The following is a 56,231-nucleotide window of genomic DNA, read 5'->3' on the forward strand; positions in this document are numbered from 1 at the left end:
GCGTGGAAATTGAGATCGTATGCGATAGTACGATTTTGTTTTGTACGCGGCGTAAGGGGCTTGCCTGTTACAGGATGGCGATTGTCGCAAAGCAAATGAAAGGCTTTACTTGTCATGTCATCTTTTAGGCCCAAACGTGTTTTCAGCCTGCCATGAAACGACCCGGGAAGTTCCTGATCGTTCACATAGTAGTTTGTGCGACCATTTGGAAACTCCGGTATAAGCTCGTCCTTGAAGTAGTTTTTGGCCTGGGCTGCCGATTTGCATTGGTACATACGGATCATGCCGATTGCTTATCAAAACCTTTATGTCGGTTTCAAAACAATCCGTCCGTGTCCATTACAATCCATCTGATCGAAGTTTGGCTTATTCACCTTATCGTGCCGTTGGTGCCAGATGGTTTGTGATGGATCAGGTCATGTATTGGCGGTCTCCTGCTATCAGTCGTGTCATGGTCGGCGTACAGGTGATTAACCGAAGCCGCTCCCGTCTCCAAGCATAATTTTCCTCTACGTCTGCGACGTATTCACCCGCCCATCCAAAATTAGACTTGGTTTGGTCACTAGTTCTTCGGTTGTCGATCCCCTGTAACCAGCCACTCATACAGGAGAAAAAATACATGACGCAAGTCCTCACTCAACAAGAACAACCACAAACATTCAAACGCCGCGATCTGCACCAACAAGTTACCGATACAATTGTTCAGCAATTGGAAACAGGCGTAGTTCCCTGGCAGCAAAGTTGGAAAGGCGGTAATACCCGACTATTCGACATTCCCGCTAATTTCAGTACAGGTAAGAAATACAGAGGTATCAATATCGTCCTGCTTTGGTGTTCCATGTTCGACAAACAATACTCATCAAACGAATGGGGTAGTTTCAAGCAATGGCAAGCCAAGAAGGAATCCGTTCGCAAAGGCGAAAAGGGAAGCCTAATCGTTTACTACGATACCCTTGAAAAGGAGGTAGATGGAAAAATCGAAAAAATCCCTTTTCTGAAATCGTCCGTCGTCTTCAACCGATGTCAGCTTTCCAGTTACACGCCTGACGAACAACAGCCGGAGAACATCAATCAAATCTCTTTGGTTGATCGCTTGGATCGTGTCGAAGAGTTCGTTTTCAACACCAAGGCTGATATCGAACATAAAGGTACCACTCCTTGCTATATTCCTTCCCAAGACAAAATCCTTATGCCTTATGGACATACTTTCAAGGACACGGAAACCGCTACAGCAACGGAAGGGTATTACTCAACGTTGTTACACGAGCTTACGCACTGGACAGGCAGCAAGGCCCGTATGAAGCGGGAAGGCGGTAAAAAATTCGGCGACCAGAACTACGCCGCAGAAGAATTGGTTGCCGAGCTTGGAGCGGCTTTCCTTTGCGCCGAGTTTAAGATCAATAACGTCGAAAAAGGCGACCAAGCCAGCTATATCGCCAGTTGGTTGAAAGTCCTAAAGGATAACAAAAAGTACATTATCACTGCCGCTTCCGAAGCCTCAAAAGCCGTAGAATACTTACAGACGCTACAGCCCAATTAATAATGGTTAAGCCCTGGCTTCGGTCAGGGCTTTTCTCTTATAGCTTGGTAAGCCGACAGCGTGTTTTACAAATAAGACATCTTCCCTAAGCACAGCTTAGGCGTATGTCGGCTCAGTTTATAGTTAAAATGGAGCTCCAGGGGGCATATTAACTAAGGGTAGCTATAATGGCTAATCTTTATTAATATGTCGCGGAATAAAGAATATTTCTCTATTGTAGCGATCCCCTAAAAAGCCTCTAAACGATACGAGCGCGTCAAGCTGTTTGAGCTTATCTTTATGTTCGATTTTGATTTCGAAAAGGATGCAGTTTTCACCATGTGATAAAGTAAAACCGTTGGAAACGTTTTCAAACCAATAATCCTCTTTATGTACCAATTCGATTTTTTCGAGTTCTTTGATTACTGCATCTTGATTAAGAATAAATGGGCAGTCAACAAGTGATGACACTCCCATCCTGAACTCAAGGTTGCTGATAATAGCTGCGCCAAGACCAACGTTTCGGATATATACCTGCCAAACTTCGCAGGATTCTTTGTTTTTGCCAGCGGTTTCCTTTATTGTGATAGCTGATTTATACCTAATCGTGGGCGAAGCCCCAAAACAAACTGATGTCGTACAAGCATCGCACCGACAAGGGTAACAAACAATGATGCGGCAGAAGAAGTATCGAGAATTTTTAAGGATATAATTTTTGAGGGTTCAATATCAAATAACAAAAGATTTTCTTGTACAATCGCATACAAAGTAAGAACGAAAAAAACTGCGGTAAGTATAATTAGGGAAACGTGTAATAAATCAAAAGACCACATTTGTTGTTGTGGTCTTGGTTTTGTAAAATCCCGGTTGAGGGTAGTTAGCCGTTTAATTTTAAGCTCTCAAACATTTTAGTGACTACATCCTATGATACAGTCTATCGTACCTATGTTAGTGAGAATATGAGACTTATTGGCAGGTGTCAAGACTACTTCGTTCAATTGTAGCTCCTGTTCCACCTCGTCGGTACTGTAATGGGCGCTACCTGATAATAAAGTAGTAGTACTTGCTTCACTGTGAAAATGTTCGAAAACTTCGTTAGGTTCAAGAATGATCTTTGCCATAGCTTTTGTATTTTGATTGTTAGTTATTAAATCCTGTTTATCTGTTTTAGAAGAGTATGCACCGTACTTAAATGCCATTTGGTATTGCCACCCGTAAAGGTTTTGATGTGCCGTTCGTTTAAAACATCTGTTAATGCGCGTATACTTTTAAATCCTTTAGCTCGAAGTTTTAAAACAATCGGGTTCATTTTTTTGGCGAAACGTTCATAATCTTTGCGCCGCTTATCCAGAACACTCCATATTGAAGTACCCAGTTTAACGCCCCGCCGTTTGGCCTCATGTAACGCAGCTTTGGTTCTTTTACTAATCAAGCGAGACTCCCGTTGCGCGTTAGCCGCTTCTATATGGAGTTCGTATTCATCTGCGTAGGGTTTGTCTATCGCAATAAACGGCACTCCGGCTTCCATCAGTGTCGCCGTAAATAAAAGCCGACGTGACAGCCTGTCCACGCGAGAAATAAGCAATGTTGCATTCAGTCTTTTGCATTCAGCAAGGCATTCATCAATGACCGGACGGTTACGGGAAAGACCGGATTTTCTTTCGATGAACTCTGCTACTATCTTAAACTTATGCCGAGCAGCGAACTCGTATACCTCTCTGCGTTGTGCAGCCAGACCTAAACCACTTTTGCGCTGGCGGCGTGACGACACTCGGAAATGGGCGATTGCTTTTTTCATTTTCTACAGGTTTTCTCCCGTGAAAATCATTATACCGTTCGCTAATGAAGCTTGTATTAACTTCGAACAGTTGAAGAGAATAATTAGTGTTTTTGTATTGGGGGACAGAATAAAAACGCCATAGCACAAGGCTTTTGGCGCTTTCGTCACTTTCGAAAGTTCATTGAAATTAGCTGCTAAGTGTTCGTTCATGGTACAAGTTCCATGAACGAACAAATTGTTTTGTCTAAAACCAAATAAAATGTAAAAAGATATTGTAAGAACGAACATTGCTTTAAAACGGCACTTATTCTTCGTGCAGCTTTGAATGTGGAATTAAAAGATTCGTTTGATTTAGACTGACCGTGAAATTTATTTGCTCTTCTTCATCGGCAGAAAAAGCTCACCGCATTCTACGCATTTTATTTTAAGCCCGCATTTACCCCATACGCGATAGCGGCAATAACAATTATATGTAATTTTTACACCTGACAACCCTTTTGAGTTTTGTCCGCCGTTGGCAAACCAATTTAATAATTTAGCATTGGGTAAGTAGGGGAGTTTTGCATCAATGTCGTTGTTTTGTTTAATTTCTTTAAATGAGGCTTCGAACAAACCACCTTTTATGATGTAATCCAACATTGCCCGTCCCGTTCTCTTGCCGCCAGGGCGACCTGTGTTCGATGGCATCAGCCCGATTGCTTCCATCTTATCCCCCAAATTCTGTTGTGGTATCGATGTGGCGATGCAGTACCATTAACCCTTTGCCAAAGATGGGCCATCTCATGCACAAGGGTAGAGTGCCATTCTTTAATCGTTCGCTTCAACAAATCCGGATTTAAAGAAATTTCATGGACGATTTTGTTTTTCTTATCCTCCCAACGTTCAGGAGCAAAAAAGCCCATAGTATTTCTTCGACGTGAAAGATTGATAAGGCATGGCGGCAGTTCGTTGGCAAATAGCGTTAGATTATAGTAATCAAAGATGTCTTATAGCGTATTAAATTGTTGCTTAGTGATGGCCATATTCTTAATTTGTAATGTACGTTAGAAAGATAACATTTCGGCGTTACTATTTTTACACTTAAGAATTTGCACATACAGACATATTGTCTAAGCAGTAGCTTTGGCGGATTAAATATTCAAATCTAACCTTTCAGTCTCCGCAAGAATATAGAGTATCATTTTTGGTGTGAGAGAATGGTTTAATCCTTTTGGATAATTATTTTCTGTCTCCTTGAAAAAGACTGTATTGTAAAAGGTAAATCATTCTCTTCGAGATCATACTCGGTATACTCATATTTATCAATTGTACCATTTGGGTAGAGTAAAGCTAAAGAACAACTAAACTCTGAATTTAATGAGCCATGAAACACATGTCCCTTGTTGTATTCTTTTTTGTTAGGTGAAAAGAGGTCATTAAGTGATTCGATATTAAAAATATATCCCCATGCTGTTTTTTCTACAGCATTATTATACCGGTGCATAAAATCTGGTAAATCAGACATATATAACAATCCTGAGTCCATATAATAAAAAAATTCAGCATATCTTACTATTTCTTTTTTACTGTATGTACTGTCTATATAATCAAAACGACCCATTACAACATTTTTGATAGACTCATCATAAGTGTTGAGAGTCATATGCATTGTTTGTTCTATTACTTTTTCATCTTTCATGCTAAAAAGTACAAACCATTTATTGTGAAAATAATTTCTTACATTTTTTCGTATTGATTGACGCTCTTCCTCACTTTTATTTTCATGTTTAAGTCTCCTTTTAATAGAATATAACCATTCTTTAAGTGCCCATCTTTCAGTAATATGCATTTTTAATTCGGGGCGTTTTTTATAAATTTGTTTTAGTTCATCTGATAAGAGGTATAATTCTTTTTCAATATTCTCAGATGCGGTAAAGTTGAATAAACTAATAGACTCTTTGCTTTCTAAAGGAGGAATTATACCATGGCGAATATCAATGTCTCGTTTCCAAATATCAAACGAGTTTTTTAGTTCTTTGTAGGTGTTTTGGTCTTTTGAGGGGAGTTTTTATACATTGCTTCAAAAGTTTTACAAAACTTCGAATATCTCCATTCTTCAAGGGTAAGATTTTTATGGCCGTTTCGAGCTGCACTTAACTTGTTTTCTAATGTACCAGAGACAATATCCTCACCAATCTCCTTACCAATGTAAAGTATAAAGCGTTCATAGTATTTTTTGTTCGCAGCAAGCCCCAAGTATGTTTCCCACACATAGATTGTGTCAGCGAACTTTTCAAATAAGATCAATTCAACACTAGTTGTTGTCGGTTGTAATTCAATTGAAGTGATATCCATATCAAAAAAATACCTCTGAAATTAACAGGGGTATTAGCAAAATACATTATTTAAGATAAATTACTAAGCTTTAATGATGCCGAAGTTCTATTTTTCTTAAATAGGGATCATCTCTTAATCGTTTTTGGGCGTCATCAAGAAAATCTTGTTGTTGATAAACAAAATTCATGATGTCCTTTTTCAACTCATCGAATGAATGAGCTTTTTCTACTATTGTTTCTACAACTTTTAATGGACGTTCCGTGCCATCTAAATAGCCATAAAAATAAGTAGCATTGTTGTCAATTTCACCCAGACGTTCGCGCCAGTCTTTTACCGTTAACGGTGATAGCGTTTCACTTATACGTTTTGCCATTTTTGCCTCCGAAAGTAGACTTAACATATACCGCCGACCGTGCCGAGTCAATAGATTTATGGTAATAGTATGCTTGTTATGATAAAATCACATAACTGTATGATTTTATCACATTTTGTCGTGAGATGTGCCGTGACTTTTTTACGCATTTAAGGCGTTAACTGTCATTAGCTTTGTATTGCAAATCACAGAACAGCTACTCCGGTGATCTTCGGTAGCTACGAACGGAACAGCCTATTACTGGTTTGCACTTTGTGGCCGCAAAGTTTAGTAAACAGCATTTTTAAGTTTAAATAGTTTAAGCCATGAGTAATTTTAACAAGGCTGCTGAAGAAGCAGCGCGTAGGGCTAAGCGTGAGGCAGAGGAAGCTAAAACGCGCCAAAAGCAGGCTGAAGAAGCTGCCAATCGCGCGAGAAAAGCCGCCGAACAAGCTAAGAGTCTAGCTAATCGAAAATAGACGCCCTGTTTTACAATAGGTATTATTAATAACCCGCAGCCGTCGATAGCGCTGTTTACGCTTGCGGGTTATTTTTCACTCCTTTCGATCCGAAAGAAATTTTTCAAACAAAATTTAATCGTCGTCATGACCAGTCAGCACTCATGTATGAGGTTGGTGGCCGTGCCATGCTCAAGAATCACAAAATTTATAAATTTAAAAAAGACATTTATGAATAAGTACAATGAAATTGGCAGATGGGTAAAGACTTCTTCCAAACCTCGTATATACATGACGCTGATGGGTGACAAGATGATTGTTTGTAATCTTAATCACGTCATTATAAATGATGACCACTTTTACGGTGAGATGAATATCTATACAGCCTTACAGGAGTTCAAACGAAAAAGGTTCCCAAGAAACGATTTCGAATAGAGCGGTACCTATCCACCACTTCAACATAATCCGCATAAACAAAATGCGACTAAGCTTGCGGGTTATTTTTTATCCTCACAGCTCTGTATCAGACAGACATTTAAAAACAATAATAATTTTTTATGCAGAATAACAAAATTTCTGCGGGTTCACGAGATGTGAGCCTGTGGCAACTCTTTGACCTGTTCAAAGACCTTAGACAACCGGAAGCGCCTGTTAAAGTGTTTCTATATATTATCGGAATGGTGCTAACCCCGATATCCTTGGTCGGAGCTTTGATGGGGTACAAAAAAGCATATACGCGCTTTGGTCTTCCTAACCAGGAGAAGCCATTACTGACAAACTTGAAGTCGATTTATTGGGCGGCCATGTTTATCGGCATCGTGATCGTTTGGGTATTGGTGGCTCTGGCCGTAGTCATCCTGATAAAATTGACGGATGTATTGATGGGCGGAGACGTGGGTGTTTGGGCGACTTTCGGATTTCTGCTTATCAATCTGATTCTGTCAGCTTACATTTTTTATTACTTCAAACGCTGGCAACTTTCTATTCTCAATCACCTCAACGAAATCTCTCGTTTCGGATCTGCTAAATGGGCGGATGAAAATGACTTGGCCGATCTTGAAAGACAGCAGGGAATTTATATCGGCGGCGGAATCTACGCTTATAAACGTAACGGTCATTTTTTGACTTTAGGCGGCACAAGAGGCGGCAAAGGCACCAATCTTATTATACCGAATCTCTTAGGCCTTAGCGGCTACACGGGGTCATGGTTCATAATTGATGTTAAATCAGAAATAACTAAAATTTCAGCGCGTTTTCAGCAAGACAACGGTAACAACGTATATATTTTAGACCCTTGGGCACTTTATACGGATAACGGCGCTACTTATAATCCGCTTGATCTAATTACCGGGCAAACCAACCCCGATAACCTGATTGATGACATCAGCATCATTGCGGAAATGATCGTACCCAAAGAAAAGAAAGGAGAGGCGTTTTGGGACAATAAGGCTCGTTCGATGATTTCAGGGATGATCCTACATCTGATAATGACAGAAACAAAACCGAATCAAACGCTGACCAAAATCTGGGAGTGGCTGCGATTGCCAATGGAAGGTCAGGGCGGTTTTGAAGATTTGCTTTCCGATATGGTGGTAAGCGACAGCGCCATAGTAAGGGCTACGGGAAATGAGTATGTAAGTATTATCCATACTTCGGAAAAAATGTTTCAGTCCATTCTTGCGGTTGCTCATGAGAAAACGGATTTTTAAAAAGCATTGCGCTTCAAAAATCGCTGGCATCTTCCAACTTCGATATAAAGAATATCACCAACGGCAAGACAACGCTGTATGTCATTATCCCCCCGATAAACTGGATTCACATTATCAGTATCTACGCCTTGTCATGACAACCGCTTTGCGTAGTGCCGTGAGAAATCATGACAAACGTATTACGTTTTTATTAGATGAGTTTGCGGCGTTGGGTTACTTGCCAGAAATGAAGACCGCTCTAAGCACATATGCAGGATATAATATTACCATGTGGCCGATCGTGCAGGATTTGGGACAGTTGAAATCCATATACGGGGAAGTATGGGAAACTTTTATTAGCAATACTGCAGTACGTAATTTTTTATCAGTCTCGGATGTGTTTTCATTGGAGTATTTATCTAAGCTTATGGGTACAAAAACCGTCGTCACCTATGATGAGAAAGGTAAGCCGAATACCACATCAAGACCGCTTGCGACTCAGATGAAATCCGCAGGGCAAGTGCAGAATCGATATTTACAATAGTGGAAAACCGCCCACCCGAAGTATTTCCGAAACTACCTTATTACGAAATGCCGACGCTCGACGGTCTGCATGACCCTAATCCTTATTACAAACCTTAAAATATTTTTCTATGGCAGCAGATAACATTAAGGGACGTCATACTAAAGAATTGGCGGACTTTAAAGAACAACGTAAAAAAGCTTGGTCGGAACTCCTGAAAGGGCAAGATGATCGGCTAATGGAAAGCGATGATCCGAAATTGGTTTACCGTTTCGCCCAAGAAAGAGAGGACCATAATAAACGGTACAAAAAAGAAGAGGCTGAACTTTTCAAGAAACATTGGGATGAACTGCAAGAATACAAAAAAGGAAAAAGCCGAGATCGTTCCAAAGACGAAAAGGAGATGTAATTAACAAAGTGAGGGTTCCCGCAAGACGTGGTTTGTCCTGACAAACCCGGTCTTGCAAGGGGAAGGAAATCCTTCCCCGCTTGACCCCCATCCTCAAAAGCAAAAAATATGACAAAAGAAAATAAGAGTGGGAAAGCAAAGAAGTCTGCGAAGATTGACCTTCGCGTAACACCGGAAATGAAAGAACTTTTCATTACCACGGCCAAAGACGAGGGAATGACTGTTACAGCCTGGGTATTGTTCCGCACCTTTAACATACCGCCACTTAGGGTGGTCGCTACTCCGACAGGAAAAGCTATGATCGCCTTGGCAGCGAACTTAGGTAAGATCGCCAGCAACGTCGATCAAATCCGCAAAGTAGTAGGCGAAAAAATATATTATACGGACGATGTAAAAAATATTCTAATTCAAACATTGTCTGGCATTCGCACTCTATCGGATAAAATCCTGAATGATCCTTTCTGTGGGAAGACGGCGCGCAAACCGGGTATGGACGTGCTTTCAGAATTTTTATTAAAGTTAAAGGAAGTCGGCGATGACTGTAATGACATGGCCCAGGCTATGAACGATAAAAGCTTTTATTCAATAACAATAAAGGAGTCAGTCGTCGTACAGGTCATGGAGAGAGTAAGCATATTGTCCGAAAATATTATAAATGTATTGCAAGATGACGACACGCGGCGGGATAAGGGGGAACGGGGCGCAATTAGCGAACTACCTGCTAAAGAAAGCTGATAACGACAACGTTTTTGTCTTTGACATACGTGGAACGGTACACTCTCATGACTTACGCAAGTCACTTCTGGAAATGTCACTTACGAGCGAGCTTACGAAAAGCGACAAAGGATTATACCATGTACAGATTTGTCCCCCTATCGGCGCTGATAAGAGAATGACACGGGAGGATTGGCTTCGGGCGGCAGAGATACTTGAAGAGGAAACGGGATTTACAAACCAGAAACGGATTATGGTGATGCATATGAAAAATGACCGCTTACATATGCACGTTGCCTATGAGAGGTATAATCACGAAAAAGGCATCATGATCTCCAACAGCTTTTCACGACTTGCCCAGGATAGGGCACGGCAGCGCATGGAAGTTGAGTTTGAGCAGGAAAGAACGCCTGAGCGAAATATCAATCGGCCCTTGATCAAAGAAGAGTTGACCAAGCTTTGGCATGAAACACATACGGCACAAGAATTTGTTATTGCAGTTTCTAAAAAAGGTTACGCTATATCCGCCGGAACGCAACGGCCTTACATGGTGATTGATGAAACGGGCAGGTCGTTTGATTTGGTGAAGCAGTTGGATAAGGTGAAAACCAAAGATGTGCGAGAAAGATTCAAAGATACTAGGCTGGTTAAAGAAAAGAAGCGATCAGCCAGGTGAGGGAGAGACAACAGGCCGATAAGAAAAAGGAAAAGAAAAGGCGACGATTAATCGGGAAGCTTTAAAGAAAATCGCCAATGATAATTTCAGGCAGATAGAGGCGATAAAACCTGTGATGGCCAAAAAAGATTATTCCATCTCAATAAGCTCGGGTATAAAGTCGTTGGTACACGCCGATAATTCCTTATCGGCAAATGATTCCGCCAAGCCTTTAACTAAAGAAGAATGCAAGGCAATCGAAAAGCGGAAGGCGTTAGATAAACTCAAAGCCGAGCGGCTACAAAAGGCCAAAGAGTTTAGGGAAAACGAGCGAGACTTGTAGCGTCGAATGACAACGACGGATCATTTATAATAAGTGTCGGGCTAACATTCAAAGCAAGTGCTAAATCGTATAATTGAAAAGATCGTTGCACAGCGTTTGGTGTCGATCTGTCCAGGATCATGCAGATTTCATACTCAAGAAAGGCATAGTCGGCATTTTCAGTTGAATATTTGTAGTCGGCATTTGAATATTTTTTATCAGCGTTCTTGCTATCGGAATATGCTTCATCAGGCGCGTCATACAACCGCATTCATCGCCTCTGCTATAGAACAGGCGGCGACTGTAAGAATTGTCATTACAGGCAGTTACTTTCTTTTGAAACATCTTAAAATATTTCACATCACCATTAAAGTAACAAGATATGGATTGGATAGAATTAGAGCAAAAACATAAAAAAGAATGGGAAAAATTTGAGGAATTTAAAAAAGACGCCCTGGAAAAAATAGATAAGGCCAAAAGAGAAATGTATGCTGCCTTCGGGGATCATGAGGCAAAAATTCCGATGAGTGTTTTTGAGAGAGTCCGGCAAGACAGGGATCAATGGCAGGAAGCCTGGGGAGATAACGGATTTAAAGCTAAGTATCTGCTTGCCATTCATGACAACGAAAGGAAAGCGTTAAAGCAACAAGTAAAGAATAAGACCCTTGAATACATGAGACAGGGAAAAGAAAAACAGAAACAATTAACAAAAGGCCGTGAGCGAGACGACTAGACATTTAATGTTAACGGAAGATGAGTTGAATGCGTTCGAATGGACGCATCAACTTTCATCAGAAAGGAAATTAGAGTTAACTTTGCTGGTCTACGAATTATCCCTTGCAATTTATAATCTCCAATTTCCTAGTGATGAATGACATTAACTACTTCCACCGCTTTGTTTCGAAAAAAGATGAGACCAAGATAAAACCGAATTTATCGGTTTGGTCTTACACCCGTGTTAGCTCAAAAGACCAGTACGACAAGAATTCGTCGGTTGATAGACAGATGGAAGCTAACAAAGAATACGCTGCCGATAATAATTACAATATTACTGAAGAGTTTGGAGGAACTTATGAGAGTGGCAAGTCAGATTTTACCAGGAAGGAATTTACGCGCCTTATTGAAAAAGTGAAATCAAGCAGGAGCAAGCCTATAGCCATCCTTGTTTACAAAATGAGCCGTTTCTCTCGCACCGGGGGCTCGGCAATCGGGTTGGTGAATACACTTGTTGAAGATATAGGCGTACATCTGATTGAAGTTTGCAGTGGGCATACAACGATGACGGAAAGAGGAAAGATTGCCATTTACGAAAGTCTTTTTCATGCCGCAAAAGAGAATTTGGAGAAAAAGGAGATAGTAATTCCAAGCATGATCGCTTCTTTGAAGGCTGGAATATGGATAGGTAATTGTCCGACTGGTTATGATCGATATGGACGCAAGGTGACGAATGAGAAATATTTCTCTTTCAAACAACGCATAGTCATTAATAAGGATGGGGAGCTTTTGAAGGAAGCCTGGCAATGGAAAGCCTCCGGTCTTTATAGTGACGCCCAAATTATCGCTAAATTATCTGCCAGAGGTTTGAGCATTAGTAAGCAGAAATTGAGCAGTATGTGGCGTACTCCTTTTTATTGCGGGATTATAATTAACAGGCTGCTTGATGAGCCAGCAAAGGGTAATTGGGAGCCTATAGCGACCAAAGAGACTTTTATTAAAGTTCAACAGGTACTGGAAAATAATATCTCGGGCTTCCAGCATAACAAAGAGGAGGAGGCAAGGCCGCTTAATCGACTGCTGAAATGTAATGATTGCGGCAGTCACATGGTTGGGTATTTGGTAAAGAAGAAACAGCTTCATTATTATCGGTGCCTTAAATGTAATGGGGTCAGCGTTAATGCCATGACGACGATACGCTCCAAAAGAACTGGAGCTAATGAGTTATTTATTGAACTTTTGAAGAAGTACAGTGTTCCGCACGAAATAGCGCCATTAGTAAAATTACAGCTCACTAAAATATTTAATCATTATAATGAGGGTAATTCTGCCAATGAGAATGCTTTAACATCGCGCTTTGCTGAACTGGAAAAGAAATTGAAGGCGCTGAAAATCCGTCACGGATTGGGTGAGGTTGACAGGGAAACCTATGACCTAACGTTTAATCATTTGAATGACGAAATACGAAATGTGACCAAAGAATTGAATACCCTAAGCCCTAAATTATCTAACCTCGAAAAATTGCTATCGTCAGCAATGGATGTTCTCACGAAACTTAGTCAGATATGGGATTCCAGCAAATTGGAAGGCAAGAGAAGGGTTCAAAAAACACTGTTTCCTGAGGGAATTTACTACGACGCTAAAAATCACGAATATCTAACCAAAAAAGTGAACAGCTTTCTTTATCTAACTGATTATCTATCAAACAGTTTTAAAGGTGAAGGCATAAAAAATCCCACCTAAATGGTGGGATGTCTTTTGATGCTCCCCCTGCTGGACTTGAACCAGCGACCCTCTGATTAACAGTCAGATGCTCTAACCAACTGAGCTAAGGAGGAATACCTGTTTTCCCTTTCGGGGTTGCAAAAATAGGGATAATTTTATTTTAAACAACAATTTTTGAAATTTTTTTACTCCGAGAGCCTGGCTGCCTCTTCCAGCGCCTATCTGTGGGCCTCATACTGTTTCGCGGGAATAAACTCCCTGATCTGATCGAACCATTCAGCATCGGGCGAAGGTGGGAGCTCAATAGCTTCCTCCAGCTGTTGTAAGTTGCTGATACCAGTAACCACACTGCTAACAGCAGGATGGCTTAACACATATTGTGTAGCTAATGCAGCAGGGATGGATTGTGTAGAAGCAACTCTATCCGTTAAAATTTCTGCAGCCAACTGTACCGTTGAAGGAGGATGACCCAGGTATTCTTTGGGTTTTTTGCCTGCCAGAAGTCCCTGAGCCAATGCGCCCCGTACCATAACGCCTATACCGTTCGGAAGTAACAGGTCTAGTATAGTTTCTTCCGGTCTGCGATCTAAAATACTGTACTGCAGCATTACTGAAATGATATTAGATTTCTCAACATAGGTCCTGATCACATTGGGCCGGATGCTACTGATGCCATATTGCCTGATCTTACCCTGCTGCACTAACTGCTCAAAAGCTTCGATCGTTTCATCAACAGGATCTTCGATAGTACCTCCGTGCAGTTGATACAGGTCGATATAGTCGGTTTGCAATCGACGCAGACTTTTATCCACTGCTTTTAATATATAAGCTTTTGTGGGGTTCCAATCCCAACCACTGCCATCAGCCCTCCATTGATTGCCCACCTTGGTAGCCAGTATTACTTTATTTCGCACCGGCTTCAATAATGCGCCTATCAACTCCTCGTTAGCACCCTTATCGTACAAGTCAGCAGTGTCAAAATAATTAATACCTGCATCAACAGCGGTATGAACGATATCTGCAGCCTCATCGCGGGAGGTTTTTAGCAAAGACATACAGCCTAACCCAATTTCGGAAACTTTTAATCCTGATTTTCCAATGGATCTGTAATTCATAATAAAGAATGTTAAATACTTGTTTTTTGGACAAAATACCTGCCGTAATATATGCCTAATATGATGGAGTAGCCCGCTAAAAATGATTATATTTAGTAGGAGTTATATATATTTACTACGATTCTAATTATTTAATGCTCACCCTATGACCATTGAGGAAGAAATTAAACAGAGCAAATTTGCAAGTTCGTATCAGAAGCTGGCGTTCAACATTATTCATAGTAGTCGCTGGCTGGAGAATTTTTTAAAAAAGCGTTTTAGCGAGCATGATCTCACCATGCAGCAATACAATATATTGAGAATATTGGGGTAGTCAGCCCGCCCCGCTTTCTACTTTACAGATACGGGAACGCATGATCGATAAAATGAGCGACACCAGCAGGATCGTGGACCGGTTGATACTTAAGAAGCTCGTTACAAAAAAGTGAGTAAAACGGATAGCCGCCTGGTAGAAGTACGTATAACCGAAAAGGGGTTGGAATTGCTCGCTCAGCTTGATGATACTGATGACAAAATAGCTTTATACCTGGCTAATCTTACCGAAGAAGAAGCTGCGCTCGTGAGTAACCTGTTAGATAAAATGCATACCAAAGCCTAGCCATTAGTGCAAGTTGGGCTATTTTTGCGCCTATGCAAAAGTTGAAAGCCCTGTTATTGGTTATCTTATGTGTTGGTATAATTAATTCTGCGTGGACACAGCAATATGAGTTTCGTGGTGTATGGATCGCTACTGTAATGAATATAGACTGGCCGCCGCAAAATGCCAGTGTGGAAGCTCAAAAAGCAGACTATATAAGGCAACTGGATATGCATCAGCGCAATGGGATGAATGCGGTGGTGGTGCAAGTACGCCCTGCAGGAGATGCTTTTACCCTTCTCCGTACGAGCCCTGGAGCCAGTGGCTAACCGGTACGCAGGGAAAAGCGCCTGTGCCATTTTATGACCCTATGGCTTTTATGATACAGGAGGCACATAAGAGAGGTATGGAGTTTCATGCCTGGCTGAATCCTTATCGGGCAGAATTTACAGTTGGAAGATCGTCCATTGCCCCCGATCATATTATGCGCAAACATCCCGATTGGTTTGTGACGTACGGAACAACCAAATATTTCAATCCGGCCAATATACAGGTACAAAATTTTGTAATAGATGTAATTAGAGATATTGTGCGGCGCTATGACGTAGATGCCATTCACATGGATGACTATTTTTATCCTTACCCGGTAGGAGGCAAGCCTTTTCCCGATGATTATGCATATCAGCGCTCCGGTACTACACTGAGCAAAAATGACTGGCGTAGAAGCAATGTAGACTCTATCATTAAAAACATCAATATTGCTATAAAAGCTACCAAGCCTTATGTAAAGTTTGGGATAAGCCCTTTTAGCGTATGGCGCAATTTGTCGGATGACTCACAGGGCAGCGATAGTAAGGGCGGCTTGACCAACTATGATCATTTATATGCCGACATCCTTCTATGGTTGCGTAAGGGCTGGGTAGACTATGTAACACCTCAGTTGTATCGCGAAATTAATGATCGGCTTATACCGTATGAGAAAATGGTGAACTGGTGGGCAGCCCACAGTTTTGGCCGGCACGTATATATAGGCCATGGTATTTACAGGGCCACCGAAGCGAATACCACTGCGGCATGGAGAAATCCTAACCAGTTGCCCGACCAGATAAAAATAGCCCGCTATACCCCGGTATTGAAGGCAGTGTTTTTTATAGCAGTAAGATATTTAAAAATAATCCGCTGGGGTGGAATGATTCACTCAGGAATAATTATTATCGCGTACCGGCTAAAGTGCCGGTAATGCCCTGGCTACCACCACGACCAAAATGGGAATAACAAATATCAACATTCTTAGTGAAGTAAATGAACCTCGCAACAGGAGGAAGCAGATGATCTTTCTGTTAAACAAGAAAATGTGCTTAAACTAATTTGGCACCCTTAACCCGGGAATCTATATTCGTGAAAAATTAAACCTTTTGAAATGAGAAACCTGGCCTATCCTTTACAATTTACTTTTAAAGTTACCACCATTGCCAACGATTTCCAGGCTATAGATGCCCATGGAAATACCATAGCTTATGTGCGGGAAAAGATCTTTAAGCTAAAAGATAATGTAGATGTGTATTCAGATGATACCAAATCGCAGAGATTGTTTAATATAAAAGCGAATCAGTGGATAGATTGGAGCACCAGCTATAAAATGACCACCGACGACGGACAACCTTTAGGTCGTATCGGCCGAAAAGGATGGCGCAGCATGTGGAAAGCGACCTATGAAATTTTCGATGGCCAGGATCAAAAAGAGTTTCATGTATCAGAAGATAATGCCTGGGTAAAAGTGGCAGATGGATTTCTAAGCGAAATTCCACTCTTAGGATTATTTTCCGGGTACTTTTTTAACCCTGGTTATTCGGTTTATGATAATCATGGTACTAAAGTAGCGCAGATCAAAAAGCAAAAATCTTTCTGGGGCCGCCGCTTTAATGTGGATCAGCTCATGCCCATGAACCCGGCCCAGGAAGAACGCGTTGCATTGGGATTAATGATGATGATCCTTTTGGAAAGAAGAAGGGGCTAAAAGATTCAAAGTTGAAGGTTCAATATTTATACCTGTTTACTAATCAACCAGTTAACAAGTCAACCAATTAACTAATTAACATTCCTCACCCCATCAGCTCCTTCATCAGTTTATCAAAATCAGCTTTTAATGTGGCCAGATCTTGCTCTACTGCACTCAACCGTTCCTCAAGATTCGTTTGTGTAGGAGAAGATGCCGCGGGTGCGCTCTCAGTTGTATAAATATCCAGGATGTTGACCTCGCCAAATAAGTGCATGTAGCGGGCTTCTTTCTGGCCCGGTTGCCGCTCCAGTTGCTTCATATAGGGTTGGTCACCCGATGATAATTTTTCAATTACTGTTTGAACCTCGGCCAGGTCGTCAAATTCGTATAATCTGCCCGAGCTACTGTTGATCTCACCCGGTGTAAGAGGACCTCTTAAAAATAATAAACAAAGTACAGCCAATTCATCCGGCGTAAACTCATAATTCAACGCAATAGTATGGCGGTATTTAATCACACGACTGCCACCTCCGGTTACCGTAGCAGCCAGTCCTTTACGTTTCAGGCGGTCCAGTATCAAGGTTACGATCTGCTCATCATAATTCACCACCGGGTTGCGGGATGTTTTTTGGTTGCATGCGGCGGTAAGCCCGTTTAAGGTCATGGGGTAGTACTCCGGCGTTGTTTTGGATTTTTCCATCAAAGCGCCTAATACACGCAACTCTTCACTGTCTAAAACCGGTAAAGGCTTTGGTTGGGTCAGTTCTGTACTCATAGCCGTAAAAATACATTATTGGTGATAAACATCAGGGTTTACTATGGTGGGTAATGGTTCGTTTTTTAATCCTGCAATAACATTCTTCGCTGCCATTACAGCCATGCCATTACGGGCTTCTTGTGTAGCTGAGCCTATATGGGGTAATATGCATACATTGGGCATAGTGAGTAGCGGATTGTCCTTATCCATTGGCTCGGGATTGGTCACATCCAAACCAGCGCCCCAAATAGTACCTGCATCAAGCGCTTCCTTCAGGTCCGTTTCATTATGCAGTCCGCCACGCCCGGTGTTGATGAATATGGCATTGGACTTCATTTTACTGAACGCCTGTTTATTAAAAATACCCTTGGTTGTATCCGATAAATTGGCGTGCAGTGTCAATACATCACTTTGGGTCAGTAGCTCTTCAAAGCTTACGTAGGTCGCATCCAGCTCCTGTTCCGCTTTTGCATTAGGTTTGCGGTTATGGTAAATGATGTTCATGCCAAACGCTGCTTTACATTTTATGGCCATTTCATAACCAATATTGCCCAGTCCAAACACACCCAGTGTTTTGCCATACAGTTCCTGCCCTAAATGGGCTACAGGCTCAAAGCCCTGCCATTTCCCGTCCAGTATTTTTTGTAATTGAAGAATGCTTTGCGGCTCACAGCCAGCATCAACAGGAAAGCAATATCGGCAGTAGCCCGGCTCAATACATCCGGTGTATTGCCCACAGGAATTTTTAAACGGGTAGCCGCTGCAATGTCCACACTATCATATCCAACAGAAAATAACGAAACGACTTTCAGGTGTTTACAGGTTTCCAGGAAATGTGCATCAACCTTATTGAAGCCAGCGCTTACCAATGCGTCATGTTGCAGGCATTGGGCAATCAGCTCCTGCTGGGGAAGAGGTTGAGTTTCGTCGTGTATGGTCACTTCATTTCCTGCTTTTTTATTAATTGAATACAATTTCGGGGATCTGCCTGGTGATAAATACTTTCATGTTGTAATATTTTAGATGGCCACTAATGCACGAATTATATGTCGGGATGTAATGTTACTTATAATAGCTGATATCGTCTTTAATTCATTCATACCCGGTATGCGCTTCAATAATAAGGAAAAAACTGTACCTTTGCCATCTGCAAATTATTATCTGTAGCATGTAATACCATTTCTTTTTTGATTTAGACAGGCCATTGGCGTTAAGAGCGCTGATCCATTTTTAATTTCTAAAAGAAAGAGACATGCTGATACTTCAGAGCATTTCCTATTTACATCCCAATAAAGATCCCCTTTTTAATCATCTCCATTTTTCTCTTCAGAAAGGTGAGAAAGTTGCATTAATTGGCAATAATGGAACGGGTAAATCTACCTTGTTAAAAATTATTGCCGGGCAGTTAATACCCGCTTCCGGTGAAATCAAATCAGATGCGGATCCTTACTATATACCACAGGTATTCGGCCAGTACAATCACCTCACTATTGCACAGGCTTTGGGAGTGCATGAGAGACTGCAGGCTTTGCAGCAAATTCTGCAGGGCAACGTATCCGAAGCCAATATGGATATTTTAAACGAAGACTGGACGATAGAAGAGCGCTGCAATGAAGCCTTAGAACAATGGGGGCTTAGCGGTTTTAATATGAACCAGGTCATGCATACTTTAAGTGGCGGCCAGAAAATGAAAGTCTTCCTGGCTGGAATCCATATTCATCAACCCGAATTAGTGTTAATGGATGAGCCAGGCAATCACCTGGATCTGGCAGGACGAAATCAATTGTATGATTTTATCAGCCACACTTCAAAGACACTGATCATTGTAAGTCACGACAGGAAGCTATTGAACCTACTTAACACCATGCTGGAGCTAAGTGCCGAAGGCATAACAGTGTATGGAGGTAATTATGATTTTTATAAGGAGCAAAAGCAAATAGCCGACAATGCGTTTCAGGACCAGTTGCAGGGGAAAGAAAAGGCTTTGCGAAAGGCGAAGGAAAAAGAACGGGAGACGGTGGAACGTCAGCAGAAACTTGATGCCCGGGGTAAAGCTAAGCAGGAGAAAGCCGGCGTGGCCCGCATTATGATGAATACTTTGCGCAACCAGGCGGAGAACAGTACTTCTAAATTGAAATCGGCACATGCCGATAAAATCAGTGGTATATCGCAGGAGCTACAACGATTGAGGTCGGCTGTGCCCGACCTGGACAAAATGAAGCTGGGCTTTGACGATTCTGATCTTCATAAAGGCAAGCTTTTATTTAAATCAGAAGGGCTCAATTTTAATTATGGCCCTGGCAATATCTGGAAAGAAAACCTGCCGCTCTCTATTGCGAGTGGTGAAAGAATTGCGTTAAAGGGATCCAACGGATCGGGAAAAACTACTTTGATCAATATTTTGCTGGGTAATTTGAAGGCTGGTGAGCATCCGGTTTATAGCGCCATTAATCATGCGGTCTATATAGACCAGGAGTATTCGCTGATCAATAACCAGCTGAAAGTATACGAGCAGGCGCAACTGTTTAATACGGGCTTACTACAGGAGCATGAAATTAAAATACGCCTGAACTGGTTCCTGTTTGGCAAAGATGACTGGGATAAACCTTGTGCTGCCTTAAGTGGCGGTGAGAGGATGCGCCTGTTGCTTTGTTGCTTAACTATTGCTGATCAATCACCCGACCTGATCGTATTGGATGAGCCCACTAATAACCTGGATATACAAAACATAGAAATGCTTACCCATGCCGTTAATCATTACAAAGGAACATTGATTGTTGTATCGCATGATGCGTATTTTTTGGAACAGGTTGGCGTTACAAAAGTTATAGAATTGAAATAGCCGGCAATATTCCTTTACCATTTACCGGCCCGATCCGTTATTCACCGACTTTTTTATGCCACGCACAGTACTTTGTATTGCCTACTACTACTGATGGCCAATATCTTTGTATCACATTAGTTAAGCAATGAATATTGAGAATACACAAAGCCAGATGCGAAAAGGAATACTAGAATTCTGTATTCTTTCGATCATTAAACGCGGAGAGGCTTATCCGAGTGATATTGCGGAGGAGATGAAGGGAGCAGGGTTGCATATTTTAGAAGGAACTTTATACCCCCTGTTAACCCGGCTGAAAAATTCGGAGATGGTGACTTACCGCTGGGAAGAGAGCTCAGGCGGGCCGCCCCGCAAATATTTTTCCCTAACTGAAAAGGGACATGATTTTTACCGGGAGCTTCAACAAACATGGGACGAACTTTCGGGAGCCGTAAATACTTTAACTCATACATCCGTATAACTACTACTACCAACAAACGATATAACATGAAACAGATAATCAACATAACATTAGGCGGCAGAAGCATTGCAATTGAAGATGCTGCTTATGCAAAAGTGCAGGCTTATACCGCCAGCCTTCGCGAGTATTTTAAAAACGAAGAGGGAAGGGATGAAATTGTGGCAGATATTGAAGCCCGTTTTGGAGAGCTGATGAATGATAAAATACGCAAAGGAGCAGGTCATATTACAGAAGCTGATGTTGAGGAAATGATCACTGCAATGGGGCGTCCTGAAGATTTTGATGCGGCTGCACAAGGAGCAGGCCAGGGGTATACACCTAATTTTACGGTGAATGAAAAGCGGAGGCTTTACCGCGATTCTAATAACAAAATATTAGGCGGTGTTTGTAGTGGGATCGCCAATTGGTTAAATATCGACCCTACAGTGGTAAGAGTGTTATTTGCCATTGTTTCTTTCGGAGGTTTTGGAGCAGGGATCCTTATATATATAGCATTGTGGATCTTCTTACCGGCCCGCAGCATCGATGCGTACAAGGGAAAAAGAATGTTCCGCGACCCGGATAACAAATGGTTTGGCGGGGTAGCGGGTGGTATGAGCGCTTATTTTAATATCAATCCTAATACCATTCGGGGCATATTAGCCCTGCCGTTAATCATCAGCATTTTAAAAGGGGTGAATGTATTTGGATGGAACAATGACTTTGACTTTTTCCCTAACCTCGTGTTCAGTGGTCTTACCGGTACTTTTATTTTCATCTATATTGTTTTGTGGATTGTTTTACCGGAGGCGTTGACTCCTTACCAGAAAATGGAAATGCGCGGACAAGATATAGATGTGAATACCATCAAACAAAATGTACAGAACACGATGGGCGATTTGGGGGAACGTATGAAGAACTGGGGTAAAGAGGTGCAGGACTCTGCAGAAAAATTTAGCAAACGGGCAGAAACATTTAGCCAGAGCAGGGGCAAGCAATTAGGCAGGGAATTTACCTATGTAGCACAAAAAGGCGGACGGGGTATAGGTTATGTAATTGCAATGATATTTAAAGCTATTTTCATAATTATTGGTGGTATTATCGCTGTTTCCCTGCTGGCCGTATTTCTTACATTCCTCTTTAGCGGGTTTGCATGGGCCCCGGTAAATAATTTTTATGGACCAGTGAAACACAACAAATGCTAGGCTGGGGTACGCTGATCCTTTTTATAGGTGCACCGATAGTAGGCCTGGTGGTTTGGTTAATAAGAAAAGTGATCACTGTACGTACACCGGGTAACTACTTAAACTGGACATTTGGCGGTTTGTGGGCAATTGGCTGGGTGTGCCTGATGTTTTTTCTCGCCAGCATGTCAACCGATTTTAAGAGATATGAATCGGTAGAGGAAGCTGCCGTAGTACAACAACCTTCCCAGGGTAAAATGATATTTAAAGTAAGCCAGCCCGAGTTAATGTATGAAGGCAATTTTGGCTGGATGAATGATAACGGTAATGAGTTGGATGGTTTTAATATCACTGCCGATACCTTAAAATTATCGACTGTTAATCTTGATTTTCAAAAAAGTGAAGACAGCCTGCCTGTATCATGTTACTATTGTAAAACAAGCGATGGGTAAATCAGATGAAGATGCTTTGGCAAGGGCTAAGAAAATTAAATACTCGGTAAGCTCTGCAGATAGCATATTGGATTTGCCTGCCGGGTTTGCAATAGATAAAAACAGCAAGTACCGTGCGCAAAATGTCTTGGTGCTGGTTCAGATACCCGTAGGCAAAAAATAAATATTGAAGGTTCGGTTTTTTCCAAGCTGAGCAATGTAAACATTGAGTTTAATAATGGCAGAAGAAGGGTAAGAAGCTCACGTTATGTTACCAATGGTTTAAGAAGATATCGGTCTAATACAGATTATACGATGCAAAGCGATGGCAGTTTGAAGAGTGATGATGATACGGATGTTGTTAAAAGCGGCGCTAAAACCGGCGATGATAATTACCGTTGGGATGGAAAGAGTGATTCTACAACAACAGATTCATCTAATGTTATTCCGCCCGCAGCGCCTGTGCCTCCACCACCTCCTGGTGCTGATACTGCTGAAGTATACCACTACAACCAAAGCCCGTCGCAAAGCAAAAGCAAAGAGGAGATGGCCAGAGAATTGGAACAGAAGCAAAAAGAGATTGATGCATTAAAAAAGAAATTGGCTGAATAATGAGTTTTTCAAAATGTAATAAGCTGGTTCAGTCACTCCTGTTATTGGGAATGTTCCTGGGAGTAGTAAGTGTCGCTCATGGACAGGAGAGCAGGTCTTCAGATCTATACAAGGCGCTAAAGCATAGAGACAGCCTCATTTTTGAAATAGGGTTTAACCAATGTAACCTGGCCCCATACGATACATTGATCAGCGATGACCTGGAATTTTATCACGACAAAGGTGGCCCTTCTTATGGCAAAGCTGCATTTATCGCAACTGTTCAAAAAATATATGTAGTGGAAGCTTTAAGCCGAAACGCGAATTGGTAGATAGCAGCCTTAGAGTATTCCCGATGTACAATAACGGCGTATTATATGGAGCTATACAGGAGGGTGTTCATCTTTTCTACATAAAAGAGTCCAATACCTGGAAGCCTACGGGGACCGCGGCATTCACGCATTTTTGGTTGATAGACAACGGACACTGGAAGTTAAAACGCGTTTTAAGTTATGATCATCATTAATGAAAAAGAGCCCATGGTTTAAACCATGGGCTCTTTTTCATTAGAATTTGTAAGCCAATCCTAAACCATTTTTGGTGGACTGCAGGGACATTTGTCCTCCACCATATTTTTCATTTTATTGTTGCCTATCACCCACATGGTGATACCTCCTCCAACAGAGAGCGCGCCGAATGCGATCCCCAGGGCGCCAGCCACTATTTTCCCGTCTCCATCGGTAAGATCACCATCATAATAATCTCCGCTGAAATTGTACCCGTTGTTTTGGTCATTACCATCAATGATCAATGCGGTTCCACCAATGATAAGCCCGGCTCCCACACTGGTTAATATAATGCCGCCTGTACGCATTTTTTTAAACTTGCGGTATTTCTCTTCATTATAATTAAAAGTAGCAGCGGTATTGTTGGTGAAGATGCTTTTACGTGAATCTTCCACATTCACCTTGGCAAATTCCCTTTGAAATGCGGCATTGACTGCGCTGTTGTCGGTTTGAGCCTGCGCAGTATAAAGGCATAGGCTTGCAATGGTTGCTGTTAGCAGCTGTTTTGTCTTCATATTGAATAGTGTTTAGTTGAATCACTAAAATAGCGACTATTGGCGTTATCAATTGTTAGGATATTGCTAATCTGCATTTGCGCATACGATTGTGCAGATTGATGAATCGCCTGGGGCATTAACTACTTTTGCTATTTGCATTTTCAATCATCCCGATTCGTCATATTATGTTTCGAAAAGTTTTTTATAAATTATCTTTTTTAAGTATCCTGTCTCTTGGTTTTAGTATACATGTTTTGGGGCAAACCAATAATGTGCCGGGTATTGCCACTGCTAAAACGGTCAATAGCACCACTGTAGAATTAAGGCTTAAGAATGACCGGCATATCCTTGTCGATTTTTATGGGGATCATATTTTCAGGTTGTTTGTCGACAGTTCTGCTAAACAGCTGCGTGCACCAGAGGCTAAACCGGAGGCACAGATCCTGGTAGATCAGCCCCGTAAACCTGTTGAAAAATTGTCGCTGACGGAGCAGGAGGGGCTTTCATAATATCAACGGGGGTTATTACTGTGAGGTTCGATAAAGCCTCTTCACAGTTTTCAGTAGTTAATAAAGAAGGGCAAACAGTTCTGCAATCCGTTGCGCCCGTCAGCTTTGATGATGCAAAAGCTACCCTAAAGCTAAAGGAAGGAGCCAATGAATATTTCTACGGCGGTGGCGTGCAGAATGGGCGCTTTTCTCATAAGGGTAGGGCTATTGCTATAGAAAATCAGAACAGCTGGACAGACGGAGGAGTGGCGTCGCCCAATCCTTTTTACTGGAGTACTAACGGGTACGGCGTAATGGGTTATACTTTTAAAAAGGGTAAGTATGATTTTGGTTTAAAGGAAAAAGGCGTAGTTACGCTGTATCATGAAACCAGCTATCTCGATTTGTTTTTCATGGTGAATGATGGAGCAGCTGCATTGCTGAATGATTTTTATCAACTGACGGGCAACCCGGTGCTGCTACCCAAATTTGCATTTTACCAGGGGCACCTGAATGCCTATAATCGCGACTACTGGAAGGAAGATACCACAGGTATTGTGTTTGAAGACGGAAAGAAGTATAAAGAAAGCCAGAAAGATAATGGAGGCATTAAAGAATCGCTAAATGGTGAATTAAAAAATAATTATCCATTTTCGGCCAGGGCTGTTATCGATCGATACAAGCAACAGGATATGCCTTTAGGCTGGATACTGCCCAACGATGGATACGGTGCGGGTTATGGCCAAGCTGGTACATTAGACAGCAATGTGTTGAATCTTAAAAAATTTGGAGACTATGCCCGTAAGAATGGAGTAGAAATAGGTTTGTGGACACAAAGCGATCTGCATCCGAAATCAGATGTTAGTGCGTTATTGCAACGGGATATCGTAAAAGAAGTAAAGGATGCCGGTGTACGGGTTTTGAAAACAGATGTTGCCTGGGTAGGAGCCGGCTATTCTTTTGGCTTAAATGGTGTGGCAGATGTAGCAAAGATTACTTCACAATACGGCAATAATGCCAGACCCTTTATTATATCACTCGATGGCTGGGCTGGCACACAACGATACGCAGGTATCTGGACGGGAGATCAAACCGGCGGACAATGGGAGTATATCCGTTTTCATATACCCACTTATATTGGTTCGGGGTTGGCTGGTAATCCTAATATCAGTTCAGATATGGATGGCATTTTTGGTGGTAAGAATGTTCCGGTAAATGTGCGCGATTTTCAATGGAAAACTTTTACACCCATGCAGCTGAATATGGACGGCTGGGGTTCAAATCCCAAATATCCCGAAGCGCTCGGCGAACCTGCTACATCCATCAACCGGAACTACTTAAAGCTTAAGTCAGCGTTAATGCCATACACCTATTCAATAGCAAAAGAAGCAGTGAATGGGTTGCCAATGATCAAAGCAATGTTTTTAGAAGAATCTAATGCTTATACGCTCGGTGCTGCTACCAAATACCAGTTTATGTATGGTCCTTATTTCCTCGTGGCGCCTGTATATAAAGATACCCGTGCAGACAAGTTGGGCAATGATATCAGGCATGGCATCTATCTGCCTAAAGGCCATTGGATCGATTATTTTACCGGTGAAAAATATGAGGGCGATCGCATTATTAACTACTTTAATGCGCCTTTATGGAAACTGCCTGTATTTGTAAAGCCAGGCGCTATTATACCCATGGCTAATGCCAATAATAATGTGCATGAGATCAACACAAAAATGAGAATGTACGAATTGTATCCGGCAGGCCAGTCGAAATTTACAGAATATGATGACGATGGAGTAACAGAAGCCTATCGGGCGGGTAAAGGCGTTACTACCGATATCAGCATGAGCACTACAAAGGATGTTGCCTCTGTTGTTATCAACCCCGCACAAGGAAATTTTGATGGATGGATGAAGGATAAAGAAACAGTGCTAAAGTTTAATGTATCCCAGCCTGCTAAAAAAGTAACAGCCAGGATCGGTAACAAAAAAGTTAAGATAAAACAAGTGCTCACCCGCACCGCGTTTGATACAGAATCGAATGTATATTATTACGAGGCAGCGCCTGATTTTAATCGTTTTGCCAGCCGGGGTAGTGATTTTGAAAAACAAAAGATCGCCAGGAATCCACAAGTGTGGGTAAAGCTGGGAACGACAGATATTGCCAAAAATAAAATAGAGCTATCCTTAAGTGGCTATGTGTTTAATATAGAAAACAGCTTCAAAAAAACAACCGGCCCTGTAAATAAGCTTACCGGCGTGGCTATCGCTGATACCAATGCTAAGGCCTTCAGTTTGCAACCTCACTGGACCAAAGCTGCTAATGCAGATTTTTATGAGATCAGGTTTAACGATATGCTATATTCTCATATCACGGATACTTCTTTCCTGTTAGACGAACTGCAACCCGAGTCCAACTATAGCCTTGAGGTGAGATCGGTAAATAAAGATGGTTACTCCGATTGGGTGGCTGTAACAGGTAAAACCAAAATGAATCCTTTACAATTTGCTATTAAAGGTATTGTTGGGCACAGCACAGCTTCATCGCAGGGAGGTGAGGGTATTAGTAAGTTGTTTGATTTTGATGAAGACAATAACTGGCATACTAAGTATGGAGAGAACGCGATACCCTTCGACCTGGTTATGGATCTGAAAAGTGTGAACCAGCTGGATAAGCTGCAGTACCTACCGCGTAGCAGTGGCTTTAACGGAGTGATCCTTAAAGGGAAGATCTATTATAGTATGGATAAAAAAGCATGGACAGAAGCGGGACCTATTGAATGGAAACGAAGCAACGAAGTAAAAGAATTTGTTTTCGGAGCAAAGCCAACGGCGAGATATATTAAACTACAGGTTACTGAAGGGGTGGGCAATTTTGGTTCCGGCCGAGAAATCTATGTATTCAAAGTGCCGGGTAGTGCTAGTTATATTCCGGGTGATATTAATAACGATGGAAAGATCGATCACAACGATCTTACTTCTTATACCAACTATACGGGTTTGCGTAAAGGTGATGGCGACTTTGAAGGATATATCAGCAGTGGCGATATTAATAAAAATGATTTAATTGATGCATTCGATATCTCTAATGTTACCACACAGTTGGATGGCGGTACAGCCCGGGACTCTGTTGCGAAGCTCAATGGTAAATTAATATTGATCGCTAATAAATCTACTTATAAGAAAGGGGAGCAGATAGAGATACAGGTGAAGGGGCAAAGCCTTAGCAGTGTAAATGCTTTGAGTTTTGCATTGCTTTATGATGCCGGTAAATATGAGTATGTAGGGGTTCAATCTGTTAACATGCAAGCCATGGAAAATCTCACTTACGACAGGTTACATACCAACGGCAGCAAAGTGTTGTATCCTACTTTTGTAAATGTGGGCAAGAAGGAGCTGCTTAATGGCACCAATGAATTGTTTATTATAAAATTAAAAGCCAGGCAGGATCTGAAATTTGATCTCAAAGCAATGGATGGTATTTTGGTAGGAAAAGACCTGGATACAGAGGATTTTTAATTTACTGTCTTAATGACAAAGGCGATATGCGTTTTTAATGCATATCGCCTTTTTATTGAATAGATAACACTTATTGCTTTACTGTAAAAGAATACTTGCCAGAGCCGGTTTCTACTATTATATAACCATCTTCCTGTCCGGCAACTTTTATAGTTTTTGATGAAGATATAGCCAACCCGCTTTCTGTTACCTTTTCGGCGTCCGTAGAGGGAATATAAATAGTCGCCCTGGTATTAGCCGGTATTTCTACCTCCATACTTATTTGAGTGCTATCTTTTTTCCAGGCATTACTTAGGGTGCCATAATACGTTTTTAGCGAAGCGCTGGCATGTGTGAATTTGCCACCGATATGTGGTTTTACCTGTATATGCTTATAGCCCACACCGTCTTCATAAGTATCAAGCCCCACCATTTTCCTGTACATCCAGTCTCCGATGGCACCATAAGCATAGTGATTGAAAGAGTTCATCGTAGGGGTCTGGAAGGAGCCATCCGGTTTAGTACCATCCCATCTTTCCCAAATGGTCGTGGCCCCCATCTTCACCGGGTAAAGCCAGGAGGGATAAGTATCCTGCATGAGTAGTGTATAAGCCAGGTCGTTATAGCCAAACCGGGTCAGTACATGACATAGATAAGGTGTGCCCAAAAAACCTGTTGTAAGATGGTTACGGTATCTTTTGATATTTTCTACCAGTCGCTCAGCTGCTTGCTTACGGCTGCCTTCGGGTAGCATGTCAAACTGAAGTGCCAGTACATAGGCTGTTTGCGTGCCTGATACTAACCTGCCGGTGGCTGTAACATATTCCTTATTGAATGCGGCCTTGATCCTTTTTAACAAATCAGTATAAGCAGCCACATCGTCATTATGACCCAACACCCTGGCGGTGTTAATCATCAATTGTGTAGAATGTGCATAAAAGCATTGGGCGATCAGGTGCTTATCTGTAACGGCGCTGCTGCCATCGTTGTCATCAAAAGGCCGGTAAAAAAGCCAGTCGCCAAAATGCCAGGTGGTATTCCATAGATCGTCTTTGGTAGTACGCCGTACACTTTCAACAAAGGCTTTCATGCTATTATATTGAGTGGCCAGGATGCGTTTATCGCCATAAGCGATATACATATCCCAGGGAACAATGGTGGCGGCATCGGCCCAGCCTGCGCTATTGCCATCCTTATTTAAAACGTTGGGGATTACATGTGGCACCAGTCCATCTACCTGGTCCGCTTCTACGTCGCGCATCCATTTGGCAAAGAAATTATTCACGTTCATGTTGAAGGAGGCTGTTCTTGCAAAAGCCTGCGCATCACCAGTCCAGCCAAGGCGCTCATCACGTTGCGGACAATCGGTAGGTACATCCAGGAAATTTCCTTTCTGTCCCCATTGAATATTGTGCTGTAGTTGGTTGATCAGTGAATCGGAGCTGTTAAAAACACCAGTGGGTTCCATATCAGAATACAAGGCATAGGCGGTAAAGTGCTCTGGTTTCAGCTCGCCTGGGTAACCTTCAACTTTTACATACCTGAATCCCTGCCAGGTAAAATAGGGATGAAAGGTTTCTTCGCCACCACCTTTTAATATATACTTGTTTTGAGCTTTAGCAGCGCGCAGGTTTTCCGTATAAAAATTCCCTTTTTTGTCCAGCACTTCTGCGTGTGATAGTAGGACAGAGTCTCCCGCATTCCCATTTACTTTCATTTCTACCCAACCAACAAGGTTTTGCCCGAAGTCGATTACTTTTTCACCGGCTGGTGTTATGATTATCTTCAGTGCTTTAAATGACTCCTGCTTTTTTACCGGTTCATTTACCGTGGTAATGATGTGGGTAAGCGGGTAATCTTTTACCTGTACCGATGCCCAGCTTTTATCGTCATAATTATTGGTATTCCAATTTAGTTTTTCCTTACGGGCGTCAATGGTTTCGCCATTGTAGATCTCGGAATAAGTAACAGCGCCTGTTTCAGATTTCCAGCTTCCGTCGGTAGCTATAATCTCTTTACTGCCATCTGCATATTCAATATTGATCTGCAATAGGAGGCCCAATGTTTTGCCATAAATATTGCCATTATTGTTCCATCCCAAAACACTCCGGTACCAGCCGTTGCCCAACATGGCGCCTATGGTGTTGGCCCCTTGTTGTACAAGAGGGGTTACGTCATAACACTGGTATTGCAGTCTTTTATTGTAGGAGGTCCAGCCAGGTGTTAACCAGGCATCGCCGATCCGTTGGCCATTCAGGTAGGCCTCATACATACCGTGCGAAGTAATATAGGCGGTCGCCGATTTAATTTTTTTGGCGCTGGAGAAGCTTTTCCTGAAAAGCTGCGATGGTCTAGTAGGTGCCTCAGTTATTCCGGATTCAATCCATTGTGCTTTCCAGTCGGAAACGGTCAGCAATCCCATCTGGAAAGCTGCAGGAGTACTCCAGGTGGAAGCTTTGCTATTCTGGTCCCATATTTTTACCTGCCAATTATATTTTTCATTGGCCAGTAAGGGGCTTCCTTTATAAGCTACATGAACGGAGGAGTCGGAATTCACCTTTCCCGAGTTCCACACGATATGCTTACCATTACTTACTTTGATCTCGTAAGCGTTTTGTAGCGTATTTCTTTGTTTGCTTTGTATTTGCCAGGTAAACCGGGGTTGCGAGGTAGTTATCCCTGAAGGATTTATTTCATTCTCAACCAGGAGTTGGTTTACAGAAACCTGTCCAAAGCAAAGGGTGCCAAGACTGATCAGGGCAGTGGCAAGCACGGCAGTTTTTTTCATCAGCAATATTGTTTATACGATTTAAAAGGAATCGTATAAAAATAAAGCAATAATGCTATAACCTGCTGTTCTGCTGAATTAAAAATGATTTACGCTTCTTCTTTGGTATTCAGCGCCTTCCACAAGGCGTCCTTCAGTTCTACCAATCCCTTCTGTGCAACAGAGGAAATAAAGAAGTGTGGTATGTTGTCAGGCATTTCGGCGCTGATTGCCCGCTTCAGTTCATCATCCAGCATATCGCTTTTACTGATGGCGATCAGCATTTCTTTATGCAGCAGTTCTTCATTATACTGCTCTAGCTCGCTCAGCAAAATTTCAAACTCTTTTCGATGGTCATTGCTATCTGCGGGTATCAGGAACAATAATACAGGGTTGCGTTCTATATGACGAAGGAAGCGATGTCCAAGTCCTTTTCCATCTGCGGCTCCCTCTATAATACCCGGTAAATCAGCGATACAGAAGCTACGTCCGTCGCGGTATTCAACAATGCCGAGATTGGGAGTAATGGTAGTAAATGCATAATCAGCGATCTTGGGTTTGGCAGCAGTAATCACTGACAGCAAGGTGGATTTACCTGCATTGGGAAATCCTACCAGACCTACATCTGCCAGTACTTTTAATTCCAGAACCTTCCAGCCTTCTATTCCCGGTAACCCTGGCTGTGCATGTTCCGGAGCCTGGTTGGTAGGTGTTGCAAAGTTGTGGTTACCCAATCCACCCTTTCCGCCAGGCAACCATATCACCTGCTGCCCGTCTTCCAGTATTTCGGCTTCTTTTTCACCGGTTTCTTCATCTATTGTAATAGTGCCCAGCGGAACTTCAAGAATAATATCTTTACCGCTGCGACCAGTACATTTATTATGACCGCCACTTTCACCATCTTCCGCCAACACGTTTTTATGATAACGCAAATGCAATAAGGTCCATAGGTTACGGTTTCCCCGTAAAATAATATGAGCACCACGACCGCCATCGCCACCGTCAGGTCCACCTTTGGCAGTGAATTTATCTCTTAAAAATGCTTAATACCAGCTCCACCATGCCCACTGCGGCAGTATACACGTATCTGGTCTACAAAGTTGCTTTTCTCCACGTTCTAAATAATTAATAGGGGGCAAAGATACGCCGAACCTTTAAAGTGGAGGAAAAAGCCTGAAATGACTACCGCATTCCGGTGTATTCAAATCCTTTTTCCGTAAGCTGATAGATGAATTTGCGCGGAGTTAGCTGGTCGCTTTTACCTACAAAAGGAATATAAAGCGTGCGGCTGGATTCGTTGTAAACAATTAATTGCAATGGTCTTTCGGGACGATCGGCAACACTGGAAAAATCGAAATTGATACTGATAGCACTCAGGGCATTGCCGTTGGTATGAAAAATGGGGGCTTTGTCTTCCAGCTTATTGCCATTAATGGTATAAGCAGTAATGGTTTGGCTGTGATCTTTATTTGAAAAAATGGCATTGGTGATGACCAGGTAATAAGATTTGCCGCCGGTGGTGACATTATATATCCCCGAGCAATAGCTGCCAATATCGCCGTTAACCGGGCGATTTTCTGAGTAAATGACACCATTATGTCGCCATTGATAGATGGTACGAAACTCGTGCATGGTGCCTCCTAGCCAGGTGTCCCAACTATAAATTTTCAGATTTTTATCGGGCGACATCCTGATAAAGCAAAAGTTACTATCAACAAGTTTGGAAAATTTATAGTCGAAAGTCGCCGGCTTAGAGGTGATCAGGCGTTGGAACTCTTTTTCAAACCTGTCAGAATAGATGGCTGCACTATCCGGATCAGAATAATGGAGGTCGACTATTTTCGCGTGCAGACGGGCACAAGAGAGTTCCTTCTCCGCAATACGGTTCACCTGCGAAGAAGCACGATTGCCAACAACTGTCAAAAAAGTTAAAAGAAGCAGGATTCTCCAGTGCATGGGGATTTTCTTTACCGGCAATTGGATGGGCCGCTCGCTGGCCTGGCTATTCAGGCTTTATCAGCCTTTCTTTTTCGCTGCCGTATCCAGTTTAATATTTTCTCTTACCTGTTTCCAGTAATCCCTGCCGTAAGAAACAAATATCTCGCTCCCCGCAGGTATGGGAGTTTTAGCTTTAATATAAACCCGGTTATCTTCTTCGTAATATTCTGCATTGTTTTTCAAACCAGTAACCCGCGTAAGTCCGGCAGCATCGTTGGCATAACGTCCTAACGATTTCAGGTCTTTCGACGCATCAATAATATTTTGCTCGTCAATAAAATAAATGTATGGGTTATCCGCATCATCTTCCACTTCGGCCCAGGTAGCCCGGCGGCCGATATATTCCGTGATTACGGTACCTTTCGCAACATCAACGGCGGTAAATAGTCCTTTGCCGGATTGGGGGATCGTTGAGGTTTTAACTTTTAAATGCTTTGGGGGTAAGCTCATGCAGTGGAAGTATTTTGCTTGCGAATATATTACAATGTTCTGCACAAAAGCATTCCCTATTAATAAGTTTTTCCAATGGCGTCACAGGCCACTTTCAATAAAGCATTGTCATCATTGGCATCATGGCCCATTTCCCAGAACATAAACCCGCCGCCGTTAGTTTTAGCGGATAAGGCTTTTTGTTTAGTGCTTTCGTGTCCTGTATAGTAGGTCGTATACGCCGGTCCCGTTGCGGGCGTAATGATGGCCGAATCGGACAGATGAACAGGGGATGGCCCTGACTGGGTAGCAGTAGCTAATATGGTTTTAAAAGATGTGGATATCTGTGCCGCGCCTGAGTTGCGACCATAAGCCGGGATACCCAGAACAAATTTTTCTTTGGGCATGCCCCGGGTGTTGATCCAGTAATTGGTACAATAATCAACGAGGGCCATATTGCTGTGATGTTTATAGGGAGCGCTGGTACTGAAATCATCGTACACCATTACATTGAAGAAGTCAGTATAAGCAAATACCTCATTTTTAAGCCCATCTCTTACCGCTCCGGCATATCTTCCCGGGGTGATTGCAGCAGACAGGTAGTACTTCCCGTCAGTATGCAGCGAGTCTGAAAGCTCCTTCATCAGCAATGCAAATACAGTATCAGTTCCATCTGTAGTTCTCGGGTACTCGTAATCCATATCAATACCATCCAGGCTTTGGCTGCGCACTTTATTCATCAGGTCTTTTACAAGAGTATTGCGGCGGGTGGCGTCTCTCAACAAGAAAAAATTAGCAGAAGTTCCATTCACAGACAAAAAAACCTTTGCTCCATTGGCCTTTGCCTTGGCATATAAGGCGGTAAAAGTTGTAGAAGACGGTATGTCAACGGTTGATGATGCATTAATAGCTGCAAAAGCATAGTTAACCACGTTACACATTTTAAACATCCGGTCAGGATACTCTGATACGCTACGGTAGCTGGGGAAATACTGGATCACCATAAAGCCCATTGGGGCAGGAGGTGTTATTAGCTGGTATTTAAATGATGTGGCGGTTGTAACAGGGTTTTGCGCATTGCCCATACTGTTTTTGGGCTGCACATACCAATAGTAGGTGTTGGACAAGGTTCCGGCGGGAAGACTATGCACATAAAAGCTGTCACTAAGATTGCTGGCGATGACAGTGGCTGTATTGGCGCTGGTCCCCAAAAATAGGTCGTAGGCCGTAGCGCCATTCACATGTTTCCATTGCAATGTTATGTTATTGGTCAACTGGGTTGTTCCATTGGCAGGACTTATATTGGTGGTGGTGCCTGGCGGTGTGCCGTAGGTAAAAGAAGTAACGGACGAAGAACATCCGGTGGCTGCTTTATTATTTCCTTTCGGAACTACATACCAATAATAAGTGGCGTTAGCGGTTGATGGCAGGGTATAATTGTAGGAATTTCCTGAAATGCCAGGTACTGCCAGGCTTAAGCTGGTTGGCGAAGAGCCTATATATAGATCGTAAGATGCTATGCCGGTAACGGCGGTCCAGCTAAGAGTTACACTGGTAGTGCTCACACTACTGGTGTTAGCGGGCGCAATATTGGTGGTACACGGCAACGGTTTATCATCAATCACATCTTTCTTACTACACGAATAAAACGCCAGGCTTATTATTGAGGCCATCGACAAAAAATTAAAAATTTTCTTATTCATACGGTAAAGGGTTGGTAGCTCTATAAAAATAAGTCATTTTAGCTGAAATAAATGAGGCAAATGGCCATAATTGCGGTATTGTATTCAAAAGGGCTTATTTGATGAGCGGTTAGGCAAGAGGCAATCATTTTGTTTTCTTTGTAAGTTTGGTGCGCTTTTCAAAAAGTACATGTGTTTTCAATTCAAATTATATGATCATGATTAAAAGATCTCTTGTGGTGATGCTGTTGCTGGTGGCAACGGTTTTTAAATCCTTTGCAGATGAAGGTATGTGGCTGCCTCATTTATTAGGGCAGCAGGTTTATGCGGATATGGTGAAAAAAGGTCTGAAGCTGACAAAGGAGCAATTATATAGTGTTAATAAAAGCTCTCTGAAAGATGCGATCATCATTTTTGGCGGAGGCTGCACGGGAGAAATAGTAAGTGCGGAAGGATTGATCTTTACCAACCACCATTGTGGCTATGGCGCTATTGCCGGAGCAAGTACTGTTGATCATAACTATCTGAGGGATGGTTTTTATGCCAAAAACAAAGCTGAAGAAATTAAAACAGCGTTGACGGTTCAGTTTTTAGTACGCATAGAAGACGTAACCAAGGAAGTGACTGATGCACTGGGGAAATTATCGGGTGCTGAACGTGCTAACAAACAAATGGAAGTGATTGCAGCCATCAATAAACGATTCAGTGATGCTGATAAAAGTATCGATTGCCGTGTTAGTCCCATGTTTAAGGGCAATCAATACCTGGCTTTTGTATATGAAATATATAAAGACATTCGCCTGGTTGGTACGCCTCCGGAGAGTGTAGGTAAGTTCGGTGGTGATACCGATAACTGGGAGTGGCCCCGTCACACAGGAGATTATTCTATTTTTCGTGTATACGCAAATAAAGATAACAAGCCCGCAACCTATGATGCAGCCAATGTGCCTTTAAAACCCAAATGGTTTTTACCGGTTTCTTTGAAAGGCGTAAAAGAAAATGACTTTGCGATGATCTGGGGTTACCCTGGTGGCACCAACCGTTATGAGTCTTCTTATGGAATTAAGCTGGCTACAGATGTAAACAATCCTACATTGGTGAAGCTGCGCGACATGCGTTTGAAGTATATGTTTGAAGAAATGAAAAAGATCCGGCTACCAAATTGAAGCTGGCATCCAGCTACGCAGGTATTGCCAATTACTGGAAGTTTTTTGACGGTGAGACTAAGCAGTTGCTTAAATATGATATTTACGGCCAGAAAAAAGCAGCAGAAGAGAAGTTTAATACCTGGGCAAAGGGCAAAACAGAATACCAGACTCTTTTTGCAGACTGGGGCAAGGCTTATGAAGACTGGAAGCCTTACGCGGAAGAAAGAGTGTATTTAAACGAGGGTATTCTAGGTTCGCCGTTGGCGGCTTTTGCTGCCAGTGTAAGAATGGCCGTCACTGCGAAAAATGCCGGTACTGAAGAAGCGAAAAAACAGCTTAATACACGAAGAGCCGCGTTCCTGGAGGCAGAAGACCGGCCATCTGACGAGAACATACTTGCCGCCTCTACCAAATGTTTTTGAGAATGTAGAAAAAGACCAGCAACCCAAGGGCTTTTTTGAAGCTTTGCAGCAGAAGTATGGTCCTTTGGATGACATGGCTACCTACAAAAAATATGCAGCAGATGTATTTAAAAACACAGCAGCATTCGATGATGCAAAATGGACAGCATTAGTAAACGGAGCGAACGCAGAGCAAATTAGTAATGATCCCGCAGTTAAACATGCTGCCGCATTTATTGACAATTACCGCGCAAAATTTGACCCGGCTTACCAGCAATTCACTGTAAAAAATAATGACTACGGAAGGATATACCTGAAAGGAGTATTAGAGATGGATGCTGCTAAAGCTAAAATGATGTATCCTGATGCGACTTTTACGATGCGTGTAAGCTATGGCCAGGTAAAACCTTACCAGCCTAAGGATGCCGTTTCTTATGATTATGTAACAACTTCAAAAGGATTGCTGGAGAAATACGTGGCGGGTGATTATGAATTTGACCTTCCTGCAAAGCAGATTGAGTTGATTAAGAAGAAAGACTTTGGTCAATATGCTGACCCGGTTAGAAAAGACCTGGTGATCGGTTTTATTTCTTCCAACGACATCACGGGTGGTAATTCCGGCTCACCGGTGATCAATGCCAACGGAGAACTGATTGGTTTGGCTTTTGATGGTAACTATGAAGCTTTGAGCCATAAGCTGGCTTTTGATAAAGACCTGAACCGCACCATTAATGTTGATATCCGCTATGTATTATGGTGTATCGATAAATTGGGAGGCGCTTCTAATATTATTAAAGAATTGAAACTTGTTAAATAGTTTAATTTTTCGTACCCTTTGGAGAAAGGACAGGCTTCGGCCTGTCTTTTTATTTTATAGCATCTGTGTTTTGAGCGCAGGTTAACCGTTGAGGAAAGAGAAACAGAGTTTACGCAGAGACGGATCAGTACTTCATTTGAATTAAGGATACCTCCACGTAATCTTTGCGTGCTTGTTTCTCTGCTGTAAAAAAGCTGGTGATATCTGCGTTTTAGTGAGTCTGTTGTTCCGAATAAAAAATTTCCTGTAAGTTTAGCCTATGGATAAAGCACTGATCACGAAAATAGAACTGCACAAACTATCTGTTCCTTTAAAAGAACCTTTTATCATTTCACTGGGACCTATTTACAGCGCCGACAATGTGGTGGTAGTGGTGCATACCGAAGCGGGTATTACCGGCTGGGGAGAGTGTAGCCCGTTTATGAGTATTAACGGGGAGAGTGCTGATACTGCCCTGGTAGTTGCGAAATATTTTGAAAAAATATGGTTGGGGAAAGATGCCCTGCAGATCGAAGCGCGCATTAATGAGCTGGATAGTGTGATATACGGAAACAATAGCATCAAAAGTGCTTTTGATATGGCCCTGTACGATATTGCAGCCCAGCTGGCCGGCCAACCACTCTATCAATACCTGGGTGGATCGAAAAATAAAACAATTGAAACGGATTATACAGTAAGTGTTGGAGAGCCAACAAAAATGGCGGCAGATGCGTTAAAAATAAAGAAAGCGGATTCCCGGTTATAAAGGTAAAGATCGGGAAGGGGGCGCAAATGATGTAGAACGGATCAGGGCTATACGGGAAGCTGTGGGGTATGAAATTCCTTTAAGAGTAGATGCCAACCAGGGCTGGGGTTTTGAAGAGGCTATTGCTACATTAAAGGCATTGGAGCCATTTAAGCTACAGCACTGTGAAGAACCCTTACCGCGGTGGGCTTTCATGCAATTACCCGAAATACGCAGGCAGAGCCCGGTTCGCATTATGAGCGATGAAACCTGCGGCGATCACAACGATGTGCAAAGATTGATCGACCTGGAAGCCTGCGATCTGATCAATATTAAGCTCGGTAAAAGCGGTGGCATTTTTAAAGCCTTAAAAATGATAAAGCTGGCTGAAGCTCGTAATATAAAGATCCAGATCGGCGCTTTTCTCGAATCAAGGATCGGCATGACCGCTTTTGCACACCTGGCTTTATCAAGCGATCAGATCATCTACTTTGATTTTGACACCGCCCTGATGTTTAGTGAGGACCCCGTTGAAGGAGGCATTATTTATAAGGAAAATGGAGTGATCGAAGTGCCCGAAGAACCTGGTATTGGTGCCCGTTTAAAAAACAACAGATGATGAATCAGCCTTTCTAAACTACCCGGTAATTTTGTGTTGTGGATTATATAAAGGAATATAAACAATTTGTAAGTAGTTACTATTTTAATGAAGCCATACGAATCACGATAGGGATTACGTTGCCGGCCATCGTATTCAGCTATTTTGGCAAACTTGAAATAGGGCTGATCCTGTCTTTGGGAGCCATGGCTGTCAGCGCTTCTGATATTCCCGGCCCTATCCACCAAAGACGTAATGGCATGCTGGCCACCGTGGCGCTTATTTTTCTTTCTTCAGTCATAACGGGCTATATCAATCACCACCCGCTGCTATTGGGCATAGGACTTACTGTATTTTGTTTTTCGCTGAGTTTTATTGGCGCTTACGGCGCACGCGTTAACGCTATTGGTTTTGCGGGCATACTGATCATGATATTGACGCTGGATATGCGAGCTGAAGGAGCAGAAGTGCTTGTTCACGGGCTTTTCCTGGTAGCCGGAGGCCTTTGGTATACCATGCTTAGCCTGGCTTTATTCGGGGTTAGACCTTACAAGATCATCCAGCAGGCATTGGGCGATAATATCATTGCCATTGGCGACTATTTTGGTACCCGGGCGCTTTTTTACGATAAGAATGCTGATTACGACAAGATCTATAAAATGCTGATGGAAGAGCAGCAACAGATACAGGACAAACAAACCCTGTTGCGTGAAATGCTTTTTAAGAGCCGTAATATTGTTAAAGAATCTACTGTAACAGGGCGCACATTGCTGATTATCTTTACCGAGTCCATTGACCTTTTTGAAAAGTCATCCGCTACTTTTTATAACTATGATGCCATGCACAAGCGTTTTGATGACAGTGGTATTTTAAGCGCTTTTCAGCGGATGATCTATGTAATCGTAGACGAGCTGCACCAGATTGGCCTGGCCGTTCAAAGTGGGCGCCCGCCTCGGGCTACCCGCAAGCTTAATAATGAGCTGAGACTATTGCAAAACGAGTATGAAGCATTTGCCAATAAATACCGCACTCCGGAAACATTTGACGCTTTGGTGAATATGCGAAAGCTGTTACAGTCGGTGGAAGAAATCACGCTGCGTATTTATACCTTACACCACTATACCCGCTATGACCGAAAAAAGATAAAGGAGTATAAACTCTCCGGCAACTACGAGCATTTTGTAACTAAAACGGATCTGGATATTGAAATATTGAAAGAAAACTTTTCGTTAAAGTCCAATAGCTTCAGACACGCCGTTCGTGTAACGTTAGCCTGCATATTGGGTTATGGCGTAGCTAATTTGCTGGAGTTACAATATAGTTACTGGGTGTTGCTCACGATCATTGTAATATTAAAGCCTACTTACAGTGTTACAAGGCAAAGGAATTACCAAAGGCTGATAGGTACTTTTGTAGGTGCGCTGGGCGGACTGGCCCTATTATACCTGATCCCCACGCAAAATGGCAAGTTTGCAGCGATGATCTTTTTGATGATTATCACTTATAGTTTTATGCGCACCAAATACCTGGTGAGTGTTATTTTCATGACAGCGTTTATCATGATCTTTTTTACCTGCTGAACAGTCATAACTTTTATGAGATATTTAAAAGCAGGTTGATTGATACGACAGTGGGTTCGATCATCGCTTTTATTGCAGCTTATGTATTGGTTCCTTCCTGGGAAAAAACCCAGTTAAATACTTATATAACGAATGCGTTGAAAACGTCTAAAAAGTATTTTGAAACAGTGGCTACTACTTTCGCCACCGGGGCATTGAACGACCTGGAGTATAAGCTAAGTAGAAAGGAAGCGTTTATTGAACAGGCCAATTTATCTGGTGGTTTTACCCGTATGATGAACGAGCCAAAAAGCAAACAGGGTGACCTGAAGAAGATCCACCAGATGGTGGTACTGATCTATACCTTAAACTCTCATATTGTTTCGCTGGCAGGTTTTGTAAGAGGGTTTACCAACAAGTACGGTGATGAGGATTTCCATGCGATCAAGGATGATATAACGGCCGAGCTCAATGAAGCCTTATTGCTGATAGAGCATAAAGAAGTGGCCGAAGCTCAGCATCATGCTCCTATAGAGCTGAAGGAGGAACTAGATGAACTGGTGTCTAAAAGAAGACTGGAACTACAACAGGGCCTTGTTGAAACAGAAACCAGGAAAGTACTGGTAGAATTTAAACCTGTCGTAGACCAATTCCTGTTTATCAGCCGTATTGCCGGCGATATCAAGAAACTGGCCAAAAGCTTTTAACGTTGGAACGCAAGCAACCCATGCTGACTGGCTGTAAAAATGTCCCTGAATATTCTATTGATCTCTGACGCGGAACTGGTGGCTGCCAACCCGCAATAGGGGTAAAGAGTTGTAACCGCCGTTCTGCAGGTGTTCACTAACAGGCGACTTGTATCTGCGATCTTTTTAATGCTCTTCTTAGAAGGCTGTCCCTTGGAAAGAAGCTCTTCCCAGGATGTCTGCACTAATTGGTATAGCTGTGCTGACAACTGGTTTATTTTTTGTTGCTCGGCACCGATCCTTTCAATCGCTGATTCATAAGCGGTAGCACCAATTTTTGATTGCCTGTTGGCAACAATATCCTGTGCCAGTTCTGTAAAATGACGGGTCATTCCCAGGGTATTAACGGCGATAGTAGATTCAGCCAATGGCATAAAAGGGTATTGGTAGATAGGGTCACTCAGACTTGCATGAGCTGCATCTATAAGAAAGCTCTGGTCAAATGGTACTTTAAGGTCTTTTACGCTAAAGCTATGACCCGCGGTCGCAATCAGCCCCATCGTATCCCAATCTTCATGAATGGTGACATCTCTTTTATTGAAAAAGAATGAGCGGATTTCCGGGCTTCCGTCATCCTTTAAAACAGGGCTGCCGTTTTCTTCAATGGTGCAGTTCGCTGTAAAATGAGTAAGATGCGGAGCACCGGTAGCATAGCGCCAGAAGCCGTTCACAAGGTATCCGTCTTTTGTCTTTTGGGCTACTCCGCTCACCGCGCCACTGCCGCCAAAGCATACTTTAGGAGATGAAAAAATGGATGCGGCTTTCCGGCTATGAATATAGCCTGCAAAAAGATTCGCACCTGCACATAGGGTGACGGTCCAGCCAAGGCTTCCATCTATGTAAGCCAGGTCTTCCTCGTAACCTAGAGCTTCAGGTAAGCTTAATCCCAATCCTTCATATGCTTTGGGCAGAAAAAGCTTGAACCATTTTTCTTGGTAGACGATCTTTAGAAGAGCGTTCGGTAATGTGCTCTTCTGTTCGGCTTGTTTACATAATCTTCTAAGTAATTCAAGCTGATCCTTACTCAAAGCTAAAGGCTGTTTTTTGTTCATTCTTTTTAATGGTTTTGTTCCAGTCGATATAACCCAATACGGCAATGATGAAAAGGAACAGGGTTAAGAGGGCGTAAAGTGGCAATCCTTTGTAAAATAATAGCGGCACTGCAAATGCATTACTGATGTTCAACAGGATCCAGTTTTCGATTTTTCTCTTTGCCAGCAGCCACATACCGGCCCAGGCGGTAGCGCTTACCCAGGAGTCATATACGGGTACGGTCGAATCTGTAAATTGCGTCAATACGGTATACAGGATAACAAAAGCACTTACAACGATGCCGATTGTTTTCAACCATTCAGTTTTTGTTGCACGGGTAACGGGAGGCGCTGCATGATCCTTTCGTTTTTGCCACCACCACCAGCCATAAATACTCATCACCAGGTAATACATATTCAGCGCACTTTCGGCATATAATCCTGAATGAAAAAAGATATAAGTTGATATAATAACAGAGACGATACCGCAGGGGTAGAGCCATATTTTATTGGCACGAGCCAGCAGTACCTCCGATACACCAAAACTTACACCCAGCCATTCAAGCGCAGGCACGGCTTTTAACTGTTCCAAAAAAGGTGAAACCACTCACTTAGGTTCATAACGATACATATTAATCAACCCACGGAAGTGTAATAGAAAAGGTAAAATCTATTCCCTACGCCGGCATTACCCGGATCAGGTTATTGGGTATAATCTCAGCCCGTAATATTAAGGCACCCCATGAGTAAGGCGAAGATAATGATTTTTTGCGGAGCAATAACACGAGCGTATTTCCAGACATAGCATACGGACACGCGATTTCGCAAGTAAAGTAATTGTAAAGCAAAGCTTGTAGCATTACTAAGTAAAACCTGCTGCAAGGCACATAATAATGCGTCTGTTATATAAAAAATTTGATTTTTATGTAATTTTACTTTTTAAAATATGTATCTTATGAAAAACATAGCTGCCTTAATTCTGGTGAGTTGTCTTAGCATTCTTTCCTGTTCGAAGCAAGAAGAAAACCCATTGCTAAAACGGAAGAAAAAGAAGAGGAGAAAAAGAAATTGCGAATACTGATGGTGTCACTGTTCCCGGAAAATTAGATTCTTTACTGCTCGGCTCATGGCGATATATAGGTAGTGCGGTAGATCATTCCCCCTACTTTTTGAGGCGGATCCGTCTAAAGAAAGCTTGATTATTTTTCGAAATGACAATTCTTATATAGCAAGCGAGCGATCAAGAATGATTGATTCCGGAAGGTTTAGGGTATTGGATACCACCTATTACACCTCAAGCCCAAGGCGAATGCTCAATAAAAGATCTGCAATGATTGGGGGACTGGTGAACCCACCATGTATTATATTTTATTAAGCAATGATACGCTGAGTCTGAGCCATGGTTTGGGTGGACCAAAGTATAAAAGAATTGTAAAGTAATTGTAAGTCTTATTGATATATCCGGCAGCTTATCTCTATATCTAATGGATAGTACTCCCTTTCAATACTTTTATTGCTGAACCTTCAGCCAACAGAACGGACCTTGGCTGCATATTATTCAGAAACGAAAATACAGGACCATATGATAATTCAAAGTCAACGTTGATGCTGTAGTCTGTTACCTGGTAGGTTTGCCAGCGTGGATGTTGTACTTCGTACTCGCCGGTTTTTGATCGTCCTCTCTGAGTATATCCCCAGTAATGCTCAGTAATAAATTCTGCTTCGCTTCCTGCAGCAATATCTTGGGAACCGCACTTGCGTTAATGACCATCTCGTGCCATTGCTGTTTTTTCCAGCCATAAGTGATTGTTTGCTGTTCTTTCCCGATCTGCCATTCGTGGCGCATGGGCAAAGCCTCATAATTTTCGCCATATACATTATTGGCCACCCAGGCAATCATCGTTTTAGGGACAATCTCTTTAATAAACACTACACCACGTTTCCACTCACTTCCATCTTTATATCTCACATAAAAACGCAGGTTCACTTCCTCAAAACTTACGTGGCCCGGTATTTTAATTCCCAGTAATTTAGTTTGTTGAAACATAAATCCCACCAGGCTTACATAGCAGACGCCGTTCCAGGTATCCAGCTCAGTTTTATAAGGAATAAAAGGTTGCAAAATAGCCGGATCTATAGCGTAGTTGGCCATTGCCAGTTTACGCCATTCGGCTGATAGGAAGGTGGTCATAGGTCAAATCTTATTTCTTAGTTTCATTGAATGTTACCCTAACAATATTATCCATTGGTAATGGACTTATAGTAGCAGTGAACTTCTTTCTATGAATGTTATTAAAGCGATCCAGGTATTCTATAAATAATTTTAACTCGGGATCTCCTTCACCTAGAAGAAATTGTAAATCTTTTGTAGCAAATAGTTTTGCATAGACTCCCCACATAAGAATTGGAAGATTTATATTGGCTACTTCTTCTGGCTTTACATAACTATGTGTAGGATATGGGCCTACCATATCGTCCTTAAAGTAAATGTATCTACTACCTATATAATTTGCCACTTTGTCCTTATTGTAGTTCCATTGCACGGTAACATGTTTAGCAATGCCGTTTCCAATATTTTTAATCGTTCCAGCGGGGAATGGATGGTATTTAACTTTGTCATCGATAATTAAACCGACTTTGTATTTTGCAAATGGCTCTCCGTCCGGTCTTTGAAACCCGTCAACCTTTTCATCTATTTCTTCTATTCTAAGATTTAAGGGCATAGGGTACAATATGGGTTCATTGCTTACGAATATTTGCTTATAAGCATAATAAATGGCGAGGACAGTAGCTAAAGAGCCTACTATGGAAAAATAGTTGGTTAGTTTGTTGTCATTTATCTTTTGTGTAAAATCGATATTTTCTCTGTATAGGAATAAAAAACCTAATAAAAATGAAGTGAGAAGGAAGGGGATTAATACTTTTTTAAGTCTTTTTCATGTCTGGTCAATTACACTGTACTTCGTCATTTACTATTTTATTCCCTCCAACTCTTTTTGTAACCTGAACCCGCCTGCTTCGCATTCGGGCAGGCATTTCAGTATTACTTCATCCCCTCCAACTCTTTTTGTAACCTGAACATTTCGTCTCTTAATTTCGCCGCTTCCATAAAATCGAGATCACGCGCCGCTTTCTCCATGTCTTTTTCGTTTTGGAGATTGCTTTTTCCATCTGGGGGATGGTCTTATACACTACTTCATCTTCTGCAGCCACTGTTACCAGGTCTTCATCAAAACCGATAGCCAATGGTTCTTTTTCGTCAAACCCTTTGATATCTAAAACGCTGGTTTGTTTAAATACATCTTCCTTCGACTTAACTACTGTACGTGGTGTAATATTGTGTTCAATATTATAAGCGATCTGTTTCTCCCGGCGACGATTGGTTTCATCAATGGTGCGCTGCATACTGCCCGTCATGGTATCAGCATAGAAAATCACTTTGCCATCTACATTTCTTGCCGCACGTCCCGCGGTCTGCGTTAAAGACTTCATTACGTAAAAACCTTCCTTATCCGCATCCAGAATGGCAACCAGGCTCACCTCCGGTAAATCCAGTCCTTCTCTTAAAAGATTTACACCTACCAATACATCAATTTCGCCCAGGCGTAGCTGCCGCAATATTTCCACACGCTCTAAAGTATCTACTTCGCTGTGGATATACTTGGACTTGATATGAATACGATGCAGGTATTTATCCATTTCTTCAGCCATGCGCTTGGTTAGTGTAGTTACCAGTACCCGGTCGCCTTTTTCACCGTTTTATCAATCTCATCCAGGAGGTCATCAATCTGGTTAATACTGGGCCTCACCTCGATCGGAGGATCCAGGAGGCCTGTAGGCCGTACTACCTGCTCAGCAATCACACCGCCTGTTTTCTCCAGCTCGTAAGTATCGGGGTTGCCGATACATAAATAACCTGGTTTTGCAGGCTTTCAAATTCGTGGAAATTCAGCGGGCGGTTATCCAGGGCCGATGGTATGCGGAATCCATAATCAACCAAAATCAGTTTCCGGCTCCGGTCGCCGCCATACATACCACTGATCTGTGGCATGGTCTGGTGACTTTCATCCACGATCATCAGGTAATCCTTCGGGAAATAATCGAGCAGGCAGAAGGGGCGCGTGCCAGGACTTCTCCGGTCAAAGAAGCGGGAATAGTTTTCAATACCGTTACAATAGCCCAGTTCTTTGATCATTTCAATATCATACTCTACCCGTTCCTTAATACGCTGGGCCTCTATCAGCTTGCCTGTGCTGGAAAAATATTCTACCTGTGCCGTCATTTCATCCTGTATCTCGTAGATCACCTGCTGTATCATATCTTTGGGAGCTACATAAAGGTTGGCGGGGAAAATTGCAGCATTACCTATGGTCGAAATTCGTTTATTCGTTGTTACTTCAATGGTCTCAATCTCTTCAATTTCATCTCCGAAAAAAGTTACCCGGTAACCATGATCGACATAAGGAAGATTGATATCTACGGTATCGCCTTTTACTCTAAAAGTACCCCTGGTAAACTCAATAGTCGTACGGGTATATAATGAATTGACCAGACCATGTAAAAACGCCTGCCGCGAAATGGTTTGTCCACGTTCAATTCGGATAATACTGTTTTCATAGTCAGCAGGGTTACCTGCGCCATAGATACAGCTCACAGAAGCCACCACGATGATATCTCTCCTCCCGCTCAGCAAACTGGTAATCGTACGCAGTCTTAATTTATCCAGTTCTTCGTTGATCGCCAGGTCTTTTTCGATATAAGTATCACTTACCGGTAAATAAGCTTCGGGCTGATAATAGTCATAGTACGACACAAAATACTCCACCGCATTTTCGGGAAAGAACTGGCGGAATTCACCATAGAGCTGAGCTACCAGGGTTTTATTATGGGTGATGATCAGTGTGGGCCGCTGCGTGTTTTGTATCACATTGGCCATGGTATATGTTTTACCACTACCCGTTACACCTAGCAGGGTCTGGTATTTTTCTCCATCAAAAACGCCTTCAGTCAATTGCGCGATAGCGGTGGGCTGATCACCGGCGGGTTGAAACGGGGTATGTAATTTAAATGGCACTAAATAAAAGTTGTGTTTAGGTAACAAACGTACATCAAATTTTTTGTCCATTAATTACACAAGCAATGGATGAAAAATTTTAAGGGAGTTATCCTTCTACCAAAAAAGTGTAATAAAATATATAAGGTAATTAAGGAAAATAAGGTTGGGAGGCTTTAACCAGAATATTTTTCAAAAAGGACCGCCTGCAATTAACACCATTTTAAATGGTTGCATCATTAAGAATTCTTTAAGAAAAAAATGACAATCAGCTGGTTATATATGCGGTTTTTAATGTGGTTTTAATATGGTCGTCTCTTTTTCTAATTGAATTCTAATTTGAGCTTTATATGGTTCTAATACCTCCGTGGTAGCTTTGCCTCAGGTAAAAAAGGGTAAAATAATGGAAAGTACTGGACCCTAAAAAAAGGAAAACAATGAAGAAAACATTTATTATAATAACAGCAGTTTTTGCGGTACTCGCCTGTTTATCGTTCACTATTAAAGCATATCACGATCCTGAAACAGTTATCCTGGGCGCCTGGAAAGAAGTGCATTGGGAGTACGACAGGGTATATCATAGCGCGCATATAGACAGGGCTATAACGTCTGCTCCACAAGAAGTGAAAGAAATGTCTACCACAGACCTTGGAATTATTAATGCAGAAAGCTGTTTAATCCGGATGGCAGCCTTATTTTAAGCAGTCATAATAAGAAAAAACAAGCCAGTTGGAAAATTAAAGGACGTGGCAATATTCTGATGATCACTTATGATAATAACAGGGTAGAGCGGTATAATATAGCCAGGCTTACGAAAGGTAACCTCGAGTTAAACTTTGATACAGACGCGAACATTCGGGGGATTGCAAAGGTTAGTTGTGTGAAAATTTAAAAAATTATGTTACGTAAATATAGTAATAGCAGAACACTGGGGGACAACGTGAGGTTGGGTATATTAACTGCCCTTGTTGCCGGTATGGTAAACGTGGCTTCACTATTATTATTCCTGTCCTTCTCGTCTAATGTTACCGGGTATTTTGCCATTTTTGCTTCGGAGCTGGTAAGCGGTAATATCTACCAGATCGCTTTGGTAGGTTCTTGGATATTCCTCTTCTTCTTTGGTAGCTTTGTATCCAATTTCCTGGTGATCAACCTATCTGAAAAGAATAAATACCTCGCGCATGCGCTTCCTTTGTTGCTGGAGCTGGCTTGTATTTTAGCAGTAGGCATTTATGGTACTTACTGGTACAAAGGCTCATTACATGAGTCGGAGTTGTTGTTATCCCTGCTTTTATTTGCTATGGGTTTACAGAACGGGCTTACTGCCAGCATTTCCAATTTTGCGGTAAAAACTACGCACCTCACCGGTGCAACCACTGATCTGGGGGTATTGGCCTCCATGTTCACCAATAAAAAATTCAGGAATAAAAGAGAGCTGAGAGATAAAGCGACTTTGATCTTCTCCATTTTTATATCGTACGTTGTAGGTGGAGTGCTGTTCGCTTTGTTCTATGAAACCTTACAGTTTAAGATGTTCTTTATCATCGCGGCGTTCTTACTGGTGGTGATCTTATATGATTCTTATAAGGTTTGGATATTAAAGTTAAAGCGCTTTCGTATTAACAGGAGGCAGAAAAGTAGTATGCTGGTACCTTCTTATAGCAAAGAGCACCATAGCTAAAGCTCTACTGGTACAACATGGGGTACCAGCTAAGAAGGCAGGCCAATAAACCAACCTTCCTCCCTCTCTTCTATTGGATAGGTTTTTAAAAAATATCCTTCACCTGAGACATTCCTGCCATTCTCCAGGCTGAACTTGTATCTGTGTAAAGGACATACGATCTGTTGCTGCACATTAACATAGCCACCCACTAAAGGCACTGCTGCATGCGGGCACTGAGCGGCACAAGCAAAAGCTTTGTCAGCCACGCGGGCGATGCAGATCTTTTTCCCGGCTACTTTAATCTCAGCCAGGTTTTCATGATTGAAAGGTATTTCGTTTAAATGCAGTGCAAATAAATGCCAGGTATATTCTTTATTCATCTTAAGGAAAAGCCCAAACTGTGTTCTCAACACGAGATGGCTCTTTAGGTTTCTCACAGCGCTCACAGAGAAACGGAGGCACTGAGCATTTGCTTATTGAAAATTGAGTATTGAATATTTGTATCAAAAAAACAGAGGCGTCTAAACTAACAACTCATTACTGATTATTCATTCTTGCCACACCCCATTCACTATTTCCAATTTACTTTTTATTTCACACCCGCCTGAACAAAGTTCTTTCGGGCAGGCAGCGCGCAAAGAAGCAGAGTCGCAGGGGAATTAATGAGTATTGATATATTGAAAATCGAATGCTGAATCTCTTTTATCACTACACTGCTGGGAGTTGATAAAACACTGTTTACTCATCACTGACTATTCTTTTTCTTAATCCCTACTCGCCACTCGCTATACCCTATTTTCTAATAAAACATCGTCTTATAGGGATAACGTATCGCATATAGCTCCTTCACCTTATTCAGAATAGTTTCGCGCAGGCCTTCTACATTACGTCTTTCCGTTGCAGAAACAAATACTACATTTCCCTGCAATTCATTGCTCCAGCGGTCATAAAGATCCCGCAATATTTCTTCCTTGGTTTCGTCTCCCAGCCATTCGTCAAAAGTTTGCGTTTCGTACAGGTCCATCTTATTAAAAATGGTAACCGTTGGCTTATCGAAAGCCTTTAATTCCTGCAAGGTCTTATTCACTACAGCCAGTTGATCTTCATAGTTTGTGTGGGAAATATCAACCACATGCATTAAAATATCTGCCTCGCGCACTTCATCCAGCGTGCTTTTAAAGCTTTCTACCAGGTGGTGAGGTAATTTTCTTATAAACCCTACGGTATCACTTAACAGGAACGGAGTGGTTTCAAAAACAACCTTGCTGGTAGTAGTGTCCAATGTAGCGAACAGTTTATTCTCTGCAAATACATCACGCTTGCTCAACAGGTTCATGATGGTACTCTTGCCAACGTTGGTGTAACCTACCAGGGCTACACGAATAAACTCTCCACGCTCTTTGCGTTGGGTGAAAGCCTGTTTATCTATTTCGGCCAGCTTTTTACGAAGTAAGGTAATTTTATCGCGAACAATACGACGGTCGGTTTCTATCTCTGTTTCACCGGGACCACGTGAGCCAATACCTGCTCCCTGTCTTTCCAGGTGACTCCACATACCACGTAGCCTGGGTAGTATATATTGATATTGGGCCAGCTCTACCTGGGTGCGTGCCTGCGCCGTTTTGGCACGACGCGCAAAAATGTCCAGGATCAGATCCGATCGATCGATTACTTTTATTTTCAGTTCTTTCTGGATATTATTGATCTGGGCTCCGCTCAGCTCATCATCAAAGATGACCAGGTCGATGCCATTAAAAGATATGTACTGCCGTATTTCTTCCAGCTTACCTTTTCCCACAAAAGTCCTGGAATCAGGGTGTTGCAGCTTCTGCACAAAGCGTTTACGTGTAACAGCGCGGCTGTTTCCGCCAGGAACTCCAGCTCATCCAGGTAGTCTTTAACCTGCTGCTCTGTTTGGTCTTTTTGTACAACGCCTACAATAACGGCCGTTTGTTGGTCTTGTATGATATTCTTCTTTTCTAACATATTTCACCTCAAAGTTAACAAAAATGCTGCCGGTTAAAGGTTTATGACAAACTGTACGTTTTATTGGATAGGAGATTGGCTAATGGATATGTGTGAAGTGGGAATAGTGCCGGATATTAGCTGAAAGATACCGATGGCTAACTCATAAACAGGCTTTATGGTTTGTTTATCATTGGGAAATAAGTAAATGGTTACCTTTGTGGGCTTTAAAATTTGAAATCAATTGAAAAAATTCAGGAGAATATTTAAGTATATCGCTTTATATAAGGGCAAAATTGCGCTGTATATTTCTTTGACAATATTAGGCTCATCTTTATCAGTCGTTTCTTTAGGGATGTTGGCTCCGCTTATGTCGATCATTTTTAACGAGCCGGGTATTGGCGGGCAAAATATTTTGAAGAAGCTTCCGGGGGAGATTTTCTGGGAAAGGAGCTGGTGCGATTGGTAAATGAAGGGCACCAGATGCAGGCGGTATTGATATGTTGTATTTTGGTGATTGTTTCCATATTCTAAAAAATCTGCTCTTGTATCTTTCTTCGCTTTTGTCCGTACCTGTCAGAAGTTCAATTACCATTCATTTGAAAAATGATATGTATGCTAAGGTATTGTCGCTGCCCGTAGGATATTTTTCAGATCAGCGAAAGGGCGATATCATGAGCAGGATGACGAATGACGCCGCTTTAGTTGAAAGTTCGATTATCAATACTATGGAGGGGATGATCAAAGACCCGGTGTCGGTGATCAGTTACCTTGTGGCGATGGTAGCCATTAGCCCCAGCCTTGCCATGTTTTTATTGATCCTTTTACCAGCTACGGCTTTCATTATCGGGCGGATTAGCCGCACATTAAAAAACAAAGCAATGCAGCATCATTAAGAATTGGTGATACGCTGGCGATCCTCGATGAGACGCTAACCGGCATTCGTATCATTAAAGCCTTTTGTGCCGAAAAGATCATGAATAATCGCTTTGTTACCTTAAATAATACCTTACTGGGCATTAATAAAAAATGGCGGCCAGAAGAGATCTGGCTTCACCACTTACCGAATTACTGGGCGTTGCCGTTTTATGTATTATCATTTATTTTGGGGCGAACCTCATCTTAACAGGCGATTCTTTAACGGCAGGCGACCTGATCGCGTTTATTGCCATCTTCGCCATGATGATTAATCCGGCCAAGTCCCTGTCTACTTCTTTCTTTAATGTACAGGCAGGTTCTGCAGCTGTCGAGCGCATAGAGGAGTTATTAAACACACCTGTTAATGTTGAAGATAATGGCAAACAGCAACTGGCATCGTTTGACCAGGGTATCGAGTTTAGAAACGTGTCTTTCTCATACAATGAAACGCCCATTCTCAAAAATATCAACCTGACCATTCCTAAAGGAAAAACCGTTGCCCTGGTAGGTAGCAGTGGCGCCGGTAAAAGTACGCTGGCCGACCTGGTGCCTCGTTTTCATGATGTTACAGATGGGGAAATATTGGTAGATGGCGTAAATATTAAAGAGTATAGCATTCAGAGCATACGGGAGCATATAGGGATCGTAAGCCAGGAGCCCATCCTGTTTAATGATACGATCGGTAATAATATAACGCTAGCCCATCCCGATGCATCGCAGGAGGAAATAGAAAGCGCTGCCAAAGTGGCCAATGCCTTTCGCTTTATTGATGGCAAGCCAGAGAAATTTGAAACCAATATTGGAGACAGGGGAGCGAAGCTCAGCGGTGGTGAAAAGCAAAGGGTGACGATTGCACGCGCGGTGCTAAAAATCCGCCGATTCTTATTTTAGATGAAGCCACCTCCTCCCTGGATACAGAAAGCGAAAGGTTGGTACAGGATGCCATCAACAATATGATGCAAAACAGAACTTCCCTTGTTATTGCGCACCGGTTGAGCACCGTTCGAAATGCGGATGAAATTATTGTATTGAATAAGGGCGAAATTGTGGAAAGAGGAAAGCATCATGAGCTGATGCAAATTGAAGGGGTGTTTACCGCAAATTGGTAGATATGCAGGAATTAGGCAAAAAGCTTGCTTAAGAGGGACCGTATAAAAGTCATAGAAATTGTTTATAAAGAAAGAATGAAGCCCTTACGCGAAAAAATAGAAAGTGCAGAAACGGGATTACTGTTGTATAGTTTTACACCTCCGAAGATCACCACTGAGCAAGACCGCCTGGAAGTGATTGCCACCAAGCAACTGGAACGCATGAAGCACCTGGATGTGGATGGCATTATATTGTACGATATCCAGGATGAAAGTGACAGAACGAGTGAAGAGCGTACTTATCCTTTTATTCATACAGTTGCACCCGAAACCTATTATCGAAATTATTTGAGTAAAGTGGGCCTGCCGGTGATTGTATACAAGAGCATCGCCAATCAAACCAGCGATAGTTTTAATAGCTGGTTAATGGATAATAAGGACCTGGAACATTTTGTTTTTGTAGGCGCGTCATCAAAAGCCCAGGTGGATAAAACCAATTTTAGCCTCACAGATGCCTACGATCTGAAAAGGACAAGTCACAATCAGCTGCTATTGGGTGGGGTGACTATACCTGAGCGACATTCCAAAAAGGGAGATGAGAATAAGAGGATCTTTAGTAAAATACAAAATGGATGTAGCTTTTTTGTTTCACAATGTGTTTACAATGTGTTTGATTCCAAGAACCTCTTGTCTGACTATTATTACGATGCGCTGGAGAATACTTATGAAATGAAACCTATTTTCTTTACGCTCAGTCCCTGTGGTTCCATCAAAACACTCGAGTTTATGAAATGGCTGGGCATTGAAGTGCCTAAGTGGCTGTACAATGATCTTAAGCATTCAAAAGATATCCTGGAAACATCTGTTCGTACTTCTGTAATGATTGCTAACGAACTGATAGACTTCGCTGCATCCAAACAAATTCCGATTGGATTCAATATCGAAAGTATCTCTAATAAAAAAGATGAGATAGATGCTGCTACCGAAATATTAAGCAGGATTTCCGGTCGCTTAGGAAGATGAGTTTCCCGGCTTGTATGGAGAAGTAGCAGCGCAGATCACAATGAATATTGATTATTGAGAATTGAATGTTGAACATTAAGTGTTTCTTCCTATTCACCACTTGCTACTCCCTACTTGCTTTTTTGTTTCACGCAGAGTGCGCAGAGAGACGGAGGCACAGATAGTTTGATATATTGATACTTGAACATTGAGTATTTCTTCTTTCTCACTACTTGCTAATCCCTACTAGCTTTTTTGTTTCAGGCAGAGTGCGCAGAGAGACGGAGGCACAGATAGTTTGATATATTGATGCTTGAACATTGAGTATTTCTTCCTTCTCACTACTTACTAATCCCTACTAGCTTTTTTGTTTCAGGCAGAGTGCGCAGAGAGACGAAGGCACAGATAGTTTGATATATTGATGCTCGAACATTGAGTATTTCTTCCTTCTCACTACTTGCTAATCCCTACTAGCTTTTTTATTTCTCGCAGAGTGCGCAGAGAGACGGAGGCGCAGAGAGTTTGATATATTGATACTTGAACATTGAGTATTTCTTCCTTCTTACTACTTCCTAATCCCTACTAGCTTTTTTATTTCTCGCAGAGTGCGCAGAGAGACGGCGGCTCAGAGAGTTCGATTATTTGCTATTGAGAATTGAATGTTGAATATGGTGTGTTTTTTCCTTCTAGCCACTTGCTAATCCCTACTGGCTCTTTCCTAACAATCCTTACAAAACCTTCTGTAAATAGCTTCATATTGCGGAATGATGGCATCCATATTATATTGCTGGGCATGCTCAAAAGCACCCTGGCGGAATTTCTGTAAAGTAGCGTCATCTTTTAAGATCTCAATAGCCCGCTCGCTCATCACTTTCACATCACCAACATCTGCCGTATAGCCCGTTATACCATCAATATTTACCTCTTTTAAGCCGCCTGCATTGCTCGAAATAACCGGTACTTTAGAAGCCATGGCTTCCAGCGCAGCCAGTCCAAAGCTTTCATATTCCGAAGGCAGTAAAAACAGATCGGCAATAGCAAATACATCTTCAATTTGTTCCTGCTTGCCTACAAAGATCATTTTTTCAAAAATCCCCAGCTTGCGTCCCAGGTCTTCGGCGGGCAGCCTTTCAGGTCCATCGCCCACAAACAGTAATTTGGACGGTATTTCTTTTTGCACTTCGTGAAAGATCTCCACCACATCGGGAACCCTTTTTACCTGTCTGAAATTGGAAGCGTGCAATAAGACTTTTTCCCCGTTGGGTGCGAGCACTTTTTTAAAAGCATCGAACGGTTTGCGGTTAAACCTTTTTACATCGATAAAATTATATACTACTTCAATTTCTTTCTTTATATCAAAAGTGCTGTGGGTTTCCTCGCGCAGGTTTTGCGATACAGCCGTAATTACATCGCTTTTATTGATGGAAAAAGCAACTACAGGAGAATACATTTTATCCTTTCCTACCAGCGTTATATCTGTACCGTGCAGTGTGGTAACCACCGGTATTTCATATCCTTCATCCTGCAAAATTTTCTTAGCCATATAGGCCGCCGAAGCATGAGGAATGGCATAGTGCACATGAAGGAGATCAAGGTTGTAATTCTTGATCACATTTACCATGGTACTGGCTAATGCTGTTTCATAGGGTGGAAAATCAAAAAGCGGGTAGGTAGGTACCTGTACTTCGTGATAATAAATATTGGGATTAAAAGCGCTCAGTCTTACTGGTTGCTGATATGTAATAAAGTGTACCTGGTGGCCTTTTTGAGCCAAAGCTTTACCTAGTTCTGTGGCTAATACGCCACTGCCACCAAATGTTGGATAGCAAACAATACCTATTCGCATATGTTAAAGATAGCCGTTTCTGTATTTATTAGTCTTTTCTGCATCGCAGCAGTATATTATTTTTATAACATGAGCAAAGTCAGGGGATCATCTATGCTGCTGAAAAACCAGGCATAGTTTACCCTTTATATTCGACAATCTGCTTTTTGACAATCTCCGGTAAAGTAATCTGATCCTTTAATCAGGCCCAGACTTTTTATCTTTACTCAAAACACATACCATAACATCATGAAACATAAATTGTTTGTAGCTGCATCTTTATTTTTTAGCATGAACCTGCTGGGCCAGCATTCAGATGAGCAGTTCATTAGTAAAATAGCAGATGAAATTCTTACCAACGCCAAAGCCTATGATAACCTGCGCACACTAACCAAGACCATTGGTGCGAGGTTGGCCGGATCTCCGCAGATGTATAAGGCAGAGGCCTGGGGTTACCAGCTATTGGAGCAGTCGGGCAGTGATCGGGTGACGAAACAACCGGTAATGGTGCCACATTGGGTGAGGGGCGGCAAAGATGAGGCCTCCGCTGTTTTAAAAGGGGTAAAACGAAATCACTGAATGCGATCGCGCTGGGAAATTCTATAGGAACAGGCGCTAAAGCTATTACAGCACCGGTTGTATTGATTAATAATTTCGACGAG

General features: G+C 42.1%; 68 protein-coding genes, 1 tRNA gene, 3 pseudogenes and 1 riboswitch (2 of these 73 cut by a window edge). Of the genes and pseudogenes, 39 read left to right on the forward strand and 33 right to left on the reverse strand.

Annotated elements, in window-relative coordinates; all coding sequences use genetic code 11:
* On the reverse strand, window positions 1-275 hold the 5' portion of the coding sequence (gene mobF / locus MKP07_RS11045; protein ID WP_240847243.1) for a MobF family relaxase. The gene continues 553 nt to the left of window position 1, outside the view; only the first 275 of its 828 coding nucleotides appear in the window; the start codon lies at window positions 273-275; the stop codon falls past the left edge of the window.
* 344 nt (window positions 276-619) lie between these two features.
* On the opposite strand from mobF, the gene MKP07_RS11050 reads away from it, so the two are divergent.
* A complete protein-coding gene (locus MKP07_RS11050) occupies window positions 620-1,540 on the forward strand; it encodes an ArdC family protein (RefSeq protein WP_240847244.1) in 921 nt (306 codons plus the stop codon).
* Between the two features lie 171 nt (window positions 1,541-1,711).
* On the opposite strand, the gene MKP07_RS11055 is transcribed toward MKP07_RS11050, so the two are convergent.
* From MKP07_RS11055 to MKP07_RS11085, 8 genes are all read right to left on the reverse strand, one after another.
* Window positions 1,712-1,996, reverse strand: coding sequence for a hypothetical protein (locus MKP07_RS11055; protein WP_240847245.1), 285 nt, complete (start codon window positions 1,994-1,996; stop codon window positions 1,712-1,714).
* A 431-nt stretch (window positions 1,997-2,427) separates the two neighbouring features.
* Window positions 2,428-2,640 (reverse strand): cupin domain-containing protein, encoded by a 213-nt coding sequence (locus MKP07_RS11060; protein ID WP_240847246.1) that lies wholly within the window; start codon window positions 2,638-2,640, stop codon window positions 2,428-2,430.
* Window positions 2,641-2,666: 26 nt separating this feature from the next.
* Window positions 2,667-3,317: a recombinase family protein gene (locus MKP07_RS11065; RefSeq protein WP_240847247.1), complete on the reverse strand. Its 651-nt coding sequence runs from the start codon at window positions 3,315-3,317 to the stop codon at window positions 2,667-2,669.
* 351 nt (window positions 3,318-3,668) lie between these two features.
* Window positions 3,669-3,986, reverse strand: coding sequence for a hypothetical protein (locus MKP07_RS11070; protein WP_240847248.1), 318 nt, complete (start codon window positions 3,984-3,986; stop codon window positions 3,669-3,671).
* Window positions 3,986-4,282, reverse strand: a complete 297-nt coding sequence (locus tag MKP07_RS42400; RefSeq protein ID WP_394803647.1) for a SprT-like domain-containing protein — start codon at window positions 4,280-4,282, stop codon at window positions 3,986-3,988. The genes MKP07_RS11070 and MKP07_RS42400 overlap by 1 nt, the downstream gene beginning before the upstream one ends.
* A gap of 218 nt (window positions 4,283-4,500) precedes the next feature.
* Window positions 4,501-5,127 carry a hypothetical protein gene (locus MKP07_RS11075; protein ID WP_240847249.1) on the reverse strand — a complete coding sequence of 209 codons (627 nt, stop codon included), beginning with the start codon at window positions 5,125-5,127 and terminating at the stop codon, window positions 4,501-4,503.
* A gap of 179 nt (window positions 5,128-5,306) precedes the next feature.
* On the reverse strand, window positions 5,307-5,633 hold the full coding sequence (locus tag MKP07_RS11080) for a hypothetical protein (RefSeq protein ID WP_240847250.1): 327 nt from the start codon (window positions 5,631-5,633) through the stop codon (window positions 5,307-5,309).
* A 70-nt stretch (window positions 5,634-5,703) separates the two neighbouring features.
* Window positions 5,704-5,988 carry a hypothetical protein gene (locus MKP07_RS11085; RefSeq protein ID WP_240847251.1) on the reverse strand — a complete coding sequence of 95 codons (285 nt, stop codon included), beginning with the start codon at window positions 5,986-5,988 and terminating at the stop codon, window positions 5,704-5,706.
* A gap of 305 nt (window positions 5,989-6,293) precedes the next feature.
* Here MKP07_RS11085 and MKP07_RS11090 point away from each other — a divergent pair, with 305 nt between their 5' ends.
* From MKP07_RS11090 to MKP07_RS11130, 9 genes are all read left to right on the forward strand, one after another.
* Window positions 6,294-6,446, forward strand: coding sequence for a hypothetical protein (locus MKP07_RS11090; RefSeq protein ID WP_240847252.1), 153 nt, complete (start codon window positions 6,294-6,296; stop codon window positions 6,444-6,446).
* A 210-nt stretch (window positions 6,447-6,656) separates the two neighbouring features.
* The gene (locus tag MKP07_RS11095; protein WP_240847253.1) at window positions 6,657-6,860 is read left to right on the forward strand and encodes a hypothetical protein; all 204 of its coding nucleotides are present in this window, start codon (window positions 6,657-6,659) and stop codon (window positions 6,858-6,860) included.
* A gap of 122 nt (window positions 6,861-6,982) precedes the next feature.
* Window positions 6,983-8,134 carry a type IV secretory system conjugative DNA transfer family protein gene (locus MKP07_RS11100; RefSeq protein WP_240847254.1) on the forward strand — a complete coding sequence of 384 codons (1,152 nt, stop codon included), beginning with the start codon at window positions 6,983-6,985 and terminating at the stop codon, window positions 8,132-8,134.
* Window positions 8,115-8,657 carry a type IV secretory system conjugative DNA transfer family protein gene (locus MKP07_RS11105; protein ID WP_240847255.1) on the forward strand — a complete coding sequence of 181 codons (543 nt, stop codon included), beginning with the start codon at window positions 8,115-8,117 and terminating at the stop codon, window positions 8,655-8,657. Before MKP07_RS11100 ends, MKP07_RS11105 begins: the two co-directional genes overlap by 20 nt.
* 109 nt (window positions 8,658-8,766) lie before the next feature.
* The gene (locus MKP07_RS11110; protein WP_240847256.1) at window positions 8,767-9,045 is read left to right on the forward strand and encodes a hypothetical protein; all 279 of its coding nucleotides are present in this window, start codon (window positions 8,767-8,769) and stop codon (window positions 9,043-9,045) included.
* Between the two features lie 108 nt (window positions 9,046-9,153).
* The gene (locus tag MKP07_RS11115; protein ID WP_240847257.1) at window positions 9,154-9,780 is read left to right on the forward strand and encodes a plasmid mobilization protein; all 627 of its coding nucleotides are present in this window, start codon (window positions 9,154-9,156) and stop codon (window positions 9,778-9,780) included.
* Complete coding sequence (locus MKP07_RS11120) at window positions 9,713-10,435, forward strand: relaxase/mobilization nuclease domain-containing protein (protein WP_394803560.1); 723 nt, start codon at window positions 9,713-9,715, stop codon at window positions 10,433-10,435. The genes MKP07_RS11115 and MKP07_RS11120 overlap by 68 nt, the downstream gene beginning before the upstream one ends.
* Before the next feature lie 683 nt (window positions 10,436-11,118).
* A complete protein-coding gene (locus MKP07_RS11125) occupies window positions 11,119-11,469 on the forward strand; it encodes a hypothetical protein (RefSeq protein ID WP_240847259.1) in 351 nt (116 codons plus the stop codon).
* Between the two features lie 134 nt (window positions 11,470-11,603).
* Window positions 11,604-13,193, forward strand: coding sequence for a recombinase family protein (locus MKP07_RS11130; RefSeq protein WP_240847260.1), 1,590 nt, complete (start codon window positions 11,604-11,606; stop codon window positions 13,191-13,193).
* Window positions 13,194-13,214: 21 nt separating this feature from the next.
* Here MKP07_RS11130 and MKP07_RS11135 read toward each other — a convergent pair.
* Window positions 13,215-13,288: transfer RNA gene (locus tag MKP07_RS11135), tRNA-Asn, on the reverse strand.
* Between the two features lie 105 nt (window positions 13,289-13,393).
* A complete protein-coding gene (locus tag MKP07_RS11140; protein ID WP_240847261.1) occupies window positions 13,394-14,290 on the reverse strand; it encodes an aldo/keto reductase in 897 nt (298 codons plus the stop codon).
* 145 nt (window positions 14,291-14,435) lie between these two features.
* On the opposite strand from MKP07_RS11140, the gene MKP07_RS11145 reads away from it, so the two are divergent.
* From MKP07_RS11145 to MKP07_RS11160, 4 genes and pseudogenes are all read left to right on the forward strand, one after another.
* On the forward strand, window positions 14,436-14,603 hold the full coding sequence (locus MKP07_RS11145) for a hypothetical protein (protein WP_240847262.1): 168 nt from the start codon (window positions 14,436-14,438) through the stop codon (window positions 14,601-14,603).
* A 111-nt stretch (window positions 14,604-14,714) separates the two neighbouring features.
* The gene (locus tag MKP07_RS11150) at window positions 14,715-14,888 is read left to right on the forward strand and encodes a hypothetical protein (protein ID WP_240847263.1); all 174 of its coding nucleotides are present in this window, start codon (window positions 14,715-14,717) and stop codon (window positions 14,886-14,888) included.
* A 137-nt stretch (window positions 14,889-15,025) separates the two neighbouring features.
* Window positions 15,026-16,107: pseudogene (locus tag MKP07_RS11155) on the forward strand (glycoside hydrolase family 10 protein).
* 180 nt (window positions 16,108-16,287) lie between these two features.
* Window positions 16,288-16,884, forward strand: coding sequence for an LURP-one-related/scramblase family protein (locus MKP07_RS11160; protein ID WP_240847264.1), 597 nt, complete (start codon window positions 16,288-16,290; stop codon window positions 16,882-16,884).
* 85 nt (window positions 16,885-16,969) lie between these two features.
* On the opposite strand, the gene MKP07_RS11165 is transcribed toward MKP07_RS11160, so the two are convergent.
* Genes MKP07_RS11165 through MKP07_RS11175 form a run of 3 tightly spaced genes read right to left on the reverse strand, consistent with a single transcriptional unit; the run spans window position 16,970 to window position 18,564 of the window.
* Complete coding sequence (locus tag MKP07_RS11165; RefSeq protein ID WP_240847265.1) at window positions 16,970-17,641, reverse strand: YceH family protein; 672 nt, start codon at window positions 17,639-17,641, stop codon at window positions 16,970-16,972.
* 15 nt (window positions 17,642-17,656) lie between these two features.
* Complete coding sequence (locus tag MKP07_RS11170) at window positions 17,657-18,340, reverse strand: NAD(P)-dependent oxidoreductase (RefSeq protein ID WP_317235995.1); 684 nt, start codon at window positions 18,338-18,340, stop codon at window positions 17,657-17,659.
* Entirely contained in the window at window positions 18,226-18,564 is a 339-nt protein-coding gene (locus MKP07_RS11175; RefSeq protein WP_240847266.1) for a Rossmann-fold NAD(P)-binding domain-containing protein, read from the reverse strand. Before MKP07_RS11175 ends, MKP07_RS11170 begins: the two co-directional genes overlap by 115 nt.
* Window positions 18,565-18,875: 311 nt before the next feature.
* Between MKP07_RS11175 and MKP07_RS11180 the strand changes: the two genes are divergently transcribed.
* From MKP07_RS11180 to MKP07_RS11215, 8 genes are all read left to right on the forward strand, one after another.
* A complete protein-coding gene (locus MKP07_RS11180) occupies window positions 18,876-20,465 on the forward strand; it encodes an ABC-F family ATP-binding cassette domain-containing protein (protein WP_240847267.1) in 1,590 nt (529 codons plus the stop codon).
* Between the two features lie 127 nt (window positions 20,466-20,592).
* Window positions 20,593-20,925, forward strand: coding sequence for a PadR family transcriptional regulator (locus MKP07_RS11185; protein WP_240847268.1), 333 nt, complete (start codon window positions 20,593-20,595; stop codon window positions 20,923-20,925).
* Between the two features lie 26 nt (window positions 20,926-20,951).
* A complete protein-coding gene (locus MKP07_RS11190; RefSeq protein ID WP_240847269.1) occupies window positions 20,952-22,109 on the forward strand; it encodes a PspC domain-containing protein in 1,158 nt (385 codons plus the stop codon).
* Window positions 22,103-22,540: a hypothetical protein gene (locus tag MKP07_RS11195; protein WP_240847270.1), complete on the forward strand. Its 438-nt coding sequence runs from the start codon at window positions 22,103-22,105 to the stop codon at window positions 22,538-22,540. The genes MKP07_RS11190 and MKP07_RS11195 overlap by 7 nt, the downstream gene beginning before the upstream one ends.
* A complete protein-coding gene (locus tag MKP07_RS11200) occupies window positions 22,533-22,703 on the forward strand; it encodes a hypothetical protein (RefSeq protein ID WP_240847271.1) in 171 nt (56 codons plus the stop codon). Before MKP07_RS11195 ends, MKP07_RS11200 begins: the two co-directional genes overlap by 8 nt.
* A 131-nt stretch (window positions 22,704-22,834) precedes the next feature.
* Window positions 22,835-23,131, forward strand: coding sequence for a hypothetical protein (locus MKP07_RS11205; protein WP_240847272.1), 297 nt, complete (start codon window positions 22,835-22,837; stop codon window positions 23,129-23,131).
* A complete protein-coding gene (locus MKP07_RS11210) occupies window positions 23,131-23,442 on the forward strand; it encodes a nuclear transport factor 2 family protein (RefSeq protein WP_240847273.1) in 312 nt (103 codons plus the stop codon). The genes MKP07_RS11205 and MKP07_RS11210 overlap by 1 nt, the downstream gene beginning before the upstream one ends.
* 23 nt (window positions 23,443-23,465) lie before the next feature.
* Window positions 23,466-23,636: a hypothetical protein gene (locus MKP07_RS11215; protein WP_240847274.1), complete on the forward strand. Its 171-nt coding sequence runs from the start codon at window positions 23,466-23,468 to the stop codon at window positions 23,634-23,636.
* Between the two features lie 60 nt (window positions 23,637-23,696).
* On the opposite strand, the gene MKP07_RS11220 is transcribed toward MKP07_RS11215, so the two are convergent.
* Complete coding sequence (locus tag MKP07_RS11220; RefSeq protein WP_240847275.1) at window positions 23,697-24,191, reverse strand: hypothetical protein; 495 nt, start codon at window positions 24,189-24,191, stop codon at window positions 23,697-23,699.
* 236 nt (window positions 24,192-24,427) lie between these two features.
* On the opposite strand from MKP07_RS11220, the gene MKP07_RS11225 reads away from it, so the two are divergent.
* The gene (locus MKP07_RS11225) at window positions 24,428-24,682 is read left to right on the forward strand and encodes a hypothetical protein (protein WP_240847276.1); all 255 of its coding nucleotides are present in this window, start codon (window positions 24,428-24,430) and stop codon (window positions 24,680-24,682) included.
* Window positions 24,683-24,702: 20 nt separating this feature from the next.
* The gene (locus MKP07_RS11230; protein WP_240847277.1) at window positions 24,703-28,176 is read left to right on the forward strand and encodes a TIM-barrel domain-containing protein; all 3,474 of its coding nucleotides are present in this window, start codon (window positions 24,703-24,705) and stop codon (window positions 28,174-28,176) included.
* 70 nt (window positions 28,177-28,246) lie between these two features.
* Here the strand turns inward: MKP07_RS11230 and MKP07_RS11235 are convergent, their stop codons facing one another.
* From MKP07_RS11235 to MKP07_RS11255, 5 genes and pseudogenes are all read right to left on the reverse strand, one after another.
* Window positions 28,247-30,943, reverse strand: a complete 2,697-nt coding sequence (locus tag MKP07_RS11235; RefSeq protein WP_240847278.1) for an alpha-L-rhamnosidase — start codon at window positions 30,941-30,943, stop codon at window positions 28,247-28,249.
* 89 nt (window positions 30,944-31,032) lie between these two features.
* Window positions 31,033-31,905 (reverse strand): annotated as a pseudogene (gene obgE, locus MKP07_RS11240) (GTPase ObgE); the annotation flags it as partial.
* A 199-nt stretch (window positions 31,906-32,104) separates the two neighbouring features.
* Window positions 32,105-32,878: a hypothetical protein gene (locus MKP07_RS11245; protein ID WP_240847279.1), complete on the reverse strand. Its 774-nt coding sequence runs from the start codon at window positions 32,876-32,878 to the stop codon at window positions 32,105-32,107.
* Window positions 32,879-32,938: 60 nt separating this feature from the next.
* The gene (locus tag MKP07_RS11250) at window positions 32,939-33,370 is read right to left on the reverse strand and encodes an SET domain-containing protein (protein ID WP_240847280.1); all 432 of its coding nucleotides are present in this window, start codon (window positions 33,368-33,370) and stop codon (window positions 32,939-32,941) included.
* Between the two features lie 59 nt (window positions 33,371-33,429).
* Window positions 33,430-35,052, reverse strand: coding sequence for a glycoside hydrolase family 18 protein (locus tag MKP07_RS11255; RefSeq protein ID WP_240847281.1), 1,623 nt, complete (start codon window positions 35,050-35,052; stop codon window positions 33,430-33,432).
* Window positions 35,053-35,363: 311 nt separating this feature from the next.
* On the opposite strand from MKP07_RS11255, the pseudogene MKP07_RS38365 reads away from it, so the two are divergent.
* From MKP07_RS38365 to MKP07_RS11280, 6 genes and pseudogenes are all read left to right on the forward strand, one after another.
* Window positions 35,364-36,601: pseudogene (locus tag MKP07_RS38365) on the forward strand (S46 family peptidase).
* Window positions 36,576-37,397, forward strand: coding sequence for a S46 family peptidase (locus tag MKP07_RS38370; RefSeq protein WP_262919266.1), 822 nt, complete (start codon window positions 36,576-36,578; stop codon window positions 37,395-37,397). Before MKP07_RS38365 ends, MKP07_RS38370 begins: the two are co-directional and overlap by 26 nt.
* 259 nt (window positions 37,398-37,656) lie before the next feature.
* Window positions 37,657-38,142 (forward strand): enolase-like domain-containing protein, encoded by a 486-nt coding sequence (locus tag MKP07_RS11265; RefSeq protein ID WP_240847282.1) that lies wholly within the window; start codon window positions 37,657-37,659, stop codon window positions 38,140-38,142.
* Window positions 38,143-38,203: 61 nt separating this feature from the next.
* Window positions 38,204-38,740 carry a mandelate racemase/muconate lactonizing enzyme family protein gene (locus tag MKP07_RS11270; protein ID WP_240847283.1) on the forward strand — a complete coding sequence of 179 codons (537 nt, stop codon included), beginning with the start codon at window positions 38,204-38,206 and terminating at the stop codon, window positions 38,738-38,740.
* 38 nt (window positions 38,741-38,778) lie between these two features.
* Complete coding sequence (locus MKP07_RS11275) at window positions 38,779-40,299, forward strand: FUSC family membrane protein (RefSeq protein WP_240847284.1); 1,521 nt, start codon at window positions 38,779-38,781, stop codon at window positions 40,297-40,299.
* Between the two features lie 35 nt (window positions 40,300-40,334).
* Window positions 40,335-40,985 (forward strand): hypothetical protein, encoded by a 651-nt coding sequence (locus tag MKP07_RS11280; protein ID WP_240847285.1) that lies wholly within the window; start codon window positions 40,335-40,337, stop codon window positions 40,983-40,985.
* Here the strand turns inward: MKP07_RS11280 and MKP07_RS11285 are convergent.
* The 9 genes from MKP07_RS11285 to MKP07_RS43725 all read right to left on the reverse strand — a co-directional run bounded on the left by MKP07_RS11285 (window position 40,982) and on the right by MKP07_RS43725 (window position 47,129).
* Window positions 40,982-41,914 carry an acyl-CoA dehydrogenase family protein gene (locus MKP07_RS11285; RefSeq protein WP_240847286.1) on the reverse strand — a complete coding sequence of 311 codons (933 nt, stop codon included), beginning with the start codon at window positions 41,912-41,914 and terminating at the stop codon, window positions 40,982-40,984. The genes MKP07_RS11280 and MKP07_RS11285 overlap by 4 nt on opposite strands.
* A 130-nt stretch (window positions 41,915-42,044) precedes the next feature.
* Window positions 42,045-42,662 carry a nicotinamide riboside transporter PnuC gene (gene pnuC, locus MKP07_RS11290; protein ID WP_240847287.1) on the reverse strand — a complete coding sequence of 206 codons (618 nt, stop codon included), beginning with the start codon at window positions 42,660-42,662 and terminating at the stop codon, window positions 42,045-42,047.
* A 50-nt stretch (window positions 42,663-42,712) separates the two neighbouring features.
* Window positions 42,713-42,808: riboswitch (TPP riboswitch) on the reverse strand.
* 728 nt (window positions 42,809-43,536) lie between these two features.
* A complete protein-coding gene (locus MKP07_RS38375; RefSeq protein WP_317235996.1) occupies window positions 43,537-43,767 on the reverse strand; it encodes a DUF2071 domain-containing protein in 231 nt (76 codons plus the stop codon).
* Window positions 43,674-44,246 carry a DUF2071 domain-containing protein gene (locus tag MKP07_RS11295; RefSeq protein ID WP_317235803.1) on the reverse strand — a complete coding sequence of 191 codons (573 nt, stop codon included), beginning with the start codon at window positions 44,244-44,246 and terminating at the stop codon, window positions 43,674-43,676. Before MKP07_RS11295 ends, MKP07_RS38375 begins: the two co-directional genes overlap by 94 nt.
* Before the next feature lie 10 nt (window positions 44,247-44,256).
* Window positions 44,257-44,778 carry a hypothetical protein gene (locus MKP07_RS11300; protein ID WP_240847288.1) on the reverse strand — a complete coding sequence of 174 codons (522 nt, stop codon included), beginning with the start codon at window positions 44,776-44,778 and terminating at the stop codon, window positions 44,257-44,259.
* A gap of 320 nt (window positions 44,779-45,098) precedes the next feature.
* Window positions 45,099-45,164, reverse strand: a complete 66-nt coding sequence (locus tag MKP07_RS43710) for a hypothetical protein (protein WP_449589533.1) — start codon at window positions 45,162-45,164, stop codon at window positions 45,099-45,101.
* Window positions 45,146-45,766 carry a helicase-related protein gene (locus MKP07_RS43715; protein ID WP_240847289.1) on the reverse strand — a complete coding sequence of 207 codons (621 nt, stop codon included), beginning with the start codon at window positions 45,764-45,766 and terminating at the stop codon, window positions 45,146-45,148. The genes MKP07_RS43710 and MKP07_RS43715 overlap by 19 nt, the downstream gene beginning before the upstream one ends.
* A gap of 17 nt (window positions 45,767-45,783) precedes the next feature.
* Entirely contained in the window at window positions 45,784-45,918 is a 135-nt protein-coding gene (locus tag MKP07_RS43720) for a hypothetical protein (RefSeq protein ID WP_262919267.1), read from the reverse strand.
* Entirely contained in the window at window positions 45,915-47,129 is a 1,215-nt protein-coding gene (locus MKP07_RS43725) for a DEAD/DEAH box helicase family protein (RefSeq protein WP_240847290.1), read from the reverse strand. The genes MKP07_RS43720 and MKP07_RS43725 overlap by 4 nt, the downstream gene beginning before the upstream one ends.
* A 416-nt stretch (window positions 47,130-47,545) precedes the next feature.
* On the opposite strand from MKP07_RS43725, the gene MKP07_RS11315 reads away from it, so the two are divergent.
* A complete protein-coding gene (locus tag MKP07_RS11315; RefSeq protein ID WP_240847291.1) occupies window positions 47,546-47,809 on the forward strand; it encodes a hypothetical protein in 264 nt (87 codons plus the stop codon).
* A 197-nt stretch (window positions 47,810-48,006) separates the two neighbouring features.
* Window positions 48,007-48,789 (forward strand): YoaK family protein, encoded by a 783-nt coding sequence (locus tag MKP07_RS11320; RefSeq protein WP_240847292.1) that lies wholly within the window; start codon window positions 48,007-48,009, stop codon window positions 48,787-48,789.
* A 29-nt stretch (window positions 48,790-48,818) separates the two neighbouring features.
* Here the strand turns inward: MKP07_RS11320 and MKP07_RS11325 are convergent, their stop codons facing one another.
* The 3 genes from MKP07_RS11325 to MKP07_RS11335 form a co-directional block, all read right to left on the reverse strand.
* Window positions 48,819-49,184 (reverse strand): Rieske (2Fe-2S) protein, encoded by a 366-nt coding sequence (locus MKP07_RS11325; protein WP_240847293.1) that lies wholly within the window; start codon window positions 49,182-49,184, stop codon window positions 48,819-48,821.
* 386 nt (window positions 49,185-49,570) lie between these two features.
* Window positions 49,571-50,569: a GTPase HflX gene (gene hflX / locus MKP07_RS11330; protein WP_240847294.1), complete on the reverse strand. Its 999-nt coding sequence runs from the start codon at window positions 50,567-50,569 to the stop codon at window positions 49,571-49,573.
* A complete protein-coding gene (locus MKP07_RS11335) occupies window positions 50,488-50,757 on the reverse strand; it encodes a hypothetical protein (RefSeq protein ID WP_240847295.1) in 270 nt (89 codons plus the stop codon). Before MKP07_RS11335 ends, hflX begins: the two co-directional genes overlap by 82 nt.
* 524 nt (window positions 50,758-51,281) lie before the next feature.
* Between MKP07_RS11335 and MKP07_RS11340 the strand changes: the two genes are divergently transcribed.
* The 5 genes from MKP07_RS11340 to MKP07_RS11355 are packed head-to-tail and all read left to right on the forward strand — an operon-like array spanning window position 51,282 to window position 53,765.
* Window positions 51,282-51,632: an ABC transporter transmembrane domain-containing protein gene (locus MKP07_RS11340; RefSeq protein WP_240847296.1), complete on the forward strand. Its 351-nt coding sequence runs from the start codon at window positions 51,282-51,284 to the stop codon at window positions 51,630-51,632.
* A 20-nt stretch (window positions 51,633-51,652) separates the two neighbouring features.
* Window positions 51,653-51,862, forward strand: coding sequence for a hypothetical protein (locus tag MKP07_RS41110; protein ID WP_317235997.1), 210 nt, complete (start codon window positions 51,653-51,655; stop codon window positions 51,860-51,862).
* On the forward strand, window positions 51,766-52,545 hold the full coding sequence (locus MKP07_RS11345; protein ID WP_240847297.1) for an ABC transporter ATP-binding protein: 780 nt from the start codon (window positions 51,766-51,768) through the stop codon (window positions 52,543-52,545). Before MKP07_RS41110 ends, MKP07_RS11345 begins: the two co-directional genes overlap by 97 nt.
* Window positions 52,546-52,583: 38 nt before the next feature.
* Window positions 52,584-52,763 (forward strand): hypothetical protein, encoded by a 180-nt coding sequence (locus MKP07_RS11350; RefSeq protein ID WP_240847298.1) that lies wholly within the window; start codon window positions 52,584-52,586, stop codon window positions 52,761-52,763.
* A gap of 24 nt (window positions 52,764-52,787) precedes the next feature.
* The gene (locus MKP07_RS11355; RefSeq protein ID WP_240847299.1) at window positions 52,788-53,765 is read left to right on the forward strand and encodes a methylenetetrahydrofolate reductase; all 978 of its coding nucleotides are present in this window, start codon (window positions 52,788-52,790) and stop codon (window positions 53,763-53,765) included.
* Between the two features lie 697 nt (window positions 53,766-54,462).
* Here the strand turns inward: MKP07_RS11355 and bshA are convergent.
* Window positions 54,463-55,590 (reverse strand): N-acetyl-alpha-D-glucosaminyl L-malate synthase BshA, encoded by a 1,128-nt coding sequence (bshA, locus tag MKP07_RS11360; RefSeq protein ID WP_240847300.1) that lies wholly within the window; start codon window positions 55,588-55,590, stop codon window positions 54,463-54,465.
* Window positions 55,591-55,818: 228 nt separating this feature from the next.
* On the opposite strand from bshA, the gene MKP07_RS11365 reads away from it, so the two are divergent.
* Window positions 55,819-56,148: a hypothetical protein gene (locus MKP07_RS11365; RefSeq protein ID WP_240847301.1), complete on the forward strand. Its 330-nt coding sequence runs from the start codon at window positions 55,819-55,821 to the stop codon at window positions 56,146-56,148.
* Between the two features lie 62 nt (window positions 56,149-56,210).
* On the forward strand, window positions 56,211-56,231 hold the 5' portion of the coding sequence (locus MKP07_RS11370) for a hypothetical protein (protein ID WP_240847302.1). The gene runs 150 nt beyond the window's last position; 21 of the gene's 171 nt are visible here — the first part of the coding sequence; it begins with the start codon at window positions 56,211-56,213; the stop codon falls past the right edge of the window.

Source organism: Paraniabella hibiscisoli (genome assembly GCF_022512515.1).
Classification (GTDB): Bacteria; Bacteroidota; Bacteroidia; order Chitinophagales; family Chitinophagaceae; genus Niabella; species Niabella hibiscisoli.

Bases quoted from the DNA above. Each gene is read 5' to 3' on its own strand.
- MKP07_RS11050 (WP_240847244.1), top strand. From the start codon at position 620: ATGACGCAAGTCCTCACTCAACAAGAACAACCACAAACATTCAAACGC.
- MKP07_RS11055 (WP_240847245.1), bottom strand. From the start codon at position 1,996: ATGGGAGTGTCATCACTTGTTGACTGCCCATTTATTCTTAATCAAGAT.
- MKP07_RS11060 (WP_240847246.1), bottom strand. From the start codon at position 2,640: ATGGCAAAGATCATTCTTGAACCTAACGAAGTTTTCGAACATTTTCAC.
- MKP07_RS11065 (WP_240847247.1), bottom strand. From the start codon at position 3,317: ATGAAAAAAGCAATCGCCCATTTCCGAGTGTCGTCACGCCGCCAGCGC.
- MKP07_RS11070 (WP_240847248.1), bottom strand. From the start codon at position 3,986: ATGCCATCGAACACAGGTCGCCCTGGCGGCAAGAGAACGGGACGGGCA.
- MKP07_RS11075 (WP_240847249.1), bottom strand. From the start codon at position 5,127: ATGCATATTACTGAAAGATGGGCACTTAAAGAATGGTTATATTCTATT.
- MKP07_RS11080 (WP_240847250.1), bottom strand. From the start codon at position 5,633: ATGGATATCACTTCAATTGAATTACAACCGACAACAACTAGTGTTGAA.
- MKP07_RS11085 (WP_240847251.1), bottom strand. From the start codon at position 5,988: ATGGCAAAACGTATAAGTGAAACGCTATCACCGTTAACGGTAAAAGAC.
- MKP07_RS11090 (WP_240847252.1), top strand. From the start codon at position 6,294: ATGAGTAATTTTAACAAGGCTGCTGAAGAAGCAGCGCGTAGGGCTAAG.
- MKP07_RS11095 (WP_240847253.1), top strand. From the start codon at position 6,657: ATGAATAAGTACAATGAAATTGGCAGATGGGTAAAGACTTCTTCCAAA.
- MKP07_RS11100 (WP_240847254.1), top strand. From the start codon at position 6,983: ATGCAGAATAACAAAATTTCTGCGGGTTCACGAGATGTGAGCCTGTGG.
- MKP07_RS11105 (WP_240847255.1), top strand. From the start codon at position 8,115: ATGAGAAAACGGATTTTTAAAAAGCATTGCGCTTCAAAAATCGCTGGC.
- MKP07_RS11110 (WP_240847256.1), top strand. From the start codon at position 8,767: ATGGCAGCAGATAACATTAAGGGACGTCATACTAAAGAATTGGCGGAC.
- MKP07_RS11115 (WP_240847257.1), top strand. From the start codon at position 9,154: ATGACAAAAGAAAATAAGAGTGGGAAAGCAAAGAAGTCTGCGAAGATT.
- MKP07_RS11120 (WP_394803560.1), top strand. From the start codon at position 9,713: ATGACGACACGCGGCGGGATAAGGGGGAACGGGGCGCAATTAGCGAAC.
- MKP07_RS11125 (WP_240847259.1), top strand. From the start codon at position 11,119: ATGGATTGGATAGAATTAGAGCAAAAACATAAAAAAGAATGGGAAAAA.
- MKP07_RS11130 (WP_240847260.1), top strand. From the start codon at position 11,604: ATGAATGACATTAACTACTTCCACCGCTTTGTTTCGAAAAAAGATGAG.
- MKP07_RS11140 (WP_240847261.1), bottom strand. From the start codon at position 14,290: ATGAATTACAGATCCATTGGAAAATCAGGATTAAAAGTTTCCGAAATT.
- MKP07_RS11145 (WP_240847262.1), top strand. From the start codon at position 14,436: ATGACCATTGAGGAAGAAATTAAACAGAGCAAATTTGCAAGTTCGTAT.
- MKP07_RS11160 (WP_240847264.1), top strand. From the start codon at position 16,288: ATGAGAAACCTGGCCTATCCTTTACAATTTACTTTTAAAGTTACCACC.
- MKP07_RS11165 (WP_240847265.1), bottom strand. From the start codon at position 17,641: ATGAGTACAGAACTGACCCAACCAAAGCCTTTACCGGTTTTAGACAGT.
- MKP07_RS11180 (WP_240847267.1), top strand. From the start codon at position 18,876: ATGCTGATACTTCAGAGCATTTCCTATTTACATCCCAATAAAGATCCC.
- MKP07_RS11185 (WP_240847268.1), top strand. From the start codon at position 20,593: ATGAATATTGAGAATACACAAAGCCAGATGCGAAAAGGAATACTAGAA.
- MKP07_RS11190 (WP_240847269.1), top strand. From the start codon at position 20,952: ATGAAACAGATAATCAACATAACATTAGGCGGCAGAAGCATTGCAATT.
- MKP07_RS11195 (WP_240847270.1), top strand. From the start codon at position 22,103: ATGCTAGGCTGGGGTACGCTGATCCTTTTTATAGGTGCACCGATAGTA.
- MKP07_RS11200 (WP_240847271.1), top strand. From the start codon at position 22,533: ATGGGTAAATCAGATGAAGATGCTTTGGCAAGGGCTAAGAAAATTAAA.
- MKP07_RS11205 (WP_240847272.1), top strand. From the start codon at position 22,835: ATGCAAAGCGATGGCAGTTTGAAGAGTGATGATGATACGGATGTTGTT.
- MKP07_RS11210 (WP_240847273.1), top strand. From the start codon at position 23,131: ATGAGTTTTTCAAAATGTAATAAGCTGGTTCAGTCACTCCTGTTATTG.
- MKP07_RS11215 (WP_240847274.1), top strand. From the start codon at position 23,466: ATGTACAATAACGGCGTATTATATGGAGCTATACAGGAGGGTGTTCAT.
- MKP07_RS11220 (WP_240847275.1), bottom strand. From the start codon at position 24,191: ATGAAGACAAAACAGCTGCTAACAGCAACCATTGCAAGCCTATGCCTT.
- MKP07_RS11235 (WP_240847278.1), bottom strand. From the start codon at position 30,943: ATGAAAAAAACTGCCGTGCTTGCCACTGCCCTGATCAGTCTTGGCACC.
- MKP07_RS11245 (WP_240847279.1), bottom strand. From the start codon at position 32,878: ATGCACTGGAGAATCCTGCTTCTTTTAACTTTTTTGACAGTTGTTGGC.
- MKP07_RS11250 (WP_240847280.1), bottom strand. From the start codon at position 33,370: ATGAGCTTACCCCCAAAGCATTTAAAAGTTAAAACCTCAACGATCCCC.
- MKP07_RS11255 (WP_240847281.1), bottom strand. From the start codon at position 35,052: ATGAATAAGAAAATTTTTAATTTTTTGTCGATGGCCTCAATAATAAGC.
- MKP07_RS11265 (WP_240847282.1), top strand. From the start codon at position 37,657: ATGGATAAAGCACTGATCACGAAAATAGAACTGCACAAACTATCTGTT.
- MKP07_RS11295 (WP_317235803.1), bottom strand. From the start codon at position 44,246: ATGACCACCTTCCTATCAGCCGAATGGCGTAAACTGGCAATGGCCAAC.
- MKP07_RS11300 (WP_240847288.1), bottom strand. From the start codon at position 44,778: ATGCCCTTAAATCTTAGAATAGAAGAAATAGATGAAAAGGTTGACGGG.
- MKP07_RS43715 (WP_240847289.1), bottom strand. From the start codon at position 45,766: ATGGCTGAAGAAATGGATAAATACCTGCATCGTATTCATATCAAGTCC.
- MKP07_RS11315 (WP_240847291.1), top strand. From the start codon at position 47,546: ATGAAGAAAACATTTATTATAATAACAGCAGTTTTTGCGGTACTCGCC.
- MKP07_RS11320 (WP_240847292.1), top strand. From the start codon at position 48,007: ATGTTACGTAAATATAGTAATAGCAGAACACTGGGGGACAACGTGAGG.
- MKP07_RS11335 (WP_240847295.1), bottom strand. From the start codon at position 50,757: ATGTTAGAAAAGAAGAATATCATACAAGACCAACAAACGGCCGTTATT.
- MKP07_RS11345 (WP_240847297.1), top strand. From the start codon at position 51,766: ATGGCGGCCAGAAGAGATCTGGCTTCACCACTTACCGAATTACTGGGC.
- bshA (WP_240847300.1), bottom strand. From the start codon at position 55,590: ATGCGAATAGGTATTGTTTGCTATCCAACATTTGGTGGCAGTGGCGTA.
- MKP07_RS11365 (WP_240847301.1), top strand. From the start codon at position 55,819: ATGAAACATAAATTGTTTGTAGCTGCATCTTTATTTTTTAGCATGAAC.